Origin of the sequence: Paenibacillus planticolens, from assembly GCF_013141725.1 — a bacterium.
Taxonomy (GTDB): Bacteria; Bacillota; Bacilli; order Paenibacillales; family NBRC-103111; genus Paenibacillus_E; species Paenibacillus_E planticolens.
The window spans coordinates 173015-230685 of sequence record NZ_WHNZ01000086.1; the positions used below are offsets into that span (position 1 = coordinate 173015).

The following is a 57671-nucleotide window of genomic DNA, read 5'->3' on the forward strand; positions in this document are numbered from 1 at the left end:
AAACCCTCATTTTCTGTATAACACGCTTGGATCTATCAGCAATGTCATACGCCTGGGACAAATAGAGAAAGTAGATGTGGTGATCGGGTCTCTCATTTCCATATTGGAATACGGGATAGCCGACGCTTCGGAGAAGGTTTCACTACGTCAGGAGTTGCAAAATGTAGCGGACTATATCGCGATCCAGAACATCCGTTATAACAGGCACTTCCACTTGATTGAGAATATCGAAGAGGGATTAATGGATTTCCCCGTATTTCGAATGCTGCTGCAACCCATTGTGGAGAATAGTATCTTCCATGGCTATAACGGAGGGGGGATCGAAGGCCCAATTACGATTCATGCGTACAGGGAGGGCGGCATCGTTATGATAGAAGTAGTTGATCAAGGTGAGGGAATTCCAGCTGAGAAAACGAAGTATATTTTAATTTCAGAACCGAGCGATCTGGAAGTAAAAAGGAAAAGAATCGGGTTAAATAATATTCATGGACGAATAAGACTTCATTACGGGGAACAATTCGGGCTCCAAATCATAAGCATACCGAAGGAAATAACCCGTGTCCGCGCCGTATTCCCGGCAGGTTTGTTTAAAGGAGATGCATGATGGTGAGAGACTACACCTGCTTCATCGTTGACGATGAAGATCTAATCATCCAAAGATTGGAACTGTTTTTTAGCGAGCTTTCCCATAAGGAAAGACGGTTCCATTTGGTGGGCAAAGCGAATAATGGGCTGAAGGGGATAGAGGAGATCTTAAGGCTTAAACCGGATATCGTAATCTCCGATATCGTCATGCCGCGGATGGATGGAATTTCCATGATTGAGCAATTAAAGCCGGAGCTGCCCCATACCCAATATATTCTTTTGACTGCCTATTCGTCTTTTGAATACGCACAGAGAGCTATTCATGCCAACGTATTGGAGTACATCGTTAAGGTTCCTCTCAGGGAAGCTGATTTGGAACGAGCTTTGGATAAGGCAGCTGGAATTTGGGATGAGGTTAAGAAAAAAGAAGAGGAATTTCAATCTTTAAACGTATCCGTTCTTGAAAATAAATATAGAGTCCGCAAGCAATTTTTCAATGAGCTGATCAGAGGCGAAATCCCTTCCTATCGGGCATCGGATTTCGCTAATCGCATGCAGTTTCATTTCTTTCAAGCCAACTATTGCTGCTTTATTGTTGAAATGAATCTGTATGAAAGTTTCCGAAATGAATATTCAGCGGTTGACCAAAACATCTTAAAGTATGCGATTACGAATGTAATCGAAGAAACGGTGATGAATTGTGGCAGGGGTGTAGCTGCGGATCTATCCGATAATCGTTTTATCGGCTTTCTTTCTTGGGAAAATAATCGCAGTGATATGGATACGGAATACGCTTGCCAGACATTGGGGAGCCAGATCGTGTCCCATTTGCATCAATATTTGAATCAAAAGGTATCCGTAGCTTTTGGCGGTCCGCACCGAGGCTGGGAATCCATCAAACAAGCTTATACGGAAGCTCAAAATGTGAGTGAGGATTTCTATTATCATGCAGAGAAAATAGTCAAAACACCCGCGCATCGTTTCCAATACCGTAATGACAAAAAGGAGGACTTTCAGCAGAAGCTGGCTGATTTTCTTGCATGGCTGCAAAGAAAGGCTTCTAAGGAAGAGCTGGAGAAAGAATTTGCTGCTTTAAACCAATTTGTTACGGATCACAAAATCCATAAGTCCATCATGGCACCTATGCTTAGAGACTTTTACAGACACATTGCTGTGAAATTTAAATCGGGGAACACGTTAACCACAGACGTAGCAGAGTTTCCCATCGAATTCATGGCATTTCGGGAGCAGCTTGCGTATATTAGCGACTTCACATTTGAATATGTACACGCTGGCCAACTTTTATATCGTGCAGAAATCATGAGTGCCATGCGGTTTATAGAGAAAAACCTGAAACAGCGTCTAACGTTGGAGGCTATTGCCGAGGATGTGAATTTAGCTCCATCGTATTTTAGCAGTCTATTCAAAAAAACAATGAACGAAGGCGTTATTAGTTACATCAATCGCAAAAAAATTCAATTGGCTCTTGAGCTATTAAAAGTTCAGGATTATTCTTTACTGGAATTGTGCGAGGAAGTGGGGATTGCAAACGAAGGTTATTTCTGTAAATTATTTAAAGAATATACAGGTGACACACCCAAGCAATATCGGATAAAAATGACACGGTATGAATCCAAATAAGGTTGCAAAAAAATGTATGAATTTTTCTCGAAATCATGTAAAAAATCGGAGATCAAAAGGACTACCATGATAGATATATCTAATCATGGAGGTTATCGCAATGGAGCTTATTAAAGCGGATGTAACGGTCGTAGGCGGAGGTATTGCGGGGCTATGCGCCGCCATTTCTGCCGCACGTCAAGGGCTGCAAGTTTCACTTATTAATGATCGTCCGGTTCTTGGGGGGAATGCCAGCAGCGAGGTTAGGGTCCATATCAACGGCTCCGCATATCTAGGAAACAGTCCATCCTATTATGCGCGTGAGGGCGGGTTAGTGGAAGAACTTAAGATGAAGATTTTCCACTATAATCCGCTATATAACAAGAAGCTTATGCTTTCGCTTTCGGATACTGTTTTGTTGGATATGGTCTATGATGAGCCAAACATTTCTCTATTTCTGAATACATGCGTGCATGAAACGGGCATGGAGAATGGCAGAATCAAATGGGTGGAGGGCCTTCAATTGGCTTCCGAAAGAAAATTTCGTTTTGAAAGCCAAACCTACATCGATTGCTCCGGAGACGGGGTTGTCGGATATCAGGCAGGTGCTCTTTTCCGTTGGGGGAGAGAAGCGAAACATGAATACAAGGAAGATTTGGCTCCTGAAGTAGCGGACCATTACACCATGGGAGACACGATCCTGTTTCAAGCCCGTGCCGTGGAATACTCCGTTCCGTACAAGCGGCCTGGCTTTGCGTATGATATTACGAAGTTGGACTTTTTCGATAGTATCAGAAAAGGCTTGAACCATCGGGCTTTCCCTAGAAAAATCAACGGGCTTGGCGGATTGTGGTGGCTGGAATACGGTGGACATATGGATGTTATCGCAAACAATGAAGACATCGCATTGGAGCTGCGGAAATTGGTTTACGGGATTTGGGATTATATCAAAAATAGCGGTGAATTTGATGATGTGGACAATCTCATCTTGGATTATGTATGCCCGATTCCGGGAAAGCGGGAGTCGAGGCGGTTTATAGGGGATCACATGTTGTCTCAGAACGATCTTACAGCAAAGCCGCATTTCGAAGATGCTGTATCCGTCGGGGGATGGTATATGGATTTACATGCTGCTAAGGGCATCTACGATGAGGGGCCGGCTACAGCATGGAACTTCGTGCCCGGATTGTACAATATTCCGTTCCGCAGTTTATTTTCCCGCAATATTCCTAATCTCATGTTCGCTGGCCGCAATATAAGTGCTACCCATGTTGCTTTCGGTTCTACCAGAGTAATGGCTACCTGTGGTTGTATGGGGCAGGCGGTTGGAACGGCTGCTTCGTTATGCATGAAATATGAGGTAGACCCCGCAGCCATAGTCGAATCTCATATGGGGGAGCTGCAGGCGCTGCTGCTTCGAGACGGACAAACGATTGTAGGGCTTCAAGAGGAATTGGATCCTTACTTCGCTGACGGATTAAATATTCGTGCCTCGTCTCAGCGCAGCTACGCCAATCCTCATCCAACCGAAGCGATTCCCTTGGAGAAAGGGTTATGTTTGGTCTTGCCGATTCAGACATCCGTGGCGGAAAGCGTACAGATTAAAATTAAAAATATTTCCGAACATTCGGAAACGCTGCATGTGAAGCTGTTTGGCGGGGAACGGAAGGAAAACTACATTCCTGGCAGCGAGTTGAAAGACTACCGCTTGGCTATTGCAGCCGGTCATGACGACTGGATTACGCTGGACTTGGGCTGCGAGAAGCCGGAGGACGACAAAATTTACATCGTACTGGAGGGTACGGCGAGCCTTGCCGTTTACGGCAATGAAGAGAAAATGACAGGAGCGGTCAGCTTCCATTATAAGCCGGAAGTGCCGTCCAGGCTGAAGAAATTCAATAAAAGCATTTGCTTTAAGGACCTGCTTCCATCCCAGAATATGTATAATCCCGAGAATGTCGTCAACGGCTACTCCAGACCCTATGGTCTGCCGAACAGCTGGATTTCCGAACGTACGGAAGGAATGGAATGGTTGGAATTCTGTTTTGCAAGCCCTAAAAATCTGGATGAAATCCATCTTGTTTTCAACTCGCAGTTGGATTTGGAGCATTTCGACGATCCGATCGAGTCCCTTATCCAAGATTATGATGTGATCATGACCTTAGATGACGGAACGGAGAGGGAAATCGTTATCCGCGGCAATTATCTCACGTTGAATAAACATAAGGTAGATGCGGAAGGTGTAACTCAAATTCGGATTAATTTCTGCGCAACTTACGGTTCGCCTTATCATGAAGTGTTTGCTGTAAAATTGTTTGCTCCTAAAACGATAAGTGAGGCGGTGAAGTAGCGATGAAGGAATTATTCCCTCGAAGAGGGTTGCCTAATGTCATTCAGAAGTTGGAAAATGGGGAAACCGTGACAATCGTCTATTTTGGCGGCAGTAATACGCGTTCTGAAGGCTACAGGGTTATGACGGCGGATTGGCTTTGTGGGCAATATCCCAAGACGGATATCCGATGTGTGAATGCAGGCATTGACGGAACTGGATCGGATTTGGGCTGCGCCCGTTTGGAGAGGGATGTGCTGCGTCATCAACCTGATCTAGTGTTTGTCGAATTTGTCGGTAACGATGGCGGAGTGCCCGAGTCCAAGGCACGGATTGAAGGGATCGTCCGTCAAATACGCAAGCGGAGCCGGTTTACCGATATCCTGTTCGTTTACACGCTGAAGGAGCGGGATGTGGCCTTATTTCAGTCCGGGGAATACCAGAAAGGGGCTCTTATGCAAGAGGAAGTGGCCGATTATTACGGTATTCCTTCGATTCATCTCGGTGTAGCGGTCAGTCAATTGGTGTCGGAGGGAAAGCTCATTTTTACCTCAGGGGCAGACGAGTCCATTCCTGGAACCGTTGTTTTTACGCATGATTCGATCCATCCGACAATTCCCGAAGGACACCAGATTTACACGGATACGATCACTCGGTCGTTTGAGCGGATTCGTGAACTTCAGGTTAGTCCGGTAAGTGTTGAACATAGCATGCCTGAGGATCCTCTGGTCCCGGCCAACCCCTGGGAGTTCGCAGCAATGCTGCCGCTGGATGGCCATGCCCATTTATCGGCAGGATGGTCCTACGTGACTCCCGATGATTTTGCGCTGGCCCGCAAGTACGATTGGTTGTTCCCTGGCCTATGGCGAGCAGTCGATCCTGGAGAGGCTATCACGGTGCAGTTCGAAGGCACTCACATCGGGCTGTTCGATATCGGGGGGCCTGATTCCGGCAGCTTGAAGGTGACGGTGGATGGCGGGGACCCTTTCCTCATCGATCGATTCACGCCATATAACGATCATAATAGGAATCAATATGTTTTCTTGCCGGAGCTTCCGAATGGGAAGCATACGGTTCGCTTCGAAATCGATGCCGAGATGACCGATAAAGTGGCAGTGTTTGAGGCAAGTGGCAATGAACGAAGTTTGGAGCATGTGCGGCAGCATCCGGATTGGTACAATCAAACGGTGATCCAGCTTGGGAAGTTGTTGTTGGTGCAGCCGCCATTATCATAGTTAAAATCGGCTAAATTATTGTAAAATAACCCTAAGAGCTGAGTGGATGAGAACGATCCATTCGGCTCTTTTTATTTCTTGGAATTTGAAAATCGCCGCTCATATATACAGGCACCTTAGGTTTCTTCATTTAATTTGGTGATATAAACTATTATAAGGTCCGCATCGTCAAATTAATGACTTCCAAATGAACGGAGTGCTGCTGTTGTTGAACAAAAGAGATATGCTTATATTCATATCCTTTGCATTCATGCTTGTTTCCTGTCAAGGAAATCCGGGTCAAGGACCGGAGGGCGGCGATTCTCCTGTGTCTGCCGTTAAGCCGTTGAAGGTCGATCTGATACAACCAAATGGGACAAATGTGGCGGAACGCATTGCTGTGCCCAAAGGTTTTGAACGGATACCTGTTGAGACCGGATCATATGAAGAATATTTACGTCAGATTCCGCTTAAGCCTCATGGCTCCAAGGTTCATTTATTTAACGGTGAGTTAAAGGCGAAAGAGGTTTACGAAGCGGTATTGGATGTAGATGTGGGGGAACGGGATCTCCAGCAATGTGCCGATTCGGTGATGAGACTGCGGGCGGAATATTTATACGGTAAGGGATGGTATGACAAGATACATTTTAACTTTACCAATGGCTTCAAAGCTGATTATACTACGTGGACAAAAGGTAATCGGATTGAGGTTTCAGGGAATAAGGTTTCCTGGGTGAAACGAGGAGCGAGCTCCAATAGCTATGAGGGCTTCCGCAGTTATCTGAATATGGTGTTTGCGTATGCAGGGACTCTATCCTTGGCAAAGGAAATGGAGCATATAACTCTATCGGATATGCGACCCGGCGATGTTTTCCTTGAAGGCGGATCACCAGGACATGCGATTGTAGTCATGGATATGGCCCAAAATCCAAAAAACGGCGAGAAGCTCTTTCTTCTGGCTCAGGGATATACGCCTGCACAAGAGATCCACATTCTGGAGAACCCTGCTAATGGCAAGGGGAATCCCTGGTACAATATCTCCTTTGGAGATAAATTGCAAACACCGGAGTGGAAATTTACGAATGAGCAGCTGTTTCGATTCTATAATTGAGACCTAAAGGCAGAATGACATACATATTAAACGGAATAAGGGAGCATCTTGCAGTGAAGAGATAGACTGAAGAGACCATAGCTCGTTGCTATGGTCTCTTTCTTAGAAGCGGTCAGTAAAATTACTAACTATGAAATTCGCCTCACTCACTTCAACTGTCTGTCAAAGCCTACCGCTGAACCGTTTGATCGCTTCCTCGGTCACCGGCGTGAAGAGGTTAATCAGGTTGCCGTCGGGATCGCGAAACAGCACAGCACGGTTCCCCCACGGCATCGTGGTTGGTTCCTTTACCCACTCATCGATAAACGGCTTCAAGCGCTCGTATTCGGCATCGACATCGTGGACGTGGAACTCGAGGATGACAGTATGATTGTCGGCCGCCACTGCGGAACCAGCGCCGAACAGCTGCACCGTCTGGGAGTGGCCGATCGCCAGGGTGCAAGATGGCATAACGAGTTCGGCAAAGACGGGCGCGGGGCGTTCAGCCGAAACACCTAAGACTTTCTCATAGAACTCGACAAGACGATCTACGTCGTCGGTAATGATGCGTACAGAAGCAAAATTCACGAAATATCATCCTTCCTGTAATAAATGATACAATCTTACCTGTATCATACCCTTTATGGGATACTCCGATTATAAAAAAACGCTACTGACAACAGTATGTCAGTAGACATTTTTGGGGCTTCTAAGCAGGAAAGAAATGAAAAATGGAGGTACTATGAATAAACGAGAAAGAATTAAAACAATCATTTTATATGGTGTTTTCATTTGTTACCTAATTTTTTTAATTAAATTATTGTTCTTATCAAGAATTTCACTTTTGGAGATGTTTAATAGTCATAGGACATTAAATAGGTCAATCAATCTTATTCCTTTTCATAGTATAAAGGAATATATACTTGGCGATTCTGCGACTTTAAAAAGATTCGCTTTTAGTAATGTGGTTGGTAATATCGTTATTTTTATTCCTCTTGGTACTTATTTGACATTATTCAAAAAGGACAAAAGAGTAATCACCAATCTGCTGCTTATATTCTTTGTGAGTTTATTTGTTGAAATCACTCAGGGGCTTTTAGGCATCGGAACCTCAGACATTGATGACATAATTCTAAATTGTTTGGGTGGATGGATTGGTATTTTAGGGTATAAGTTTTTAACGTTAATATTACGAGATGAGAAAAAAGTATGTACCGTAATCACAATACTATCTGCTATCGGATTACCTGTTATATTATATTTATTATTCATGGTGAGGTTGAGACTCTGAATTGCACTTACGGTGATATGTAAGTTAACCAAATAAGATCTTTAACAAATAAGTTAGGGTTCGGAAGCCTTGCTGTTCAGCGAGCTTCCGAACCCGATTTATTTACAGATGAGATCCACCGCTTGCATCAATCATTTGGCCGGTTACCCAACGACTATCCGATGAGGCGAGAAAAGCGGCAATATCGGCCACATCTTCCGGCTCCCCCCACCTTTTGAAAGTTGAAAGACCCGCGGCAGACTTCTGTCCATTAGGATCTTGGAGTGTCCCCGCATTCATCTCTGTATTAATAATGCCAGGCTGGATGGCATTCACCGTAATATTCCGGCTCCCAAGTTGTTGAGCCAACATGTGCGTAAATGTGTCGATTGCTCCTTTCGACATGCTATAGGCAAAAACACTCGGGGAGGCCACTCTTGTAACAAACGATGAGATATTGATAATGCGTCCTCCATCTTTCAGACGCGGCAAAGCTTGTTGGGTAACAAAAAGCGGTGCTTTAACATTAATGCCCATGACCTCGTCAAAAGATTGTTCCGTCGTCTCTTCTATTGGAATAATTTGACCGATTCCTGCGTTATTCACAAGAATATCGAATCGATCGTTGCCTGTACGTTCCCGAAGGTTTTCATCCAATGCCGTATATAAATCATGTATACCGTTTAGAGTGCTTATGTCCGCACCAATTGCGAATGCGTCCCCGCCACGTTGTTGAATTGTATGAACCACTTCATCCGCTTCATTCCGTCTTTTTCCATAATGCACGGCGACACATGCGCCATCCTGTGCCAGACGCAACGCAATGCTCCGACCGATCCCCCGGCTTGCACCTGTTACTAGAGCGACTTTCCCTTTCAAACTACTCATTCTCTCATCTCCTTGTGTTGAATTCATATCTAGTTATATCACAAGGGGACTTTTGAAATGTTGCTTTCTAATTATGACTTAGAGAAAAAGAGAGATATATCGGCTTTGCGGCGCAGCAATTCATTCGCCTGCTAAAACAAACAATTGCCGATGGAGGTCTGAGTTCGAGCGACGGGGCTGAGGTCAATTGTATTCCATAACCCAATATTTTTCGTCCGGATTACCTTCTTCAACGACTTTCTTCCAGCCCTTACTCTCATAAAATCTCAACGCCGCATGGTTTTCTGATACACACTTCAATCTGATCGGTTTTTTCATTTTTTCTATAGAGGCATGGAGAAGCAGACCACCAACACCTTTACCGGAGAAGTCGGGGTGGACGAATAAATTATGGATAAAGTTATCCGGCAAATACAGAGAAGCAAATCCGAGGATTTGATTATTCTCCTCTACTAATAAGATATACTCTTCTTCTGTATGCTTATCAAAATCATCTAAAGTCATTGCTTCTATATCCGCCCAATGAAAACTTTTACGACGGGATTCCAAATATATGGTTCTTAAAGCTGGGTAGTCAGATTCATTTGCTACTCTAATATTCACATCTTCACTCTCGCTTCCTTTATGCTTGGGCCAACGAATGTTATTAGTATAGACAACAAAAGCTAATTTGTTCAACGGAGAATTTTATTTTAATCAAACGCGGCGGTATGTAAAAAGTAGTGTTTTTGCAAATAGTATGGTATAGTAAAATCATAACTGTAACAATATGAATGACAGTTTGAATGAAAAAGCTTAGTAAACCAGAATTTATTCATAATGGAGGTAATGCGAAAATGAATAATCATAATATCCAACCTGCCTCCAAGCTGGGACCTTTATTCGAGTCCTTCAAGCTTGGTACTTTGCAGCTAAAGAACCGGGTCGTCATGGCTCCAATGACGAGAGCCTTCTCTCCCGGAGGAGTGCCGGGTCCTGATGTGGCTGCGTATTACCGTCGCCGTGCCGAGAATGGTGTAGGGCTTATTATTACGGAGGGCACTCTGATCAACGATCCGGCGGCCACCAATAACCCGAATATTCCGAATTTCCATGGAGAGGAAGCATTGAAGGGCTGGGCTAACGTCGTCGCGGAAGTACATGAAGCCGGCGGGCTGATTATGCCGCAGTTGTGGCATATCGGTACGGACCGTAAGGTAGGAGCCGTTCCGAACCCGGAAGAGCTGCCGATCGGACCTTCAGGCTTGGATCTCGCGACTGGGGAAAAAGTCAATGAGCCGATGAGCCAGGAAAGGATCGATTCCGTTGTTGCTGCTTACGCACAAGCGGCGGCGGATGCCAAACGGATCGGTTTTGACGGGATTGAGCTTCATGGTGCTCACGGTTATTTGATCGATCAGTTTTTCTGGGAGAAAACGAACCAACGCACCGACAGCTATGGCGGAGACCTTGTGAAAAGAACCCGTTTTGCGGCTGAAATTATTGCGGCTTGCCGTCGCGCCGTAGGACCCGATTTCCCAATCCTACTGCGGATATCGCAATGGAAATCAAGTGATTACGAGGCGAAATTGGCAGCCAATCCGGATGAGCTGGCGAAATTCCTTGCGCCGCTTGTAGAAGCGGGCGTTGATGTATTTCACTGCTCGACCCGCCGCTTCTGGGAGCCGGAGTTCGCCGGTTCCGATCTGAATTTCGCAGGCTGGGTGAAAAAATTAACCGGCAAACCTGCAATCACTGTGGGCTCCGTAGGTCTGGATAATGAGTTTATATCTTCGTTTAGAGGGGAAAATGCAGGTACGGCGAACGTGGATACCTTGACCGACAAGCTTAACAATGGAGAGTTCGATCTGGTTGCGGTCGGCCGCGCGCTGCTGGTTGATCCGGCATGGGTGGCTAAGGTCCGCGATGGCCGGCTTGACGAGCTGAAGCCTTTTACCCCTGAAGCGCTGCGTTCGCTCGCTTGATTCTGCAGTAATTCTTTTGATTATTTGATCGGGCATTCCGGGTTAGTGGGAGTGCCCGTTTTTTTGTAATATCAGAATTTATAACTGTTACACATTTTATTGCCGCAATCAGCCTTAACACCTGACGCTACTAGCGTAGTTGCCGTAATTTTATAAAAGGCTATTTCCAAAATATGATAATATAATATCTGAATGCAATTTATTTATCATAGGGGGCTAAGATGTGTTGTATCGGGTATGTTTGATATTCGTGCTTTCTACGGCTATGCTGCTCAAGAGTTACACCCTAACGAGTTATGCCAATGATGGAAAAAGCCCGGTCGGAGTAAAGATCCAATTGACCTTAAACGATGTAGCGGCTACAGTAAATGGGCAGAAAATGACTCTTTCTACACCGCCTGTACTGTTAAATAATACGACCTTGGTTCCTCTACGTTTTATTGCTGATGCATTGAAGGCTGATTTGACATGGAATACGGAGGACCAATCTATCGCTCTTAAGTATGCAGATCATGTGATAAAACTGTCCATTGATAGCCGATTTGTCCGTATAGATAATCAAAGTATGACGTTAGAGCAGCCAGCAGTCATAATGAATAGTACTACCTTAGTGCCATTGAGATTTATTGCTGAAAGTTTGAATCAGACTGTTGCTTACAATAATGAAACGAAATCCATCATCATTACAACACCTCATCCGAGAAATGCAGAGATTCGTGTCGACAATTTAAATACTGCTTCGAATATGGGATTTACATACAATTTCTTTATTCAACAGCCAAATATGAATGTGATCAGCATGGCCTCCGATCATCACAATCAGATCTACATTTTAGAACAAGATGCAGCTTCGGAGATGAGTTTCGCCCTTCGTGTCTATAATGAAGCAACGGGTGAAACGAAAGTGGTGTAAAGCAGTTTCGATCAGAGCTTTAATTTTGACTATACGGATCCGAAGACTGGAAAGCAGCATTTTAACGCTAGTGCGCTTTCACCACGCAAACTTGTATATGATTCTAATTTGGATAAGCTTTATTTATTGGCTACCAATGGTTTTATATCTGATAACAGCGTGTCTACCGTAATTTATGAGCTTGCACCAACTGTTCGAATGATGACATATACGATCGGGCACATAACTTTTCATCCGGGCAACTTCATGGTGACTCCCGATGGCCAGCGGTTTTACTTCAGCGATATCTTCCATCATACGATATATACAGCCGAATCAGGTCAAGAAGCAAAAGTATTCACGCCTTTTACTCCGGATAAGGAAAATGTGAAACTGGCAGCTGTTGCGAATGATGGTAAAATGTTTGTTCTAGATGTTTCCAAGCAAGCGATTTTTGAGCTGCAGGAATCTGGAAATCTAAGGTACATAGCTCCAATAGATATTAAGGAAGAAATTCTGCGGGTATATGAGGATAACGGAACTTTCTATGTTGAAGGGAAGCAGCAGATTTGGGAAGTAAAGATAACTGGTGAAACCCATCCTTATGTTGGTTTGAAAGATGTTAGTGCCTATAACACCGGTCTATATCTTCCCAAAACCAATACGTACGACACATCTGCTTATGCTAATATGGGGGCTGCGTTTGGGTTGATGCTATCATTTAACGTTTTTGCAATCAATGAACACGGAAATGTGGTGATGTATGACGGGGCGTACCATCTGCTGAGAAGAATTAATCTTTATGCGCAATAGCAGAATGTAAAAGAAGGTACCGCAGCCGCCTCAGCATATTTTGCGGACTGCCAATAACTTCAATGTCAATCCGAGTTCAACAAGTAAGTTAGCGGAAAAATCCCTCTCTAAATGGCTCGAATGATGACCTCGCAGTGAATTTAGAGGGGAAATTTCCCATATAGGATTGGCAAAACGAAGTAAAACGTAACGATTTCACCCTGCACAGATAAGCCAAAGGAGGCTTTGTGCTGCTGTAGAATGGTTCGGGTAATGGATAAACCGAGTCCGGTGCCGCTGAATTTTTTGCTGCGGGAACTTTCCAGCACATAGAAAGGTTCCCATACACGCTCCCACTCGGCTTCGTTTGCAGTATTCGTAGGATTCGAGATTTGGAAGTGTAAAGCATTCTCTTTGGTTTCGACTTTTATGTTAACGTAGTCGCCGCTCGTATAGATCATCGCATTTGTCATCCAGTTGTTCAGCACCGATTCCAGCTTTCTCCGGTCGGCCTTGACCCAAATATCCTCGGTCAAATGCATGTCCAAGTGCAGTTTGATGTTTTGCTGACGAAAAGCGTTGTGATAGGCAGCCGTCGTTTCAGCAAGAAGGCTTTTGAAATCTACGGGTTCAAAGAGATAGGTTTCCTCTTGCAGCCTGGACAGCTCCAGCAGTCGGTCGATCAATCCTGCCATCTCTTCGCTCTGCTTCCGAATGACGGCTGAATATGTGCCATCGTCCAGGCCATCTTGAAGCCCAGAAGCGTAAGCGTGAATTAACGCTAACGGTGTCTTCAGCTCATGCGAAATATCCGAAATAAAATGCCGGAGATTGGCATTTTTCGCCTCCAAGGACTGATGAGCTTCTTTCAGGTTATCACTCATTTGGTTAATGCTTCGCGCCAGTGACTCAATCTCATCGCCGGTCCGAATATCTGTCTTACTGAAAGTTAAATTGGAAATCGCCTCCGCAGTCTTAACCAGTGCTGCAAGGGGCTTTACAATTCGTTTCGTATAAAGCACAGACAACAGGATAAGCAGCAAAAACATGCCTATCCATAGATACGCATTGAAGCGATTCACGATCTGTATTGTTTCCGCTGAGTGGGAAATCGACTCGCCTACAGCAAAAACGGTGTTCCCAATGGTCACAAAATTGACGAGAAAGCTGGATTTCAGTTTGGCTTGATCGAAGATTTTATTGACCCGTCCCCCCTCACGGAGGATGACAATGTTCTCCTCGGTCAACCAAAACTTGCTTAGGGTTATGCCTTTGCGGTTTAGCTGCAGCAACAAGCTGCTATTCAAGTCATCGACGGACTCCGATAATGAGCTGAAAACAATCGTAACTTGATTGTGGTCTTCAATAGCGTCAATATTTCCGGCCAATGTCTTGAAATCCATCTGCTTGAGCTCTGTGACCAGCTCGTCCAGCTTGTTTTTTTTCTCATACAAAAAGTATTTGGGTAGTAAATAAGTGTTAACGGCAAATGAAAGGGTAAACACAACGCACAACGTAAGGGTGATCTGTACAATTAGCTTCCGAGTCAGTCTACTCATGACGATCCTCCAGGCAATACCCCATCCCTCGATACGTTACGATTCGGTGCTCGCCAATTTTCTCTCTTAACCGGCGAATATGAGTGTCAACCGTCCGTTCCTCTCCGAAATAATCGAACCCCCATACTTGATCCAGCAGCATTTTGCGAGTTACGATGTGCCCTTTGTTGGCGATCAGATATTTCATCAATTCGAATTCCTTATTCGTTGCAAGGACGTCCTTCCCAGCGCGATAAATCTTTTGGGCTTCCATATCCACAGTCAAATCGCCAATTATGGTTTTAGAAGTAAGGTTAAGCAATTTTTTCGCCCTTAAAAGTAAAATTCGCGGATCAAACGGCTTGCGCAAATAATCGTCTGCCCCCGACTGCAACGCAAGAAACTCGTCGTCCGAACCTCCCTTGGCTGTCAGCAGAAGCACCTTGGTCCGGCTTGTTTTCTTCATTTCTTGACAGACCTCAATGCCGCTGCGGTTTGGCATCATCCAATCCAATATCGCCAAGTCCACTTTATGGTTATAGAAGAGGTCGATCGCTTCTTCGCCGTCTTGAGCGAGCAGCACGTTAAATCCTTCTTTTACGAAATAGGCTTTTAATATTTGAAGCATAAGCGTCTCATCGTCTGCAAGCAGCAAATTCATGCGATCTCTCCTTCCTACATGGCTGTAACGATACCATTCATTTGTTACACCAGTATGACAGAATCTTAATTTACTATTCAAGGTGGACTAGTTTGTTGAATTACATACTTCGTCACATTGCTGTAACGTTGCTCTTTTACAATGCACTCGAACGACGACCATTGCATTGGAGGATAAAACATGAAAAAACAATTTGCTACGCTTTGCGTTACAAGTATGCTAAGTCTCACCATGACGGGATGCTGGGGGGGCGAGGATGCGCAGCTTATACCAACAATTGACTTGCAGCCAACAGAAACGATGGCGGTGAAAGCCGCGGTGGAGCAGTTCGACTTTGAAGTGGATCCGGAAACATTTACGCTGGTTCTTATCAAAGACGGTGTGCGAATCCCGGCATCGGAACCTCTCCCCAAAGCTGAGGTGACGAATCTGGTTAAGTCCAAAGACTCGGTCAAATGGACCTATCCGAATAAAGTCAACGTTAGTATCGAAAAGAAAAGCGATTATCTTGACATCCGTCTCGTGTCTATCGGAGCTGAGCAGTTCCAGTGGCCTTCCATAAAATCGGATAGCTACATACTGCCCTTCGGAGAAGGCAAACGCATTCCTGCGAGCGACGCGAACTGGCGTGAATTTCTGAAAGATCAGACCCTCAGTTGGAGCGAGTCGTTCTCCATGGACTTTTTTGCTCTTAGCAAGAATCAGCTATCCCTTGTCTATGTGGTAACGAACAAGTTCAATAATGAAGTTCATTTCGATGCGTCACCGGATGTCGCCTTTCAATTCTCACATGAATTCCCTTCCATTAACACGGATAAAAGCTACGGATTCCGCATCTATGCAACGAAAAATGATCCGCAAAATGTCGTGCAGCCCTATATGAACTATGTGGCAGAGCAAGGCAAGATCGTCTCCCTGGAGGAGAAAGCCAAGCTCAATCCGAATATCAGGAAGCTGTATGGAGCGCCTCAAATTTACTTATGGAGCGAATCGATTCTTACGGATTCCGATGTCAGATGGCCTCAGCTGCGCACGCTGCTTCCTGTAGGCCTTGGACCATGGCTCATTAAGATTCTTGCGAGTACAACGGATGGAAGTAAAGAGCTCGAACAGGTGCTGAAGCAAATTTCCAAACAGGACTTTATGGACAACTATCAGAAGAAAGTCGTGTTGAGCGCGCTGAATCAGGCCTTGAAAATGCGTGAATTATACACCCCAGCTCTGTTCCCTAACCCTGGCGATGAAGCTCGCAAGCTCATTGAGGCGGGGATTGACAAGCTAAGCGAGGAAAAATTGTATGACTTGAACAAGCTGCTGCTTAAAAGCATTTTGAAGGATGCTGTTAAAGAAATATCCGATTGGGGGCAAACCGATTCGACGGAACTAATAAAGGAAATGCGAGAAGCCGGTATCGAAAATGCTTGGTTGGGCCTTTCTAGCTGGTCGAGCGGCTTGATGAATCCCCAGATGGTAAGTGAAGGAAGCAAGGACGGCTATCTCATTGCTCCTTATGACTCCTATCATTCCATCCATGAAAAAGTGGATCCTTCGTGGAATACAGCGTCCTTCCCGGATCCTGCTCTGTATGAGAATGCGACGGTAGCTCGGAAAGATGGGACGAAGATCGCTGGATTTCTACAGCGTGGTCGAAAGCTGAACCCGACGCTTGCTATGCCAAGTGTCAAACAGCGTGTGTCCGACATTCTGCAAGATGGAATCGGCTTTAACTCCTGGTTCGTGGACTGCGATGCCACGGGAGAAATCTATGACGATTTCTCACCCTCACATCCGACTACGCAGCAGCAGGATTTGAAAGCGCGCTTGGAACGGCTGGACTATTTCGCGAAAGAGAAAAAGATGGTTGTCGGCTCTGAGGGAGGCAACGACTTTGCCAGCAGCGTGATTGCGTTCGCGCAAGGGATTGAAAGTCCGGTTATTGCCTGGGGTGATCTTGATATGCGAGACAAGAAGGATAGCCCCTATTATGTAGGAGGCTACTACGCGGCGGACGGTATCCCCCAGCGCTATGGCAAGCCGGTGCCAGTCAAACCGTTGTACGAGAAAGTTTACACTGACCCGGTCTACTCGCTTCCTCTATATAAACTGATCTATAACGATACAATCATTACGACGAATCACTGGGAATGGGGCAGCTATAAGATTAAGGGCGAAGAGGCCGATCGGATGCTCTATGAGCTGCTGTATAATGTTCCACCGCTCTATCACTTGGACCGACAAACATGGGAGAAGGATAAAGCAAGCATGCTTGATTTTCTAAACGTATGGTCCCCTTTCCATCGGGAGGCTGTTAAACAAAAGATGAGCGGGTTCTCTATCCTTACGGAGGATCGCCTTGTTCAAAGCGCGCAATATGGAGACGACATGAAAGTCATCGTAAACTTCTCTGATAAACAGGTAACTGTGGCCGGTGAAGTCATCCCTTCCAAATCTGCTGTTCTATATGAAAGTAAGCAGCGTAAAGTTTTTGACGCGGCGGCAAATGCGAAGCTGTTGTGATTGCATAGCATAGATGTCGTTGGCCTGTACCTTGATGGTACGGGCTTTCGTCACTAACGGTCATACGCATCATCACGTCTCAGTTGGAAAAACGAGTGGGTCAGGGGCTTTTCCCTCAATAGACGCAAAAAGCAAAGGAGTTAAGCAGATACAAGCCGCTTAACTCCTTTGCTTTTTTTCTGAAAGACAGCCCGGTACTAAAAGTCACCCAAGGCTGCAGCTGTTTTTTTGCTACTTGGACTGCGGCCCATGACCTTGAAGTCTAGGATTGCACCATACTTCCTCCAGAACGCGCATCGTGTTGCCGCCGATGACTTTCGCGATGTCCTGATCAGAGTAGCCGTGTTTCACGAGCCAGCGCACGATATTTGGAAAGCAATCGCCCGGGTTTTCCAAGCCTTGCACATAGTCGACTTTTTCGTAAGGCATATTGCCTTTGGAAGCGGAAAGCGACAGCGCCTCGGACAGCGCTTTATGAATGCCGACATGGTCGCCGAACAGGGTATCCGGACCGAAGGTCACGTGATCGATCCCTACAAGATTAACGCAATATTCGAAATGCTCCATGAAGGATTCGATATTATGCCGTGGGTGGTTCTGGGTGATCGTTGTATGCGGCGCAGCTTCGATGGCGACGACGCCACCTTTGGCCGCACATGCTTTAATTACGTCGTCTGGCTTAAGACGGTTTGTGTTCCACAGTGCGCGGGCGCCGGCATGAGTGATAAAGATTGGCTTATCGCTCGCTTCAATCGTGTCCAGAGATGTCTGGTCGTTGGAGTGGGAGACGTCGATGGCGATGCCGAGCTTATTCATCCGTTGCACAGCCTGTTTGCCGAACGCGGTCAAGCCTCCGCTTGCTTCTTTCAGGCCCATGCCGAGTGAATTGCCTTCGCTGTAAGCAATCCCCATGCAGCGAACGCCGAATCCGTACAGGATATCCAAACGGTCCAACTCGTTTTCGATCATGCTAGCCCCTTCGATGGAAGCGACGAACGCGATTTGGCCGTTTTGTTTGGCACGGCGGATATCATCCGTCGTCAAGCCCATAATGACCATATCTTGATGGGCAATATCGCTCAGTCTCATGCCAAGGTCATAAATGATATCGTCCCACTTCCATCCTCCGCGGGATGTAATCATGGCGGTGCCGTTCATTAAATTGTCGAACACGCAATCCAGCCCGGAGCGGGACAAGCCCTCATAACCGGTGAAATCGCGGCCCCAGCGGCGGAATTCCAGGAATTCATTCAAATTAGCCGGCGCTTTGAACGTATGCTCGTGCAAGGAAATGACGATGTTTTCTTCTAATAAACGCTTCACGCGCGCTTCTTCATCGGTCGTAACGGGAACGATATATTCCGGGAAGAGCGTCGTTTCTTTGACGAGCTCGAAGCTTTTGAAGTCAACGCCTGGTTCAAGATATTGATAGGATTGGTAACCGCGATAATTTTTCTTATTCATGATGAGAACACGCCCTTCGGTTAAGTTTAAGTTTATTGTTTATTGGTATGTAGGGACAACTTCGCGCAAAAACTTGCGGACTTCGGACTGGAATTTCTCGCGCTCTTCGTTTTGTGGAGAATGGCCGCTATGATCAAAGACGACTAACCGGCTGTTCGGGATTTCACGGGCAATCTCCTCGGAAGCTTCGAGTGGCGTGATCCAATCATGACGTCCGCACAACACAAGCGTCGGCGCCTGAATCGTTTTCAAGCGATCAACGATATTGAAATGGGGCTGATTCCGGGAGAACGCCCAGTTGTGAGTTTCGTAACGGAAAATGATCGAATTCAGATGGTTGTCCAAATCGGTTTGCGTGAATTTCACCCAATATAGCGGCAAGATGGCCGAATACATCGCCCGAAAATCATCATTGTCTTTCGCTTGCCCATTAAACAACCGGTCCAGCATCTCCTGCGTAATGCCGGGAAGTCCGCTCTTCATCGCGCGTTCATGCGCCGTATAGCGGTAAGCGTTGGACGCCGCTGTGTCGCGAAGAATGATGCCTGCCACATTTTGCGGATATTTGAGCGCATATTCAAGAGCTAAATAGCCTCCGTAAGAACCTCCGGCAATCACGATTTTGCCAAGTCCCAATTCGCTGCGCAGCGCTTCGGTATCGGCATTGAACTGCTCGTGACTATAGGGTTCTGCGCCTTCCGATTCGCCATTCCCCCGTTGGTCATAGGAAATTACCCGATAACCGTCAGCGGTGAAGGCGCCGAAAACGGCGGCATCGCCTCGTCTTGAGCCTAAACCTGGCCCTCCATGCAGCGTGACGATTGCGGGGCCTTCGCCCTGATCTTCGATATGAAGGGTAACGCCGTTGATCTTCATCGTTTTGTGCATGCTTCTGACATCCTCTCTGTTGCCATTTTTGGTTTGACTGAATAAAACATGTTTTATTAATATTTATAAAATAACAAACATTGGCACGAATAACCACATAATTTTTTTCGTGCAGATCGTTTTTTTTGAAAATCAAACAAATTTTCTGAATAATTATAAAAACCGTTTGACTAAATCAAATATTAACATATACAATCAAATACATATTCGCTTTACCGCATGAATGCACTACTTTAGAGAGAAATTCAGATTTTGAGGAGGGCTTGCAGTTGAAGGAAGTTGTACCTGCTGATAATGAGCGTAAAGGAGTGAATGAATCCCGGTACGCGATCGAATCTGTCATGAAAACATTGCAGGTATTGTTCTCGTTTTGTAAACCGCCTTACCGTTTTGCAATTGGGGATTTGGAAGGTTTAACAGGTTTATCGAAAAATCAGATTTTTCGCAGTTTGAAATCACTTGAGGAGTTTGGCCTGCTGCGCATGGAACCCGGCGGACAATATGTGGTAACCGCGATGGCCTACAACCTGGCACTGGCTGCTGAATCGGATATTCCATTGGAAGAGTTGGCGCAGCCGATTATGGAGCAGCTTCAGCAGGTGACAGGCGAGACCGTCAATCTCTGCTGTTTGTCCGAAGGACAGTCGATCATCATCGCCCGTCGACACAGCAAGCAGGGGGTGCGGTTGATCTCCCGCCTTGGCCAGCGCACACCGCTTCATGCCGGGGCTTGTCCGAAGGCTATGTTGGCTTTCCTATCTCTTGAAGAGCAGCAGAAGGTGCTTGACATGCTGCCTCATTATCAGAAGATGGCGGAAAACACGGTGACCGATCCCGATCAGCTGCGTATCGAACTGGATCAAATCCGAAAAAGAGGTTACAGCATCAGCTATGAAGATTATGAAGAGGGAGCAAACGGGGTAGGCGCTCCGATATTCGGCAAAAATGGCAAGGTCATTGGCGCCATTAGCGCTGGAGGACCGTCACATCGGGTAGGTGTTGAGCTGATTCATCAGTTTGGCGATCTAACGGTCGAAGCGGCTGAAAAGATTTCTCGGTCTCTCGGTTATTTCCGTGAACAGAGTAATCATCTTTGATTTCATTCTATTTAGGGGGTCTGTACAGATGCAAAAACGTAAAATGTGGTTAACAACTTGCGCCTGTTTGATGGCAACAGTGGTGGCGCTTTCCGGCTGCAGCATTAAGCCGAATGTGGATTCAGGTTCGGCCAGTTCGGCACCTGCAGCGAGCAATCAGCCGGCGCAGGCGGACGTAGTTTCGAACGTTACGCTTAACATGGCAACGAATGCGGAACCGAATTTTAATCCATGGTTCCCGACCGGCTTTGCCGAGTCCCAGCCTATTACGGAAATTTTGTATGATGGCTTAACCAAATGGGGGACAGACTATCAACCGGCGCCTGCGTTAGCAACGGACTGGAAGCCGGCCGATGATGGAATGAGCTGGACGTTCAATCTTCGCAAAGATGTCAAGTGGAGCGACGGTCAGCCGTTTTCGGCCGATGACGTGGCGTACACGTTTAACGAGATTGTTTTGAAGAAAGAGCTGGGAGCCAGCAACTCCTCCAACTTCGTTGACGTGGACAAGGTGGTTGTCGTTAATCCGAATCAGGTGCAAATCATGCTGAAGAAGCCGTGGTCGTCTTTGCCTAACTACTTGGCGTGGTATGCAAAAATATTGCCGAAGCATATTTTCGAAGGACAAGATCCATGGAAATTAACTTCTTTTAATAAAGAGAAACCAGTCGGCACAGGGCCATTCAAGTTTGTGAAATATTCGGCGGGACAATTCGTGGAATTGGAACGAAATCCGGATTACTTTGGCGGCGGAGCTAAATTCACCAAAATCATCTTCAATATTATTCCAGACAGCAATACGCAAATCGCTCAGCTTCTTTCCGGCACGTTATCGATGATCAATGTCACCGATCCGAACCTGATGGAGAAATTGAAGTCGAATTCGAATTTGAACGTCAATGAACTGATCGATAACAACTACTACTGGGTCGCGCTGGATCAGTCGCAAGAGCGGTTCCGCGATGTGAAAGTTCGCCAAGCGCTGCTCTACGCGATCGACCGGGAGTCGATTATCAAAGGCGTGCTGAAAGGTTACGGAAGCGTAGCTACCGGTCCGATTGCTCCGATTCAGGAGAAATATTACAACAAAAATGTGAAAACATACGGATTTGATCCGGAGAAAGCGAAAGCGCTGCTGAAAGAAGCAGGCTACGCGCCAAATGCCGAAGGTTTCATGCAAAAAGATGGCAAGGTGCTCGAAATCGATATGCCGGCAGGCCAATACGGGGTACTCGTACAAGCTTCTCAGCTGGTACAGCAATACTGGCAAAAGATCGGCGTGAAGGTTAATCTTCAAGTCATCGACTGGAATACATATGTGCAGAAAGTGGTTAGCAACCGCCAATACGACGCAACGGTTTGCTGGTGGCGCGCTCCGGTTGACCCGGATGTGTTGGCTTACTATCACAGCAATTCAGCCGGTAAAGGCAATAACATTCCGGGCTACAAAAACCCCGCGCTTGATCAATTACTCGAAGCTGGCCGCAAAGCGAAAACGACTGAGGAGCGCGTGAAAATTTATAATGACGTGCAGGCATTGACGGCGGAGGAGCTGCCTTACCTTTATCTGTGGTATCCGACGCTGGCTGTAGCGACACAGAAAAACCTGACCGTGCCGAAAACGACGTTTATCGTCGCGGAAGATCACATTAGCGAATGGACCATTAAGTAATCATTATTTCTCACGTGGGGCGGAGCGCGATCTCCGCCTACGGGGATATAAGGAAGGAGTTATCTGATGTCCCGATTTATCGTATTACGGATCTGTCAAGGATTTCTCACGCTATTTCTCGTGTCGGTCCTGACCTTCTTCCTGATCAATCTGGCTCCCGGAGGACCGTCGGCCATTATGAATTTCGAATCGACCGAGCAGCAGCGGGAAGCTTTAACCAAGCAGCTCGGACTGGATAAGCCGGTCGTTATGAGGTATGCAGAGTGGCTCGGAGGCGTCGTCCAGGGCGATCTCGGTAGATCGCTTGATTCCCAGCAGCCGGTATCGAAGCTGTTGTCGGAACGGTTTCCGAACACGGTGCTGTTGTCCGCTGCAACTTTAATTTTCACTTTGATTATCGGGATTCCTTTGGGCGTCCTTGCCGCTGTCAAAAGGGGAAGTTGGCTGGATCGAGCGATTACGTTCATGTCCACTGTCGGCATGGCCATTCCTGAATTTTGGCTGGGTATCCTTCTCATCATTATATTTGCGGTTGCTTATCATATCCTTCCGCCGTCGGGAATGGTTACAGCCGGCAACGTGTTCGCCTGGGGCGACTTATTTAAGCATATGATTATGCCGATGTTGACGCTATCCATCCTCATGCTGCCTAATATTGTCCGTTTCACCCGATCGGCGATGGTCGATGTCATCGATCTGGACTTTATCCGGACGGCAAGAGCGAAGGGATTGAAGAGTTTTCGCGTATTCTTCAAGCATGCTCTGCGCAACGCGCTCATTCCGATTGTGGCAATCATTGGTCTTATTATTCCGATCCTGCTCGGAGGGTCTGTGGTCGTGGAAAATGTGTTTGGCTGGCCCGGCATGGGACGTTTGGCCGTACAGGCAGCAACCAATCGCGATTACACCGTGGTGATGGGGGTCACCATGATGGTAGGAACGATCGTCATTATAACCAATATTGTGACGGATCTTCTTTATTCCGTTCTCGACCCGAGAATCCGCTATGAATAAACCTGCCCTTATGCAAGATCAGCAATGGATTGGTGCCTCCGCATCCTCCCCCGGAATCGCGAAGAGCATATGGAAGACGGTCGCCCGTTTATCGCCTGTCGGGAAATTGGCACTGTTCTATTTGATCATTATTCATCTGTTTATTGTGGTTGCCCCATGGTTTTTGGGTCATTCTCCGACGGACACCGATCCGCTTCAAGTCACGCAGCCAGCCAGCGCTCAGCATTGGCTGGGAACAGACGAACTTGGCCGGGATGAGCTGGCGAGAGTTGTTTCCGGCGGCCAAATCACGCTGCTGGTCGGTCTTTCCGCTATGGCGCTCGCGGTGGTGCTCGGCGGCTTGTTAGGCTCGATTGCCGGATTTTTCGGCGGGACGGCGGAATACATCATTATGCGCATTGTAGACATGATGCTATCCATCCCGTCGTTCTTTCTTATTTTAATTGAAATTACTTCGTTCGGAAATAAACCACCGGTCGTCATTCTCGCAGTCGGCCTGACCTATTGGCCGCAAATGGCGCGGATTGTGCATGCCGAAGTGCTGAAATGGCGAAACAGCTCCTTAGTCGAAGCCGAAACGACGCTAGGCGCAGGGCCGTGGCGCATTTTGTTCAGGCACGTTATTCCCCAAACGTTCTCATCCATCATCGTGCTGGCTACTCTTGGCATCGGCTGGGCGATTTTGGCCGAATCCGGGCTGTCATACCTGGGGCTGGGCATTCAGCCGCCACTGGCTTCATGGGGGAATATGCTGCAGCATTCGCAGAACTACATCTGGACCGCGCCGGAATTGGCTATTTATCCGGGGGTTCTCATCTTGGTCACCGTGCTGGCTTACAGCTTGTTGGGTGAATCGCTGAGGGACATTCTGGATCCCAAACTAAAGCGTTAACTCCGGAAAGGGAGCTACTCATGGCGAAGAATTTATTAGAAATCCGCAATCTGAAAACATATTTTCACACCAAAAATGCGATCATCCGCGCTGTGGACGGCGTCGATATTGATGTGGGCGAGGGGCAGATTGTCTGCATCGTCGGCGAATCCGGCAGCGGAAAGAGCATCACTTCTTTATCCATCATGCAGCTGCTCTCGAAGCCGGTGGGACGCATCGTTCAGGGAGAGATCCGGTTTGAGGGCCAAGATTTAACGAAGCTGTCGGAAAAGGAAATGACGAATATTCGCGGAGATCGGATTTCGATGATCTTTCAAGAACCGATGACATCGCTCAATCCGGTCATGAAAGTAGGCGAACAAATCTCCGAGGTGCTGCTGCGCCACCGATCCGTCTCCAAGGCCGCAGCGAGAGAGAAGGCGGTGGAGATGCTGCGGTTTGTCGGCGTTCCGCGGGCCGAGCAGATCGTGAAGGAATATCCGCACCAGCTATCGGGCGGCATGCGCCAACGGGTCATGATCGCGATGGCGATGATTTGCGAGCCGAAGCTGCTGATCGCGGACGAGCCAACGACGGCTCTGGATGTCACCATTCAAATACAGGTACTCGAACTGATGAGACAAATGCGCGACGAACTGAATACGTCCATCATTTTGATTACGCATGATTTGGGCGTGGTTGCTGAAATGGCCGACGATGTGGTCGTCATGTATGCCGGTCAAGTGGTGGAAAGCGCTTCTGCAGACGCTATCTTCGATGCGCCGACGCACCCCTATACCCAGGCGTTGCTTGCCTCCATACCATCATTGGAGGATGAGCGGGAAACGCTGTACTCGATTCCCGGGACGGTGCCCAGCGCCGGCGCATTCCCTCCAGGCTGCCGTTTCGCAGATCGGTGTTCCCAGGCGCAGCCATCCTGTAAACAAGCAATGCCCGAACTGCGAGAGATAACACCAGGACACTTCGTGCGCTGCGATCTTATTCGGAACGGAGGCAAGCCATGAGCGAGCATCTGCTGGAAGTCAAGGATTTGAAGAAATATTTCCCGATCAAAAGGGGCTTTTTTCGTCACACGGTAGGTCATGTTAAAGCAGTGGACGGCGTCTCGTTTACCGTCAATACCGGCGAAACGCTCGGCATTGTCGGCGAATCGGGCTGCGGCAAATCCACGATGGGCCGCATGGTCATGCGGGTACTGGAGCCTACAGACGGCAGCATCGTATTCAACGGTCAAAATATCACAGATATGAGCCCAAGCAGCTTGAGGAAGCTGCGCAAAGACTTTCAAATGATTTTTCAGGACCCCTACTCTTCGTTGAACCAGAAAATGACGATTCGTGATCTCATCGCAGAACCGTTTCATATTCATGGGGTTCAGTTGTCCAAGTCCGAGGTCGACAACGAAGTTGTCAAGCTGCTTGAAACCGTGGGATTGCGTGCAATGGACCGGTTCCGGCATCCCCATGAATTCTCGGGAGGGCAGCGGCAGCGGATCGGGATCGCCCGTGCATTGGCGCTGAACCCCCGGCTTATCGTGGCGGACGAAGCGGTATCCGCGCTGGATGTTTCCATCCAATCGCAGATATTGAATCTGATGACCGACTTAAGGCGTCAGTACAATTTATCGTACATTTTTATTTCGCACAATCTTGCGGTGGTGAAGCATATTAGCGACCGGGTGGGCGTTATGTACCTGGGGAATCTGGTGGAAATCGCCACCAAGCAGAGTCTGTTTCAGAAGCCCTTGCATCCTTATACGGAGGCGCTGCTGTCTGCAGCTCCGCAGCCCAAGCGCAACGTTTCGCGCGATCGGATCGTGCTTCAGGGGGATGTGCCGAGTCCGGCCAACCCGCCGCAGGGCTGTCCGTTTCATACCCGCTGTCCCAAAGCTTTTGATCGCTGCAGGCAAGAGCGGCCGGTGCTGAAGGAAGTTACTGCGGGGCATCAGGTAGCTTGCTTTTTATATGAGTAAAATATGATTTTTCACTATGCAGCTGCCGAGGAGCGATCCCGGCAGCTTCTTTAATTTACCTGACAGTTATAAATCTTATCACTTGAATAAACCGTTTTTTTAATTTAAGGTGTTTTAGATTCTTTAGGAGGAATTATCTCGGCATCTTCGGGTTTTGCTAATACTATATACCATTTATATCCAGTTAATCTTGTGGAAAAAGGTACATTTTCGTATATACTTCCATTCTGAGTATAATTAACGAAAAACTTATAATTTGCATCATCAATTTTTTGGGATTTTGTTATACTAAAATCGGATATTTTTACTGAATTAATGCTATTAGAAAAATTTTCTTTATTGGGTAAATTTGTTGCATCGAGCATTTGATATGCTTCATCTATCTTTTTTTCTGATACTGCAGTTAAGTAATTATTAACTAAATTTTCAGCTTGAACTTTTTGAGTGGTAGTCTGGTTAGTGTGTTGATCTTCACTTCTTTTAATAGACTCGCTACAACCAGTTATGCACAATACGATAAAAATTAATAAGAACATATCTCCAGTTCTAAATCTTTTCATGGTTACCTCCTTTTTTTACCAAATTATTAATTTTTAGATTATACATGTATTTGTCATTGCATACAATAGATAGAAAAATTATAAAATTTCGGTCATGATCCGATGGGCGTATTCAAGATAGTGGAGGAGCTTGCCGCGATGCAGCTTCTTTTTTGCATTGACGTCAAGGGCAGATTTCCTGAACAAGCAGCTCCTGCCCGACCTAAGTCTAGTAAAGGTAGCGACGATAGTCGGAAGTGGAAAGACACGACTTCGAGTAATCTTGAAAATGTCGGTGCTAAATTTGCATAATCATATTGAAAAGGAGATATTGATAGTGAATGAGTTACAAAATGCGCTAGCTGAGTTTATTGAATCAGGCTCACAAGCTAATCCTGCCTTGCGTACAGTCATCCATGATTATGCTAAGTATCATGCTGTACTCGTTATTATGGGTGGGCTCTTGGTGATCATTTTTGCATGGTTAAGCATCAGATTCTGGGCAAAATCCAAAAGAGTGCCTAAGGTAAGCGGGACTAAATGGAATTTTGAAAAAAAGGTATACTTTTCTTTTGGAATTATGAGTTGTTTTGTTACTTTATTGATGACTTTGATTGTAGTGGCAAACGCTACGAATACATTTAATCCGTTGCATGGATTTTCTTTGTTTGTTGATTCGTTTGTCATATCAGATGGAGTAACATACAAAGATGAATTACGCTATGCTTTTAATGAATGGATAAAGTCAGGCCATGCAAACATCCCTACAATTATTCAGCAGAAGATTCATGAACGTATTGAGTTTCATACTACAAAAGCAATGGTTTGCGGGGTTTTGTTGATCATATTCGTGGCACTTGGTATATCTCTTTGGAACGCTTTAATAAAAAGGACTACGGAAATGGATTCAAAATGGAGATATACAGAAAAGGCATACTTTGTGTTTGGAACTGCCACGGTTGGCCTTTCTCTATTATTGATGGTGATGGTTGTAGCGAATATTCAAGGGGCATTTACACCGTTGACCGCGTTTTTAGTAGGTTTGTTCGGATAGTTATTTGATAAAAAATCACATTATGATACATTAGAATAACATAGTGTCATTATGGAGGAATAACAATGTCTGAAAAAGAAGCCTTAACTCGGTTTGGTGTGTCCATGCCTAAATATTTAGTAGAGCAGCTAGATGGAATGATTTCCAAACAAGGCTATGAAAACCGTTCAGAAGCATTACGGGATCTAGTTAGAAAGGCGCTGCTCGAACCGGATCTTTTAGTGAAATCTCAAAGCGTTGCAGGAACGATTGTCATGGTATACGATCATCATGCAACGGATTTGCCTGCCATATTGACGGAAATTCAACATGATTACCACCATGAGATCATTTCAACCATGCACATCCATTTAAATCACAATCAATGCCTGGAAATCATCGTTGTGCGCGGATTGTTAGATAAAATACAGCAGCTTCATCAAACCATTCAAGTGCAAAAAGGGGTAGTATATGCTCAACTATCTGTTACGCACATTGATCAAGATGAGGATGCGAACCATCATAATCACCATCACCATGATTATCATCATGGGCATGAATAATCAATAGTGATATGGATATTTCAGAAGCGGTATCTTTTGGTTTAGTAACTTTACAGGAATTAATAAGTAAAAGCGCAAAATGCCAGGAATCATGGGCATTTTGCGCTCTATGCGTGCCACGTTTTACATAATTCATGCTACTAACTATTAAAATAAAGAAAAGTGGGGTCGTAACAAAGATGAAAAATCAATTCACTCGGTTTGCTATTATTCTTGTACTTGTATTAAGCGTGGCTTTGACGGGCTGTTCCTCTGCGACGAAGCAGGCTGCTCAAGCGCAAAAAGATGAACTTGTTTTATCCGTCGGTTCTGAACCCGATGCTGGCTTTGATCCAACAACAGGTTGGGGGCGTTACGGGTCTCCCATGTTTCAAAGCACGCTGCTTAAGCGGGACAGCCAAATGAAAATTGTCAATGACTTAGCTACGGGCTACGATGTGAATGCGGATGGAACGGTTTGGACCATAAAACTTCGCCAAAACGCCAAATTTTCGGACGGAAAGCCGGTAACTGCGGCAGATGTACAGTTTACTTTTGAGACCGCAGCGAAGAACGCATCGGTTATCGACCTGACGAATATGAAAAGCGTAGAAGCTGCGGATGATTATACCGTAAAATTCACGCTGAAAGAAGCACAGTCCACTTTCATTACCATTTTGGTTACTACAGGCATTATTCCAAAACACGCTTATGGAAAAGATTATGCACAAAAACCGATCGGATCAGGGCCGTACAAGATGGTTCAATGGGATAAGGGACAACAGCTTATCGTTGAGGCTAATCCGGAATATTACGGCACCAAACCTTATTTTAAAAAGCTGACTTTCCTGTTCTTGAAAGAAGATGCTTCATTCGCTGCCGCTAAAGCCGGTACTGTTGATATTGCCTACATACCATCCACTTTCAGTAAACAACCGATTAACGGTATGCGGCTTGAAGCTGTCAAAACGGTAGATAACCGCGGAATCATGTTTCCCTATGTTAAATCCGGAGAAAAAACGAAAGACGGCAATCCCATCGGAAACGATGTGACTGCAGATATCGCAATTCGTAAAGCAATCAATGTGGCGATTGACCGCAAAACACTTGTGAAAGGTGTGTTGGAAGACTACGGCTCCCCCGCTTATACGATCAATGACGGTCTTCCATGGTGGAATCCGAATACGGTATTTACGGATGCTGATGCCAATCAAGCCAAGAAAATACTTGCGGATGCAGGTTGGAAAGATGCAGAAGGCAGTGGCGTTTTGAAAAAGGATGCTTTAAAAGCCGAATTTACGTTAATTTATCCTTCTGGCGATGTTACACGACAATCGCTAGCGATTGCCGTAGCCGACATGGTGAAGCCGATTGGAATTAAAATCAATGTCAAGGGTAAAAGCTGGGACGATATTAAAAAGTCGATGTATAGCAATGCCGTTGTTTTGGGTTGGGGCAGTAACGATCCTTTAGAAATGTACAACGTGTACAGCAGTAAATATCGCGGCGTCGATTATTATAATTCTGGTTTCTATAGCAACCCTGCAGTTGATGAGTGGATGAACAAAGCTTTACAAGCGACTAATCATAAAACAGCAATGGAATATTGGAAAAAGGCTCAATGGGACGGTAAAAATGGTTTGAGCACTCAAGGTGATGCACCATGGGCATGGCTAGTAAACATCGATCATTTGTATCTTGTTAAGGACAAACTCGATATCGGCAAACAGCGAATTCATCCCCACGGCCACGGCTGGCCAGTAACGGATAATATCGAAGAGTGGGGCTGGAAGCAATAAGCGAGAAGGGGTACATGAGATGATTCGCAGTTTGGTTGCGTTTATAGGATTAAAGGTAGTCCGGCTGGCCTCTTTACTTTTTGCCATCAGCTTAATCTCATTTATACTTGTCAGCTTCTCACCTATTGACCCGGTTCAAGCTTATATAGGTGCAGACATGATGAGGGTAAGTCCGGAGCAGCGGATTCTGATCACACAGCATTGGGGATTGGATAAATCGCCCATCGAACAATTTGTTCGATGGGGGACTACTCTTCTTCATGGTGATTTAGGCACATCCATGATCTTCCGTCGGCCAGTAGCAGAGGTGATCTGTGAAAGGTTTCTAAACTCAATCTCTATGATGAGCACCGCCTGGCTACTATCAGGAATCATTGGTTTTATTGCTGGCGTCATTGCCGCTATGAAGAAGGATACTTGGATCGACAGGCTGATCAAGTGGTATTGCTACACATTGGCTTCTACACCAACTTTCTGGATGGGGCTGCTGCTCCTCATATTATTTGCAGTATGGCTTGGCTGGTTTCCAATTGCCTTAGGAGTGCCTGCTGGAGTGCTCTCCGAGCAGGTGACGTGGATGGATCGTATCCAGCATATGATCCTGCCTGCGATGACGTTAAGCATTGTAGGCATTTCCAGCATCGCTTTGCATACAAGGCAAAAGCTGCTGGATGTGCTTTCAAGCGACTACATATTATTCGCGAGAGCGAGAGGAGAACGGGGCTTCCGACTGTTTTGGAGGCACGGGCTGCGAAATGTTGCCTTACCGGCCGTGTCCCTGCAATTTACAGCATTTAGTGAGCTGTTCGGAGGCGCTGTTCTGGCGGAACAAGTCTTTTCGTATCCTGGTTTAGGGCAAGTAACCGTGGAGGCAGGGACGCGAGGAGATGTTCCGCTGCTGCTGGGAGTCGTTCTGTTCAGCGCGCTCTTTGTTTTCTCCGGCAACTTATTTGCGGATCTTATTTATCGGTTAGTAGATCCGAGGCTCAGGGAGAGGCGGATATTATGAGCATCCAGACAGTAGAACGAATCAAAGCTTCAAAAACAGGAATCCGCTTTAATCGCAGACAGCGCACGCTGATGATTACCATACTTGCAACCTTATTAGTCACGGGTACTTGGTTGTGCGGATTTATCCTCAGCTCCGAGAACCTTGACTCTCACTTGGAATTGCGCAACTTAGCGCCATCCTGGGAGCATCCTTTCGGCACGGATTGGCTTGGTCGGGATATGTTTACCCGTACCATCAAAGGGCTTTCCTTAAGTATTCGAGTAGGAATGACAGCAGCAGCCTCCAGTGTGCTGATTGCAGCCGCACTTGGATTAGCAGCTGCTACGATGGGGAAAACGGCAGATCGTATCATTGCGTGGCTTATCGATCTGTTTCTAGGCGTACCCCATTTGGTCACATTAATTCTGATTGCTTTTGTTTTGGGAGGCGGAATGAAAGGGGTTATTATTGGCGTAGCTCTAACGCATTGGCCAAGTCTCGCACGTGTCATACGTGCCGAAGTGATGCAGCTCAGGTCGGCGGAATACGTGCTGATTTCCCTTCGGTTGGGCAAATCCCGTTGGTGGGTAGCAACCAGACATATGCTGCCGCATTTGATTCCGCAGTTGTTAGTAGGTTTGCTGCTCCTTTTCCCTCATGCCATTTTGCATGAAGCATCTATTACATTTATCGGAATGGGATTATCTCCGCATCAACCCGCAATCGGGATTATCCTATCCGAATCCATGCGATATTTATCGGCAGGTATGTGGTGGCTGGCCATTTTCCCAGGACTTTGTTTGTTAATCGTCGTGCGGGCATTCGATATCATGGGCGAAAACTTGCGTATGCTTGTGGATCCTCATCGTTCACACGAGTAATACATAGATCCTGATTAAAGAAGGAGGCTATCCATATGCAAATACTTGAAGTGAATGATCTGTCCGTATCTTTCACCCAATACACCAGTGGATTGCGTCAGAGAACGATCAAAGTTATTCATGGTCTTCATCTTTCCATACAGGCAGGGGAAGTTCTGGCGGTGGTAGGTTCCAGCGGTTCAGGCAAAAGCGTACTGGCTCATGCCATCATGGGTATTCTCCCACGTAATGCGAACATCAACGGTACGATCCTGTATAAAGGGGAAGCCATCGATCCAGCTAGACAAGCCGCAATAAGAGGGAAGGAAATTGCCTTCATCCCCCAATCCGTTAATTATTTGGATCCTCTCATGCAAGTGGGAGCGCAAGTGCGGTTCTCTGTACAAAAGGGGGATCCTGCTATTGAACAAAAAAAAGCTTTTGAGAGGTATCAGTTGTCACCAAGCGTGGATAAGCTTTATCCATTCCAGCTGTCTGGGGGGATGGCCAGAAGGGTGCTTGTCTCTACGGCAACGGTTAGCGGAGCGCGGCTTGTGATTGCCGACGAGCCAACACCCGGACTGCACCCTGCGGTCGTGCAGGAAACGTTAAAACAATTCAGGGAACTTGCGGATCAGGGATGTGCGGTGTTGTTTATTACTCACGACATTGAGTCCGCGCTTCCCATTGCGGATAAAGTTGCCGTGTTCTATGCAGGGACAACCGTGGAGATTGCCTCGGCAAGTGATTTTTCCGGAGAAGGCCATTTGCTTCGACACCCTTACAGCAAAGCATTATGGAGAGCGCTGCCTCAAAATGAATTCCTTCCCATACCAGGCTTTCAGCCGCACCCTGATGCTTTGCCTGAGGGATGTTTGTTTGCGCCGCGTTGTGGGATGGCTACCTCAGAATGCTCCCGTGTAAGACCGGAAATGCGGGAACTGCGTGGCGGAATAGCGAGGTGTACACATGCTTCTTGAAGGTAAAAATCTTGGTTTTCGTTATGGTCGGGATGCATGGATATTTAGGGGAATGGACATTGCCTTGAAGCAAGGGGAAGTGGTAGGGCTTGTTGGACCGAGTGGATGTGGGAAAACCACCTTGGGCCGCCTTATCGCCGGCTATGAGTTACCGCATGAGGGCAGTGTTCAATTAAATGGCAGTCCTCCAGCCAAAAAGGGGTTTCATCCTGTTCAGCTTGTATTTCAACATCCGGAAAAAGCAGTCAACCCCCGTTGGCCCATGCATCGTATGCTTAACGAAGGCTGGCAACCTGACGCGGATTTGCTGCGGTCGCTAGGCATTGAGAAGGAATGGCTGCAGCGATGGCCTAATGAGCTGTCCGGCGGAGAACTTCAACGATTTTGCATCGCAAGGGCACTTGGGCCTGAAACTCGTTTTCTGATTGCTGATGAAATGACTACGATGCTGGACGCAATTACGCAAGCGCAGATATGGCATGCGGTGCTGGATATCGCTAAGGAGCGAAATTTGGGTGTGCTCGTCATAAGTCATGAGAGGAAGTTGATCCAAAGGCTTTGCAGCAGGGTTATCGAGTGGAACGGAGAAACGGAACGTTCCACTGGATGACCACGGCAGCAGGGATGGGCGGCCTCATCCGTGCCGGGGAGAGGCCGCGCTCCAACGTTCAAGTTTAGACAAAGACCTAGCCGTCAGGCTAGGCTTTTTTTGTTCAAATATTAGTTGCAACTATAGCTCTTTTGAGTCATTTCAAATGATCACCTTCCAAGTATACTTTAGTCAGTTCATTCGACTTGTGTAGAAAAGGGAGCGTAGTTAAAGTATGAATCTTGGAGTTGAAATGGCTAATGGGGGGCCACAACAGACAAAAGCCAAACATGTGTATGCGGCTATCTGGAGGTGGCATTTTTACGCTGGAATGATATTTGCACCGTTCTTGGTTATTTTGGCGGTAACTGGAGGCATCTATTTATTTAAACCGCAAATTGAGTCCAAAATGTACAAAGATTATTATTACGTGCAACAAGGGCAGCAGCAATTAACGGTACAGGAACAAATACAGAAAATGAACCAAGTTTATCCGGAGGCAAAGCTAAAGAAAATAAAGCCATCGTACGCACCTGATCGGTCTACCGAATTCGAAGTGAGCAATAGAGGGCAATCGATGCTTATCTATGTCAATCCCTATGACGGGAAAGTGCTAGGTGACATTAACCCTAATACGAAGCTTATGCAATTGATCCGAGATTTTCACGGAAAACTGATGATGGGTACAACAGGGGATCGGATTATTGAATTATCGGCTTGTTGGGCCATGATTTTATTGATCACGGGGATCTATCTATGGTGGCCTAGAGGTAAGAAATCCATATACGGTATCATACTTCCACGCATGCATAATGGGAAACGAGTGTTCTGGCGTGATATGCACGCTGTGACGGCATTCTGGTTATCACTCTTTATTGCGGCATTAATTCTAACGGGGTTGCCTTGGTCTGGAATTATGGGTACTTATATCAATAAAACAGCTACATACCCTCAGGGATTTTTCTCCTTTGATCCGCAAAAGCCACAGTCGACGATACCGACTAAGGATGTGGTCAGCGGCGTTCCATGGGCGGCAGAACAGCTTCCGATGCCGAATTCCACTCCAGGCATGAGTGGTGTCATTTCTATTGAGCAAGTGATGAATATTGGTAAAAGCAACGAACTGGCCCCTGGTTATCAAATTGCTCTTCCTGCAGATGAAAAAGGGGTATACACGATTTATTCAACCACTGCAGATCCGAAGAAACAAACGACCCTTCATATTGATCAATATAGCGGGAAAGTGTTGGCAGATCAGCGATTTAAGGATTTTAGTTTCATGGCTAAAGCTGTAACGATTGGTATCGCTTTGCACCAAGGTGAGTATTTTGGTGTGATTAATCAAATTATATGTTTGCTTGTTTGTCTCGGTATTATTTTAGTTGCAGTCAGCGGAGTTGTCATGTGGTGGATGCGAAAACCCGAGGGAAGAGTAGGAGCGCCAGCATTGCCAAAAGATTTCAAAATGGTCAAGTGGGTGGCGTTGATTACCCTTGTACTAGGTATTGTATTTCCTTTGGTTGGTATCTCTTTATTAATCGTACTATTGTTGGATGCATTGATTATTCGTAGAATACCAGCTCTGAAACAGCTTCTAGGATAATGAAGTGTGTCAGGTTAAGCGTCATGCATAATATACCATCACCATAGACTAGAAAGTGGGCTTATTGAAATTTCACGAAGAGGTGAGGGTCTTTGATGGAATTGAGTAAAAAGGTTTTTTTGAAAATATGTGGTTTATGCATGATATTGATCGTAATCTCCCCGGGATTACCCGTTGCAGCGCATGAACATGGGGGAGACTCAGCCACAGAGATCCAAATGGGACCGTCTCAATTAACGATAAACACAAGTATTGCATCTTTGATTTTCGTTCTGTTGATTGTCCTTGTTCTTATTTTCCATCTACGTTCAAAGAGCGCGCTTTTATCTAAAATGACGGGTATGATGGCCGCGATGACAATTGCTATGGTATCAAGTCTGATTGTCGGTACAATAGCAGGAATTGTATTGGAAAGCTTATTTTTTTCAACCGTTATCGGTGTCACTTTTGGGATGATTGTAGGTTATCTATCCGGCAGATCCTTACATCTTCTTGCGTCCCTGGATGGCATGTTAGCTGGATTGATGGGAGGTATGATGGGAGCGATGTTGGGGGTGATGGTGATCTCAGACTATCCTACACTTTCCATTATTTTTATGGATATTGTCTTGGCAATTTCCATGTTAGTTCTATATAAGCTGTTGGATGACGAGGAACTTCATCATACTGCATGACTCGAAAGAGCTATTTTCAAGGAATCTAGCATGTTCCTGGACTACACCCCATATAGTTGCAAGTAAGTGCGGAGATTGTATGGGAGGTGGAGAAGTTGAACGAACATTCAGGGTTTCAAAAAATAAGCTTAAAAATAGAGGGAATGACTTGTGCGGCATGCTCTGCGCGTATTGAGAAAGTCGTTGGTAAAATGGCTGGCGTTCATGAAATCGTCGTCAATTTACCGTTGGGACGTGCCGCGTTAGTGTTGGACTCCGATTCTGAACTTAGAGGGCGGGTTGTTGAGCGTATCGAGAAATTGGGATACTCCGCAGGAAAGTTTGAAGAAGCGAGCGAGTCTCAGAAAACGGTGCTTGGTCTAGGTGCAAAACTGCTTATCTCCGCGCTATTGACGCTGCCTCTTTTGTGGGCAATGGTTCGTCATTATACGTTGACATCCGGAATTTGGATTCCTGAGCTATTTCTTCAGCCGTGGTTTCAATGGATACTTGCTACGCCGGTTCAATTTGTTATAGGTGCTCCATTTTACTTTAATGCTTGGAAGGCTGTAAAAAGCAAAAGTGCCAATATGGATGTACTTATCGTTCTTAGTACGACTAGCGCATATTTATACAGTCATTACATGACGATGCACATGCTGCATTCGGGTGGAGCTGACCCGCACTCGGTGTATTTTGAGACAAGCGCCATGATTATTACCGTTGTGCTGCTTGGTAAATGGTTGGAATCTTCCGCCAAAAAGAGAAGTATGAAGACGATTCATCAACTACGCCGACTAAGTCCGCAAACAGTAACAATCCTCAGAAGTGAGAACCACCCAGAGACAATAGGGTTAAATAGCGTCAAGATTGGGGATACGCTCCTGATCCTTCCCGGCGAAATCGTTCCTGCGGATGGACGAGTTATGAGTGGCAGGTCTGCGGTTGATGAGTCTTTCATTACTGGAGAATCTGTACCTGTGGAGAAACGCCAATATGACCGCCTGATTGGCGGATCAGTAAATAGGGACGAAGTCATGACTATGCAAGTGACGGCTCTTGGACCTCAAACTGCGCTCGGCAAGATGATCCATTTAATGGAGGAAGCACAGGCCTCGAAGGCCGAGATCGGGCGATATGTAGATCGCATCGCTGCTGTGTTCGTTCCTGCTGTTTTGGTGCTTGCATTGCTGACATTGTGTATGTGGTCCTTATGGCTTACTCCGGGGGATTTCAAAGGGGCACTATTCAAAGCAATAGCCGTACTTGTTATCGCTTGCCCTTGCGCTTTAGGGTTGGCGACGCCAACTTCGATCCTGGTCGGTACGAGCCGTGCTTTGGAGTCGGGGATTCTATTCAAAGAAGGCAAGTATGTGGAACAGCTGCAGCAGATCGATATCATTTTACTGGATAAAACAGGGACACTTACTTATGGAACACCCCGAGTGACAGACATCGTCACGGATTCGGGCCAGGAACATCGCCTTCTTCGCTTACTTGCTGCTGCTGAGAATGGAATAGAACATCCCTATGCGAAAGCGATTGTGAAAGAAGCCGCTCGGCGCGGACTCCAGATGAAAGAAACGTCTTCCTCTCAAGCACTAACAGGTTTGGGTGTGACGGCGCGAGTAGATAAACATGAAATTCTTATCGGATCTAGAGCTTTTATGAGTCAGGCTGAAATTTCCATGCAGAAGTTTGCACCAATAACAGAACAGTTAGAGAGGGAAGGAAAGACGATACTATTTGCAGCGGTGAACGGTGTGCCTGCAGGGTTAATCGCGCTCATGGACACATTAAAGTCATCTACGCCTCAAGCTATACGACGGTTGAAAAAGATGGGCATCGTCGTCGCCATGGTAACCGGCGATCACCGTAAAACAGCCAATGCGATAGGGGATAGAGCTGGAATAACAGCCATTTATGCGGAAATGCTGCCGCAGGATAAAGTTCATTTGGTAAGAACACTGCAGTCAAAAGGGAAACGTGTTGCAATGGTCGGCGATGGCGTGAATGATGCGCCTGCGTTGGCAGCGGCAGATATTGGCATTGCTGTGGGGACAGGTTCAGAAATCGCCAAGGACGCAGCAGATATCAATTTGCTTCATAGCGACTTGGGGGGAGTTGCGGATGCCATCGTGATGAGCCGGAAGACGATGCGCAATATTCGCCAAAATTTAATTTTCGCACTCATGTATAATGTCTTGGCTATACCTCTTGCGTTCATGGGTTTAATGACACCGTGGATCGCTGGAACCGCTATGGCGCTAAGTTCTGTATCCGTCGTAGCGAATGCTAGCAGACTGCAAAGAGCATCTTGGCGAAATTAATTTGCGTCTAAATAAAAGAAAGGAAGGAGGAATCATAATGTCTCAGCCCTTTCGGGTTATCATAGTAGACGATCATCCTCATGCCAGGGAAGGGATCCAAAGTATTATAAGAATGGATCCTTCTTTTGAAATTGTTGCTGAGGGAAGAAATGGTGCAGAGGCGATCAGGCTTACAGAACAATGGATGCCCGATATCATTTTGATGGATATTAATATGCCGCAAATGGATGGTCTAGAGGCTACAAAGCAAATTAAAGAAAAATTCCCCTATGTGAAAATCGTAATGGTCACTGTATCCGATGATATCACCCATTTGTTTGAAGCGCTGAAGAAAGGGGCACAGGGTTATCTGCTCAAAAATTTGAGCCCGAACTCCTGGCATGAATATTTAAAAGCCATTGCAGTTGACGAAGCTCCTATGTCCAGAGAGCTCGCTTTACGATTATTGCAAGAATTCACACCTAAGGAAAAGCAGGAGGCACCTAACGCATTTATTACCGGACGTGAACGAGAAATACTGGAATGGGTCGCAAGCGGAAAATCCAACCGATTAATTTCAGAAGGATTGTGTATCTCTGAATATACAGTGAAAAATCATTTGAAGAACATTATGCAGAAATTGCAAATGGACAACCGGGTACAGCTTACCAGATATGTATTTGAGCAGGGATGGCTGAGAAGGAAGATAGATAAATAGATTCAAAAGAGGGTTCTGCAAGGATTACGCACTTGCAGGACTCTTTTTTTCGAACACTCAACGAATAAATAATTCCTATAGATGCTATAGGAAAATCTCCCGCTAAATTACTCGAATGATGGCCTTACAGGGAATTTAGAAGGAAAACCTCCCGTTAATTTGACCGGATCTAGTAGATTCTCATGAAATCAGTGCAGATAGAGGGAGTTTTTCCAGCTAAATGGATCTAATAAGCATCTTCAGTCCTTTTAGAGGGAAATTATCCCTTATTTTTACCACGGATACATTACTGGCTGTCCCACATGTCATAGAAATGACTAGGGATCACTTATGGGTCAGCCTAGTTATTATCAGACGATTAAATTCACTACTTCCATCCGATATCCGAAGCCCCATATGGTTCGAATCATTGAGGCTGCGGCTGGTGAATAGATATACATTTTTTCGCGAAATCGTTTGATATGGGTATCCACTGTTCGATGATCGCGGCTATCTTCGTAATTCCATATCTCTTTTATAAGCATCTCACGCGTACAGATCTTTCCACACCTGCTTCAAAGCCGAGAATACGGTCTGACTCATCGCTTTTTGCCGTAATCTAATGCGTTCATCAGCATCTGCAATTAATATTTTGTAAGTCAATTGAGTCATAATTCTCACCTCTCATTGTTTTCCATTGTATCGCTAAGAACATCTGATGGCATGACTCAATGGGGTTATTTAACAGACAAGTCATTGAACATTTAGCAACAATTCTTCACATAATTCCCGGTTAAATAGCACTTTGGAGTCATCTCATACCCTAAATATTGCTATATGATCAATGGCATATGAAACTTAAAGGAGTGTATGTTATTGAAGCGTTTAGGGTTAATTATTGCAAGTATATTCGTGTTATCAACAATAGTTATGGGGTGTTCCGCGTCGAAGCCTACGGAAATTTCTTCTCCGAAACCTGCTGTCACTGAACAGACAACGTCAACTAAGCCTACTCCTAGTACTGCTCCGCTGAATGGAGATTTTATAACTTTCAAAGACAGTACGAAGCAAGAAATAACGTTAAAGGACAAACCGCAGCGCGTTATATTGTTAAATACAGAAGTTCAGGAGTTGTTCTACCAGGCGGGGGGCAAAGCTGTTGGATTGGCGACTGCTCCGGGCATTCCTGTTCCAGAGATGGCCAAGGATGCCGCACGGGTCGGTACAATTAACCAAGTTAGCTTGGAAAAATTGATGAGCTTGAAACCTGATCTGGTTATAGGGCAATCTATGTTCCATGCTTCCTTGAAAGATTCATTAGCATCTTCTAAAGTGCCCCTGGCCTTAATGGATATCAAGAGCTATGAGGATATAAAAGCTGCTGCGGAGCTATTTGGGAAAATAGCGGGGAAAGAAGCAGAGACTATGGCTGCGCTTGATCAAACGGAGCAAAATATGCAAACGGTATTAAGCAAGCTCCCACAACAAAGTCCCAAGTTTGCGATGATCACCATCATGCCAACGGGGATTAGTGTACAGAAGAATTCGACGATTTCATTGGACGTCGCCAGTCGCTTGAAGCTAAAAAATGTCGCTGAATCCCTCCCATCGGGTAGGATGCCAAGTTCTGCACCTTACAGTTTGGAAAAGCTTGTTGAATTAGATCCGGACTTTGTATTCTTCCTCGTGCACGGCACAGAAGACTATGGTAAAGAGAAACTCAAATCTGACATAGAGAGTAATCCTGCCTGGAAGACTTTAAGAGCGGTTAAAGAAAATAAAATCTATTTCCTTCCGTCATCGCTATTTGTGACTAATCCTGGATTTCACTTCGATCAATCTTTATCCTATCTAGCTAGACTAGTTTATCCGGATATTTATGGTAGTGTAGCAAAATGATCATTTATCAAAAAAATGTCATATGGCGCTCGGGTATGCTTGTTGTACTTGCATTATTCGCTTTGTTAGGTTTAGTTTTGAGTCTTATATGTGGGGCGGTAAATATTACGATACCGGATGTATTACGTTCGTTATTCGGTGGACAGAGCACTTATCACGATATTATTTGGAATATCAGACTGCCAAGAACAATCGTTGCTGCGTTAGTAGGTATCAGTCTTTCGTTATCAGGAGCACTGCTGCAAGGCGTCATGCGTAATTCTATGGCTGATCCACATATCATTGGTGTTTCCTCAGGTGCGGGTCTATTTGGAATTGGTATTCTTATCTTATTTCCCGCTTATGCGTATCTACTTACACCCGTTGCATTCGTTGGTGCTATTGGGGCTGCTTTACTGATTTATCTTATGGCTTGGCGTGGCGGAGTAAGTCCGCTCAGGGTCATTCTTGCAGGTGTAGCTGTGTCTGCTCTGCTGAATTCCGGCATTTCGGCTTTACTCACTTTTTACAGTGATCGAGTAGGGGGAGCCCTGATGTTCATGACTGGAGGGCTTTCAGCACGAAGCTGGCCGCATGTTTATATCCTTCTTCCATATACGTTAGTAGGAACCATACTTGCTTTGATGGGGAGCCAACGACTAAACATTATGGCGCTTGGGGATGCACAGGCGAAGGGATTAGGTCTGCGTGTGGAATTACACAGGGTATACTTTACAGCAATCGCTACATTGCTTGCAGCCAGCACTGTCAGCGTAGTAGGACTGCTTGGTTTTGTAGGAATGATTGTGCCTCATTCTGCTCGTTTGCTCATTGGCAGCGATTATCGCTGGCTGCTTCCGGCATGTGTATTACTAAGCGTAGGTGTACTTACTATTTCTGACACTATAGCTCGAATTTTATTTGCACCTGTTGAACTGCCGGTAGGCATTGTAATGGGTGTGCTTGGAGCGCCATTTTTTTTGTATTTAGTGCGCAGAAGGGTATTGTAGCGACACATATACTGTACCAAAAGAATAGAGCCAGCTTGTCTAAATCAGACGTAATTTATTCACGCATCCCCCCCGAATGGGGGATTTTTTTGTCGAAAAATAAGGGATATAGTTGTGAAGATGCAAATTTGAGGCGGCACATTCGCAGCTCTTCAGAGTCTGTATTTAGTATAAGCGTAGGGGGAAATGGGATGAGGAATACTTTAGTCAAAAAGCTGCTATCCTTAATTGTCATAGCATGCCTATTATTTTCGTCGTTTGGTGTCGCATTTGGTGCGACTGCAGCCGGGACATCGGATCTTCAAGGGCATTGGGCGGCTAGCAAAATTTCTGCATGGATCGATAAAGGATTCATTAAAGGATATGACGACGGCAGTTTTAAGCCGGATAACCAAATTACAAGAGCGGAATTCATTGCTTTGATCAATCGCTCGTTTGGATTTACCGAAACGTCAGATATCGCATTCCGCGATGTGGCGTCCGATAATTGGGCGCATGCCGAAGTAGCCAAAGCTGTTAAAGCCGGCTATATCAGTGGCTATGCAGACGGGACGATTGGCATCAATAAGCCGATTAGTCGTCAAGAGGCAGCGGTAATCGTAAGCCGGTTATTGACATTAAATACGGCAACTGACGCTGCGAATGCAGCTTTCATAGATGCTAGCCAAATGGCAGCTTGGAGCAAGGACGCCATCGGTGAAGTGGTGGCTGCGCAAATTATGAATGGTTATGATGCCGATCATAGCTTTAAACCATTGGCACCTATTACACGTGCGGAAGCGGTTGTTACCTTAGATCGCGCTCAAGCCGCACAAACCACCGTGGTTTATCAAGCAGCAGGTACATACGGTCCGGAAACTGGCGTTGAGACAATTAAAAAGAATGTAACGGTAAATGCAGCAGGTGTCACGCTTCGGAATATGGTCATTAACGGTGATCTCTTGTTGGCTGAAGGCATCGGCAATGGCGATGCGTTCTTAGAGAATGTTAAAGTCACTGGTAAAGTTACCGTACAAGGCGGTGGCGAGAATAGTATTCATTTTAATAACTCCGTACTGGTTGACATTATTATTGACAAGAAATCTGGGACCGGTACAGTTCGTATCGTTTCTGAAGGGACTACGACGGTTGCTTTAGTAACTGTAAAATCCCCGGCTATTCTGAAAGAAACCAATTTAACAGGGAATGGTTTTGGCAATGTCAATATGAGTTCGCTTCCGGCTGGTTCAAAAGTTACGTTGGCCGGCTCCTTCAATACGGTAAATGTGAGCTCACAGCAATTACAAATTGACATGCCCGAAGGTTCGATTCAGAAAATGAATGTCACATCGACATCAACAGGAATGGTACTTAACCTTAGCGATGGAGCGAAAATTAATGATCTCGTCCTAGATGCTATCATAAAAATGCTAGGTAAAGGTACGATTGTTTTGGCAACTATGAATGTAGGCGGTTCTACATTTGAGACACCTCCGACTAAGACAACTACCACAACTACACCTACACCGGCGCCGACGTCAGCACCATCGTCCTCATCCTCGTCACCGTCAACACCGGAACCAGAACCAACGCAAACACCAGAACCAACATCAACACCGGCACCAACGTCAACGCCAGAACCAACTTCAACACCAGCACCATCGCAAACACCAGCACCAACGCCAACGCCATCTAGCCCGCCAGTAGACACCGCTAATGAAGATATAACAGCGGCGAAGGCGCTTCTTACAGCAGATACAATCCGCAATACCAACACAGCATTGACTGCAGTAATAGCAGACTTAACCTTGAGTACAGCGGGATCAAATGGTACTACCATTGCCTGGCGTTCAGAAGACACGGCAATCGATACGAATTCAGGTGCTGTTACTCGCCCTGCTTACACGGAAGGTAATCGCGTCGTGCATTTGACGGCAACGATTACGAAAGACGCAGGAACACCCCAAACGAAAGAGTTTGAGGTAACGGTATTAAAGGATACGTCGGATACGGACGGTCGATTACTCGCCTTACATCTAAATAATGTTACATTGAGTCCGGCATTTTCTCCGGATATTCAGCATTATGAAGCAACCGTACCGTTTATTGTCACAAACACAAAAATAACAGCGATACCAATGAATCCTAATGCAGATATACGTTTAAACTATGAAGATGATACTAAGCTGTTGCTAGTAGGATCTAATGAGGTACAAATTTACGTCAACCATGCAGATGAAGATGGATATGACATTTACACCGTTCAAATCCATAGGCTGGCAATCGACGTAGTGGCCCAAGCAGCGGCCATTGCAACGATCAAAGCCTACCATGGGGAAGATATCGACTTGATTCACGTTCTAAATACAGCAACTGGAAGGAATACAGCTATTCCCGTTAATGTAAACTTCTATAGAGATGCTATTCTTGCTGCAGAGCCAGGTGACCTGGATACGGCAGAAGATATATTATGGATGATCGACGATGTCAACGAAGCGAATGAAGTGCCTCCTGCTAACAAAACAAATTTAATCTCAGCCATCTCTCAGGCAGCTGCGTTGCTTAGCAATCACTCAGTTGGGCTAGAGACAGGGAATGTTTCGCAAGAAGTTCATAACGCCTACGAAGCTGCAATCGCAGCAGCATCTGCTGTACAGGCATCTGCAATCGCAACTCAGAATGATGTGGATGCGGCCGTTATGGCACTATCTTCAGCTACTGCTGCCTTCCGTGCAGCCATTCTTGTTCCCATTCCTACATTTACTGTGGATGGCAGCCTCTCTAATCACATGCCGATGATCACGGTCGCTAATGTAGCAGCTGGCGATCAAATCACTGTCTACGATACGGATGGCACGTCTGTGATCGGATCCGGTAAGGCTGCAGGAACGTCAATCACCATGGCAATTGATCCGTTAACGGTAGGTACGCACACTCTGAAAGTAAAGTCCGTAGATTCATCGGGTCAGTCCAGTGTCTACTCGGCAGGAGTGAGTTATGTCGTCCAAGCCATTTCCATTTTGCCGGCAAATCGAATTTCTGAAAGCCAAGCCCATATCGCCACGCTGGCTGCAAATGGCCAAGTCTATACGTGGGGTTATAACTATGGCGGGCAAATTGGAGACGGTACGCAAACGCCTCGTACCCAAAAATTCGCAGTTCCAAACTTGCCTTTAAACATCATCGCCGTACAAGCAGGTGAAGGATACACAGCTGTACTAACAGCCGACGGACATATTTGGAAATGGGGCTACTATGATTTAACCGGTCCTAAAAAAATAGCTGGCATCGATCATGTCGTTTCAATTTCTGCAGAGGGAACGAATGTCTTTGCTTTAAAAAGTGACGGTACCGTATGGAAATTTGCAATTTATGCAACTCCGACGCAAGTTCAGGGATTAGATCATGTCATAGCCGTTCGAGGTGAATGGTCCGATGTAGGAATTGCCTTAAAGGCTGACGGCACAGTCTGGGCTTGGGGAGCTAACGATAATGGGCAGCTTGGCGATGGAACGGGTGTAAATAAACCGGCACCGGTCAAAATCGAGGGCCTGCCTTTCATCGTTGATATCAGAAATGGGGATCAACATTCCTTAGCTTTAAGCGTAACTGGTGCTGTCTATGCTTGGGGTTTCAATGCTATGGGTCAAATTGGAAATGGGACAACAAATAATCAATTAGCGCCTTATGAAGTCGAGGGTTTATCTAACATAACTCAAATTGGGGCTGGGAATTATTATTCTTTCGCCATTGATAATCAAGGCAAGATGTTTTCATGGGGCGCCAATTGGAATGGAAGTCTAGGCATAGGGTCGTTTGATAACCGGAATACGCCTACCCTCATTGCAACGAACTTAACCAATGTTCTGGCAATAACAGGTGGAGAAGGAAGTACGAGCATTGCATTGCAGTCCAATGGTGATATTTGGACGTGGGGCAACGCTTCCGATGGCCTTCTCGGAAGCGGTGAAACCTCTAACCGGCCTACACCTGGTAAAGTGGCTAACTTTAACCTGTTTAATGACCCGGCAACCTTGAATCCAGATTAACACTAGCTTTTATGAAAAAAGATAATGAAAATAGGGGTTGCCTTCCCAGTAGGATGTTCTACAGGGAGGGCGGCCTCTTGCCTATAAAGCCATAGCAAATATTTTCATGTTTATAAGAAAAGGCATTTTAAATAAAATGTCGAATTAAATACAAAAAAGTCGAAATGGTATTCCGTAAAGTCAGAAGGTGATTCAAGGCGTATGAATATAGTCAAAGACTTTCTGCTTCAACTAGCACTTGTTGCAACGTTAATCTTCACGTTCCAGACATTCTTTGCAGAAAAGCTTGAGAAGGAAAGGGAAAACCGCAATTTCATCCATGCGCTACTATTGGCGCTAGCGATCGTTCTATGCATGTCTTTTCCTGCGAGCGTTACCTCCGGAATTCGGTTGGATATTAGAATTGTCCCGTTATTATTAGGAACCCTGTACGGCGGTTGGAGAACGGGACTATTCCTAACAGCGACGATTATCCTATATCGCCTATATCTTGGTGTGGATCTGGGCTTCTATACAACGGTCATAACCCTTATCGTCAGTATGCCAGCTATTCTTATGTGCCAGAAGTCTTTCCTGCATGCATCCAAAAGGAGAAGAATAAACCTTGCACTGCTTCTATCCATCTTTTATTGTTTTGTAGGCGCAGCGTCGGGGTCTTTCATTAGGGGGATCTCCACCAAATTTCTCCTGTTTAATGTTATTTATATGGTAATTACGGTAGCGGCCGTCTGGTCATTCATTTCATTAAACGAGACCATCAAAGAGATACTTTTGAAGAATCAACGGCTGCAAACAGCCGCTAAGGATGCGGAAATCTCCTTTTTACGTTCCCAAATTAAACCTCACTTCTTATATAACTCCCTGAATTCAATAGCTTCATTGTGCATCGATGACCCCAAAAAGGCCGAAGCATTAATACTGGATTTATCGCAATATATGAAAAGCAGCTTTAATTTCAAACAAATGGATACCCTGACAACCATTGAAAATGAGCTGAAGTTGGTCAAAGCTTATGTGAATATTGAGAAGGCGCGTTTCGGCGCCAGATTAGAAGTGGCCTATGATGTGGATCTCCATCTGGATATGTGGATTCCCCCATTGGTTCTGCAACCGTTGGTAGAAAATGCAATTAAGCATGGTTTGATGACCACCCTACGAGGGGGGACAGTGAGCATATCCGTCAAAAATGAAACGGGCAGTGTCGTTCGTTTTGCCGTAGAGGACAATGGGAGCGGCATGTCCGCAACCACCTTGGGGGAAATATGGCATGCTGATGGGAAGAAACAGGGTACAGGAATTGGATTATGGAACATAAATCAGCGGATCAAGCTGCTTTACGGGCAGGGCATTTGCATTGAAAGCATAGAAGGCAGCGGTACCAAGGTATTCTTCGACATTCCTGTAAGACCTTTAGTGCCAATAGGAGGTTAAAATATGCTGCACGCCATTATCGTGGATGATGAAGAGTTGTCTGTGAATCGTATGAAGAGGCTGCTTGTGGAAAGTGGCGAAGTTGACGATTGCCATACGTTTATGAACCCATTGGAAGCCTATGAATTCGTCAAAGCGAATCCGGTTGATATCGCATTTCTTGATATTTATATGCCGGAAATCAATGGGATGCGGTTTGCAAACTTATTATCTGATCTCAATAGATCTATCGATGTGGTCTTCGTAACGGGGTATGATCATTATGCCGTTCAAGCTTTTGAAGCGCATGCGCTCGACTATCTGATGAAGCCCGTAACCGAGGAACGGTTATCGAAAACATGGGATAAAATAAGAAAGAACCAGAGAAATGCGATACTTGCATCCGCTACGCCGCCAATGGAGAGTCTCACTGCAGCGCAGAAGGTGAAGGGGTCACCACACGTTATTCTGACAGAGAGGGAGACGAGAATTCTTCGCTTAGTGACCGATGGACTGACAAATAAGGAAATCGGTGCACAGATGAACATCGCAGCTGAAACGGTTAAATCGCATATTAAGAATTTGTATAGAAAGCTGGCTGTCAATAATCGGATACAAGCGATACAGCGTGCCAAAGAGTTAAAGATATTAGTCTGATGGGGATCTTATATATGAGATTTCCCGATTTAGTCGTTTGCATAAAACCAGCAAACCCTTGAGTTTGCTGGTTTTTTGCACTTCAGCCAAACGATTATTTTTTTCGATACCACGGAAGTCTGGATAAAGGTGCTTGGACCCCTTCCACGGCCGGTCCTTGAACGATAGAGGCATCATCGCCAATCCAGGTACCGGCTGGAAATTGAATTTTGCGAGAGGTTTGCCCTTTGATAAGCACAGGCGCAACGAGAATTTGATCGCCCAGCATAAATTGATCATTGATGAGTGCATATCCCTCATTAGGGAATACGTAATCCAAGTGTCGCATAATTGGAGCTCCGGTCGCTGCGGATTGCTGGGCGAGCTCCAGAATCTCTGGCCCCAATTGTTCCCTTAACTTAACGATGTCAGAGCAATAATTCAGGTGGTCACCATGAAGTACCCGCCAAGGAGCTAACGAAAATTGCATGATGGGGAATAGAGCGGAGCATTGCGCATACCTGACGAATAATTCGCTGTCAAATGTGAAGTCGGATGAATTAAAGTCTCCGTCTAATCCGCCCCCGATCATATCTGGACAATTGTAGGAATAACCCATCAGTCCTTGCACGATGCCATTAGGTATAAGGTCAGCCAATCCACCGCGTCCCCACTTATGAGCTTTATCCCGCTGGCGTTGAATGAGTGATTGTCCTCCGTTCTTCCAAGACATCCGGTATTCGCTGAGCGGATACTTAGTTCCTATCTTTGCGAATGCATGGCAATCATCGTTGAGCGGCAGCGTGTTAGCCCATATAACGGAATTGCTAAAATCATCGGCATCCGGAATGATGGGCTCTCCGGCGTCAAATTTAAAACCGTCGATCCCATAACTCGTAACGAGATCATCCAGTTGTTCATGGAACCATGCCACAGCCTCTTTCATGGAATAATCAATCATAGCACTGTAGCCATTCCACCATTGCCGTAAGGCAGGTGTATGATCTTTTGATTTAAGCAAATAGCCTTTGTTCTGAAGCATTCGAAAAACAGCGCTATCCGGACTGACATAAGGACAAACCCAGAGCATGACTTTAAATCCTAGTTGATGCAATTCGCGAACCATTTCCTTAGGATCGGGAAATCGTTCCTTATTGAATTTCCAGTTGCCATAGTCCATCATCCAATTGTCGTCAATGATTAATATCCCTGGAGGAAATCCGTGATTTAAAATGGATTTCGCATATTGAATGGTTTTATCTTGTGTCGGTTCGTAAAACATTTCAACCCATGTATTATATTGCGGTGATAAAAATACCAAGGGATCAGGAAACTTTCCCGATGATGGAAAATAAGTGCGTGATACATGAGTAAAAGCTGCAGCTAGATTGTGATCGTTTTGCCCGATAATAACGGGGCTATTGGCATGATGAATCGTTAGTTCATCTTCATGAAAAGAGAAAGCGAAAGGCTGATCACTCCAAACATATCGCCCTTTGTTCGATAACAGCAAGGGAGAGGCTTGATTATCGTCTATAGTGCGCAAATTACGCGAATAGTCGGCATTGCCGAAGGGCATGAGAGCGCCATCGTTAATAACCCCGCCCCACCAATATTCGCCATGTATGAGTTGTATCGATTGACAGGTATCCTCCATGTGAATAATCTCCTTGTAGTAAAATTTTTGCGCAAATAATTTATACCTTGATTTTATTCCTAATTTTTCTGACTGTCAATACGAGTTGCGTATTCTACGATATGAAGGGCTATCAAGTGAAAAGTGATTGACGGCATCTAAGATAGAGGGTACACTAACCTTGTTAAAACTTGCGCAAATTTTTAACGTTGCTTTTTCTTGGCTATGTATCTATTTCTTGATTTGAGTTGTAAGCGCAACCAAAAATAGGAGGTAAATGACATGAAAAAGATCAACTTATTTGCCGTTTTTTTGATTTTTACAATTTTGTGTATCCAACTGAGTAAGGCTGATTTGCAAAACAAGGCAGTCGCCGCAACGGGGAACATTACCGTTAATCTTTCCGAATCAACCGAAGCTTTCAAAAACCCAATTATCGGGTTTAGACCTTCAAGATATATCAATGACTCCTCGTTTCCAGACAGGGAGTATTCTGATATTTACAAACACTATATTAAATATACGGATCTGGAGAATTATGCAACGGATTCTGTTCAGAAGATCAAAGACTGGAGCAATGCTTCTTGGGCAGGGATCGAAAATAAAAATATGAAAGTTGTTCCGCGTGTTGTCATTGTCTATCCGGGTACGGGGGAATTCTGGCCAGATGGAGTGCCGCATAGCGATCCGGTGAACGAATGGCTTTCTGATACACTGAAATCTCGACTAGTTGCTTTTATCGGCAAGCTGGGAGAAGCATGGGACAACGATCCCCGTGTAGCAGCCATTGAACTTGGGTTGTATGGAAACTGGGGAGAAAATCATATCTACCCGCTTAAATTTGCAGACGGTACGGATCGTATTCCATTAAGTTTCCAAACTGCATTAGGTGATGCTTATAAGGCCGCTTTTCATAACAAAAAGGTGATGATTCGCTATCCCGAAACGTTTACCAATTATAACTTTGGCATTCAGTGGGACTCCTTTGCTCTGCCGGATGACGCGGCTGGCGGCAACGGTGAGATTGCCAGAGATACGTGGAGAACGCAAATAAACAGCGGAGAAGTCGCTTATGATTGGGGAGATCAATCTCATCTTGGCGGCAGTCCGGATGGGACATTAGGCAGTACTTCCAATACCAACTATGTGATTGACTGGATTATGAACACACATACGTCTAGCTTAGGTTGGATCTCAGACTATAACGCGGGCAACAGTTCCGTTGAAGCTGGAGCTACAGCTATGCAGAGAGTGCTTGGATATCGCTTTTTAATCAATCAAGCTACGTTCTCGGGTAACGTATCACCTGGCGGGGCAATGACTGTTTCGCTTAATGTTGTAAACAAAGGTTCATCTCCTATGTATTACAAATGGCCGGTTGAAGCGAGTCTTCTAAGAGCAGATCGTTCCGTTGCATGGACAGGGACTTTCAATACAGATATAACATCGTGGCTGCCGGGTACGAATTGGAACGCTTCCTCCAGGGCATATGCAAATGCCCCTGCCGTAAATACAGTTGCCGGTACGTTCACGATTCCGTCTAATCTTCCGGTCGGAACTTATACGTTGGCGGTATCCGTTCTTGATCCTGCTGGGAACAAACCGAGTTTAAGGTTTGCGAATACGAATTATTACACAGGCGGAAGGACGCCGCTCGGCAAAGTAGGAATCGGGCAAGATCCTAGCGATCAAAATCTGGGCACCTTCAATAGCTTGAAAAGTGATAGCACGTTATCTTACAGCCTTTCAGGCGGTTCAACGCCAACGCCAACGCCAACCGCAACACCAACATCAACCCCGACTCCCACACCAACACCAACGCCGATATCTCAATCCTATGAGGCAGAAGCTAGCGCAAACACATTGGCGGGATCGGCTGCTGTGAGTTCTTGCCCCACCTGCTCAGGAGGGAATAAAGTAGGATACGTAGGAAACAACAACGGTACTTTGCAATTCAATAACGTCAATGTGACAAGTGCTGGGACCTATACGCTTAAAATAGATTATTTGAACGGGGATTCCAGCAGGTCAGCAAGTATGAGCGTTAATGGAGGAACAGCCGTATCGTTAAATTTCCCAAGCAGTGGCGGATGGACAACGGTGGGGACGTTACAAACCACAGTAAGCTTGCAAGCTGGCAATAATACGATCAAGTTTTCCAATGCGACGGCGTATGCGCCAGACTTCGACCGAATTACGATTGTTGGAGGAGGAACATCAACTCCGACGCCAACTCCAACATCGACACCAACACCAACGCCAACGCCAACGCCGACTGGAAGTTTGCTCTTAGATAATTTTGACAATACGCCAACCTGGCCGAGCAATAACGATCTGGGCAAATGGACGGGAGCAAATGGTTTTACTAACGGCACGGGAGGTTCCGGTGTCATCAATAGCAAAGGTCTCACTTTGCAATATAATAACAACGGATGGTTTGGCAGCGATGTACTGCAGGATATTTCAGCCTACAACACAATGATTATCCGTGTAAAAGGGAGTGCCGGCGGCGAACAAAACCAATTCCATCTTGCGCTTGGGGGAGTTGAGAAAACGCTGGGAGCGTTTAGTGGCGATACCATTACAACATCTTATAAAGATATCGCTATAAATTTAGTAAGCAATGGCGTTAATCGTACAGCCCCGGGACAGTTAACAATGTCATTCTGGTGGGGCAGCAGCGGAACCATTACAATCGATGAAATCAGATTTCAATAAGTATAATTGATGCGTGATTGGCCCATACTGTCGACCATGTCGCGGAATGGGCCATTTCTTTTCAGTTTGTAACATGAGATATTGACATAAAGGAATAAACGGGCATACAATTAATTAACATTGCAAGAAATTGCGCATTTTTTTTCAAATAAACCATCTTTTCCTTCGGGAAGGAAAAAGGAAGATCGTCATGCTGAAATTAAAAGATATCGCCGAAATTGCTAATGTTTCCGTAACTACCGTTTCCAGGGTGTTGAACAATAAAGGAAATTTCAGCGAGGAAACCAAACAAAGAGTATTGGATGTTGTGAAAGAATACTTATACACGCCAGGTACCACGCTGCAAAAGCTAAGTAATATCTCTTATACGATCGGCGTCTTTATTCCAAATCAAAACGATTTTATCGATGATGATCCTTCGTCTTCTGTCGATTTGAACAATCTGAAAGAAGAGTTGGAGAGTTTAGGGCATAAGCTTGTATTGACAACAAATACAGGTAAAATCGACCGATCTTCCATGTCCAATAAAATGATTCAGGAAAAATTGATCGATGCCGCCATTATTTTTGCGCCTTTTACGAATGATGAGCTTGTGGATGAATTAATCAATAACAACATTCCTTACTTCGTTACGAATGGGCGGAACATGGAGAAGGACTGGAATTACATTGATTACAATAACTACAATGGGGCTAATAACGCCATTCAATATTTATATAATCTGGGACATCGTAACATTGGCATTATTGCCGGTCCTGTTGATCATTTGGTAAATATGAATCGGATGCAAGGCTGCATGGATGCATTTAAAAGTCTGAATTTACAGGTTGTAGACGAACAGATCAGTTATGGTTCTTTTAGTCTAACGCACGGTTACGAAGCAGCGAAAGCGATATTGCAGGGGAATTCTAACATAACTGCGTTTTTCTGTTTTGACGATATCATTGCTTTTGGAGCCATGAAGGCCATCTTCGAGCTTAATTTGAAAATACCCGATCATATCTCCATTGTTGGCTTCGACGATCTTAAATTATCGGAGTTCATGATTCCGCCGCTAACAACGGTAAGACGGTTTAAATATGATATTAACCAGCTCATTGTCAAATTGCTTATTGATTTGATCAGCAACAAATATATTGAAAATATTCATATCAGCTTAAAGACGGAATTGATCGAAAGAAGCTCTTGCAAGGAGATTACGCCGTAGTTTGTACCTTGTTCACGTTCAAAAGTCCACAGTCAGGGGAGGGATTCCTCGCAGACTGTGGCTTTTTTGTTGTGTGCCGACTATTTTAAACCGGTGAATGCAACACCTTCAATAAAGCGTTTTTGGAAAATGATAAATACAATGAGCATAGGTATGATCGCCATAATCGCACCTGCCATTAAAGTAGGATAATCCGTTTGATACTGTCCCACGAGATTTCGCAAACCAGTAGCTAAAGTCAATTTATCAGGACTGCTGTTCACGATAAAAGGCCATGTAAATTCGTTCCATGTCCATAGCGTATGGATGATGGCAACGGCTGCCAAAGCTGGCGTGACCAAAGGGAGCAATACCAAACGAAGCGTCTGATAATGGTTGCACCCATCGAGTATGGCCGCTTCTTCGAGTTCTTTCGGCAACCCTAGAAAAAACTGCCGCAGCAAAAATGTGGCGAAAGGGCTGACCAAGCCTGTAATAAATAAGGCCGGAACCGTATTGATCAGATGCAGTTTGTTGAGGATGAAATATTGAGGCGTATAGAATACGGGATTTGGTACGAGCATGACCGATAGAACCAGAAAAAAAAGAAAGTTTTTAGCCGGGAATACAATTTTGGCAAAGGCATAAGCAGCCATTGAACTGAAGATCAGCGGTCCGACCGTTCTGAAAAAAGCCGCAATAATCGTGTTGAGATACAGGTGAGTAAAGGGAAGTGCCTTCCAAGCGTTGGGAAAGCTCTTAGCATTGATGTGGGACGGGAAATATTTAAAAGGAATTTGCGTCGTCTCGGTTACGGTTTTAAAAGAAGTCAGAACCATCCAGATGAATGGAACCAACATGGCGATGGCTCCAATAATTAAGACAGTTTGGGCAAAGTAATTGGTTTTGTTATACGATTTAATATGAGAACTCATTTGAGGGCCTCCTATTCGTAAAATACCCACTTTTTCGACAAACGAAATTGTATGGCTGTCAAAATGAGGTTGATGAATAATAAAATATCGATGATCGTTGAACCGTAGTTGGGATCGTCCATCGTATATGTATTAATATAATAAGAGAAAACAAGAGAGCGAACATCGTCTAGCACGATGCTGTTTTTGCCGACTAAAAATAAAATGCCGTCAAAAACTTGCGTTCCTTCAATGACGGAAATGATGGCTACGAAAAATAAGGTAGGCGTAAGCAAAGGGAGTGTAATATGCCAAAATCTCCTCAAAGCGTTGGCGCCTTCAAGAGCAGCGGCTTCGTATAAAGAAGCTGGGATTGATTGTAAGCCGGCAAGGATGATGATCATCTTCAATCCGACGCTTCCCCAGACCGAGGTCGTCACAAGTGCCAGCATGACCGTTCTTGAATCGGACAACCACCCGATATCTGTTCCGAGTACATGATTGATAAGCCCGTAATCTTTGTTAAACAAAACGACCCATACCAAGGCTGTTGCGGCGGGAAGTGTAATTTGCGGCAGAAAATAAATCGTTCGGAATAGGGATATCCCTTTAATTTTTTGGTTTAACAATAAGGCGAGAATCGTCGATGCCACTAATACCAGCGGAACAAATAAAATGACATAATGGAACGTGTTCCATAAATCGCCCCAAAATTGCTTGTCTTCCACCAACCTTCTGTAATTGTCCAAACCAACCCATTTGTTGCTTAATCCGAAATTTTCGGATTTCACAAAGCTTAGCAGCACGGATATGATAACAGGAATCACATAAAAAAAACTGACTAAAAGTACGGTAGGAGCAACCAACAGATAAGCGGGTAAGTATTGGTTTCGGAATTTTGACATTTTCTTTTTTCAACACTCCTTGCCATAGTTTAAAAAGTAATTGGCTCTGTAAACCTTCAGAGCCAATTACTTTTAGGTCTGATCTAAACGTATGAAGCCATTATTTTTCTGCGGCGATCGCGTCGTTCATTGCTTTCGCAACCGCTTTTGCAGCGTCTTCGATGCTTTGTTTTCCGCCGAACGCGGGAGCCATGATTTGGGATTCTTTTTCAAACCAAACCGGATAAGACTTCGAGCCCGCCGGATATGGGGTAGCTTCTTTGGCTTGCTCTGGGAAAACCTTTAAATTCAAATCCGGTTTCGATTTCAGCCATGCATCTTGGGTATCTTTAAATGCCGGAATCGCAGCGCCTTTATCAGCAAATATTTGCGCAGCTTGCTTGGAGCCCAGGAACTTCGTTAGCAACCAAGCTTCATCTTGATGCTTGCCTGCAGCTGACATGGAATAACCTAAACCGTTAATGATATTACCGCGGGTTTTCGGTCCTTTTGGAAGCTTAGCCCAATCCCATTTGCCTTTCATAATATCACTGGAATAAATATCGTTGATTTGCCACGATCCTTCGAACATCATCGCCAGTTTTCCGGATTTAAACATTTCGCGAGGGTCTGTATCCGTCATTTGTTGCTGTGTCGGTGAGGATTTGTCCAGGATCATTTGATATCTTTGTTTTAGTGCGGCAATCGATTCAGGAGAATCGTAACCGGATTTTTTCATGTCTGGAGAAAGGATGGAACCGCCAAAGGCTAACATATCATTCCAATATCCAATTTGAGTGTCAGCTTTTGCGGCAAATCCATAAATATTTTTGCTTGGATCTGTAAGTTTTTTGGCCACTTCAGCTAATTTCGCATAATCCCATGTGTCATCAGGAAATGGAATATTCGCTTTTTGGAATAGATCTTTGTTATAGGCTAAGCCGATCGTGTCGAAATCTTTAGGCACTGCATAAGGGACGCCATCTAAGGTGTAGACGTTTCCTAAGTTTGCCACGTAGTTGTTTAGATCGATTTCCCCGGCTTTTACTTTGTCTGTGAGTGGTTTAATGAATTTTCCTGTTGCATATTTCAAGAATTGACCACTGTGCATCCAGAAAACATCGGGCAATGTACCTGAGGTGGCTTCCGCCGATCTTTTGACCCAGTAGTCATTCCAAGGAGTAACTTCCACTTTTACTGTAATATTGGGGTTTGCTTTCATGAATTCCGCTGTTATGGCTTCTGTTGCATCCTGTTGACCTTTATCCCAAATCGCTAAAGTCAACGATACAGCATCTTTCTTTGCCTTCGGTGCTTCCGTTGCAGTTTCTGTTTTTGGTTTTTCTGCTGGTGCGGAGGTTGCAGTGCTTGTTGTACTGGTGCTGCAGCCTGATAAAACAACGGAAGAAACAAAGAAAGCGCTTAACAAAGTGGCAACAATTTTCTTATTACTCATACTTTTCCCCCTTGAGCATTGATATTTGACTACAGAATGTATGGTTTAAGCTAGGATAAATATTTGCGCAAAATATTTTCCTGTATTCACATTGTAATTTAGGCACTGATCTTGTGTCAATAGATTTCACTCCTTTTTTAAGTTGTAACGACTGTTTTTATACTCTATTAGTATGATTTGAATTAGAGTTCAAGTTCATTAACATGTGGAAATAGAAAACTTGAAAAAGGGTTTAAATATTTGCGCAAAAACTAATCTTCGCAATGAACAGCACGGAACCGCGTTGGTGCTATATGCGGGGCTACTGGCGGCAGCATTAAGAAATTGATTGGGGTGGATAAAGAAGGGATTCTTGTTGGTGAGGCATCTTCGAATGATAGCGATCTCGTCCGCCTCCAAGGTAAGTCGCGTCAAAGAGGCTACCCCCAGTCATTTCTTGACTTGTGGGATAGCCTTCCCAGTAGTTATGCTTCTGTGGTCAAAATAAAGGAAAAAGTTCCCTATAAATGGACTGCAGATGCTTGTCAGATCCATTTAGCTGGAAAACTCCCTCTATTTGCACCGATTTCGTCAAGATCTACGAAATCCGGTCAAATTAACGGGAGGTTTGCCTTCTAAATTCCCTGCAAGGTCATCAGTCGAGCCATTTAGAGGGAGGGAGATTTTCCAGTTAACTTACCTCACCTTCTTCGTAAAGTAAGGATCTGGAACCCAAAAGAATCTATTTATGGGATAGCCGCTTCTCTATGCTTCATAGCGTTTTCGTTGGGCAGTCGATAGAATGTTCATTTGCTCTCTATATTTTGTTATCGTACGGCGAGAAATTATTATGCCTTCTTGCTGCAGGATCTCTGATATTTTAAGATCGGAGATCGGAGCGCGCTTATCATCTGAGCAAATGATTTCTTTAATTCGTTCCTTGGCGGTTAAGGCCGAAACGGATTCCCCGTCGGTTTGCTTA

48 protein-coding genes and 1 pseudogene (2 of these 49 running past the window's edge) are annotated in these 57671 nt (G+C 45.3%); 34 read left to right on the forward strand and 15 right to left on the reverse strand.

What is annotated here, in order from left to right:
* The 5 genes from GC097_RS33370 to GC097_RS33390 all read left to right on the forward strand — a co-directional run.
* Window positions 1–604 carry the 3' portion of a sensor histidine kinase gene (locus GC097_RS33370; RefSeq protein ID WP_171687568.1) on the forward strand. Its footprint begins 1136 nt before the window's first position, so only the last 604 of its 1740 coding nucleotides appear in the window; the start codon falls outside the window, past its left edge; its stop codon occupies window positions 602–604.
* Complete coding sequence (locus tag GC097_RS33375; protein WP_171687569.1) at window positions 604–2226, forward strand: response regulator; 1623 nt, start codon at window positions 604–606, stop codon at window positions 2224–2226. The genes GC097_RS33370 and GC097_RS33375 overlap by 1 nt, the downstream gene beginning before the upstream one ends.
* A gap of 100 nt (window positions 2227–2326) precedes the next feature.
* Window positions 2327–4555: an FAD-dependent oxidoreductase gene (locus GC097_RS33380; protein ID WP_246294601.1), complete on the forward strand. Its 2229-nt coding sequence runs from the start codon at window positions 2327–2329 to the stop codon at window positions 4553–4555.
* 2 nt (window positions 4556–4557) lie between these two features.
* A complete protein-coding gene (locus GC097_RS33385; protein ID WP_171687571.1) occupies window positions 4558–5769 on the forward strand; it encodes an SGNH/GDSL hydrolase family protein in 1212 nt (403 codons plus the stop codon).
* 187 nt (window positions 5770–5956) lie between these two features.
* The gene (locus GC097_RS33390; protein ID WP_171687572.1) at window positions 5957–6859 is read left to right on the forward strand and encodes a DUF4846 domain-containing protein; all 903 of its coding nucleotides are present in this window, start codon (window positions 5957–5959) and stop codon (window positions 6857–6859) included.
* A 162-nt stretch (window positions 6860–7021) separates the two neighbouring features.
* Here GC097_RS33390 and GC097_RS33395 read toward each other — a convergent pair whose 3' ends face one another.
* Complete coding sequence (locus GC097_RS33395) at window positions 7022–7426, reverse strand: VOC family protein (protein WP_171687573.1); 405 nt, start codon at window positions 7424–7426, stop codon at window positions 7022–7024.
* A 154-nt stretch (window positions 7427–7580) separates the two neighbouring features.
* On the opposite strand from GC097_RS33395, the gene GC097_RS33400 reads away from it, so the two are divergent.
* On the forward strand, window positions 7581–8129 hold the full coding sequence (locus tag GC097_RS33400) for a VanZ family protein (protein WP_171687574.1): 549 nt from the start codon (window positions 7581–7583) through the stop codon (window positions 8127–8129).
* Between the two features lie 102 nt (window positions 8130–8231).
* Here GC097_RS33400 and GC097_RS33405 read toward each other — a convergent pair whose 3' ends face one another.
* Window positions 8232–8996: an SDR family oxidoreductase gene (locus GC097_RS33405; RefSeq protein ID WP_171687575.1), complete on the reverse strand. Its 765-nt coding sequence runs from the start codon at window positions 8994–8996 to the stop codon at window positions 8232–8234.
* 183 nt (window positions 8997–9179) lie between these two features.
* Entirely contained in the window at window positions 9180–9599 is a 420-nt protein-coding gene (locus GC097_RS33410; protein ID WP_171687654.1) for a GNAT family N-acetyltransferase, read from the reverse strand.
* A 233-nt stretch (window positions 9600–9832) separates the two neighbouring features.
* On the opposite strand from GC097_RS33410, the gene GC097_RS33415 reads away from it, so the two are divergent.
* From GC097_RS33415 to GC097_RS33425, 3 genes are all read left to right on the forward strand, one after another.
* Window positions 9833–10960 (forward strand): NADH:flavin oxidoreductase, encoded by a 1128-nt coding sequence (locus GC097_RS33415; RefSeq protein WP_171687576.1) that lies wholly within the window; start codon window positions 9833–9835, stop codon window positions 10958–10960.
* Window positions 10961–11183: 223 nt separating this feature from the next.
* Entirely contained in the window at window positions 11184–11873 is a 690-nt protein-coding gene (locus GC097_RS33420) for a copper amine oxidase N-terminal domain-containing protein (protein ID WP_171687577.1), read from the forward strand.
* Between the two features lie 108 nt (window positions 11874–11981).
* Window positions 11982–12665 carry a hypothetical protein gene (locus tag GC097_RS33425; protein WP_171687578.1) on the forward strand — a complete coding sequence of 228 codons (684 nt, stop codon included), beginning with the start codon at window positions 11982–11984 and terminating at the stop codon, window positions 12663–12665.
* A gap of 140 nt (window positions 12666–12805) precedes the next feature.
* On the opposite strand, the gene GC097_RS33430 is transcribed toward GC097_RS33425, so the two are convergent.
* On the reverse strand, window positions 12806–14203 hold the full coding sequence (locus GC097_RS33430) for a sensor histidine kinase (RefSeq protein WP_171687579.1): 1398 nt from the start codon (window positions 14201–14203) through the stop codon (window positions 12806–12808).
* Complete coding sequence (locus GC097_RS33435) at window positions 14196–14843, reverse strand: response regulator transcription factor (RefSeq protein WP_171687580.1); 648 nt, start codon at window positions 14841–14843, stop codon at window positions 14196–14198. The genes GC097_RS33430 and GC097_RS33435 overlap by 8 nt, the downstream gene beginning before the upstream one ends.
* Before the next feature lie 180 nt (window positions 14844–15023).
* On the opposite strand from GC097_RS33435, the gene GC097_RS33440 reads away from it, so the two are divergent.
* The gene (locus tag GC097_RS33440) at window positions 15024–17360 is read left to right on the forward strand and encodes a glycoside hydrolase (protein ID WP_171687581.1); all 2337 of its coding nucleotides are present in this window, start codon (window positions 15024–15026) and stop codon (window positions 17358–17360) included.
* Between the two features lie 231 nt (window positions 17361–17591).
* On the opposite strand, the gene GC097_RS33445 is transcribed toward GC097_RS33440, so the two are convergent.
* Together GC097_RS33445 and GC097_RS33450 are read right to left on the reverse strand one after the other, a co-directional pair.
* On the reverse strand, window positions 17592–18824 hold the full coding sequence (locus GC097_RS33445) for a dipeptidase (protein WP_171687582.1): 1233 nt from the start codon (window positions 18822–18824) through the stop codon (window positions 17592–17594).
* A gap of 39 nt (window positions 18825–18863) precedes the next feature.
* Window positions 18864–19775: an alpha/beta fold hydrolase gene (locus GC097_RS33450; protein WP_312875761.1), complete on the reverse strand. Its 912-nt coding sequence runs from the start codon at window positions 19773–19775 to the stop codon at window positions 18864–18866.
* Window positions 19776–19981: 206 nt separating this feature from the next.
* On the opposite strand from GC097_RS33450, the gene GC097_RS33455 reads away from it, so the two are divergent.
* The 6 genes from GC097_RS33455 (at window position 19982) to GC097_RS33480 (ending at window position 26359) form a co-directional block, all read left to right on the forward strand.
* A complete protein-coding gene (locus tag GC097_RS33455) occupies window positions 19982–20809 on the forward strand; it encodes an IclR family transcriptional regulator (protein ID WP_216625976.1) in 828 nt (275 codons plus the stop codon).
* A gap of 28 nt (window positions 20810–20837) precedes the next feature.
* Entirely contained in the window at window positions 20838–22481 is a 1644-nt protein-coding gene (locus GC097_RS33460; RefSeq protein WP_171687584.1) for an ABC transporter substrate-binding protein, read from the forward strand.
* A gap of 66 nt (window positions 22482–22547) precedes the next feature.
* A complete protein-coding gene (locus GC097_RS33465) occupies window positions 22548–23495 on the forward strand; it encodes an ABC transporter permease (RefSeq protein ID WP_171687585.1) in 948 nt (315 codons plus the stop codon).
* The gene (locus tag GC097_RS33470) at window positions 23488–24387 is read left to right on the forward strand and encodes an ABC transporter permease (RefSeq protein WP_171687586.1); all 900 of its coding nucleotides are present in this window, start codon (window positions 23488–23490) and stop codon (window positions 24385–24387) included. The genes GC097_RS33465 and GC097_RS33470 overlap by 8 nt, the downstream gene beginning before the upstream one ends.
* 20 nt (window positions 24388–24407) lie before the next feature.
* Window positions 24408–25391, forward strand: coding sequence for an ABC transporter ATP-binding protein (locus GC097_RS33475; RefSeq protein WP_171687587.1), 984 nt, complete (start codon window positions 24408–24410; stop codon window positions 25389–25391).
* Window positions 25388–26359 carry an ABC transporter ATP-binding protein gene (locus GC097_RS33480; protein WP_171687588.1) on the forward strand — a complete coding sequence of 324 codons (972 nt, stop codon included), beginning with the start codon at window positions 25388–25390 and terminating at the stop codon, window positions 26357–26359. Before GC097_RS33475 ends, GC097_RS33480 begins: the two co-directional genes overlap by 4 nt.
* A gap of 104 nt (window positions 26360–26463) precedes the next feature.
* Here the strand turns inward: GC097_RS33480 and GC097_RS33485 are convergent, their stop codons facing one another.
* Window positions 26464–26919: a hypothetical protein gene (locus GC097_RS33485; RefSeq protein ID WP_171687589.1), complete on the reverse strand. Its 456-nt coding sequence runs from the start codon at window positions 26917–26919 to the stop codon at window positions 26464–26466.
* Between the two features lie 316 nt (window positions 26920–27235).
* On the opposite strand from GC097_RS33485, the gene GC097_RS33490 reads away from it, so the two are divergent.
* The 11 genes from GC097_RS33490 to GC097_RS33540 all read left to right on the forward strand — a co-directional run bounded on the left by GC097_RS33490 (window position 27236) and on the right by GC097_RS33540 (window position 38975).
* Window positions 27236–27952 (forward strand): hypothetical protein, encoded by a 717-nt coding sequence (locus GC097_RS33490; protein WP_171687590.1) that lies wholly within the window; start codon window positions 27236–27238, stop codon window positions 27950–27952.
* Between the two features lie 65 nt (window positions 27953–28017).
* Window positions 28018–28494, forward strand: coding sequence for a nickel-responsive transcriptional regulator NikR (gene nikR / locus GC097_RS33495; RefSeq protein ID WP_171687591.1), 477 nt, complete (start codon window positions 28018–28020; stop codon window positions 28492–28494).
* 179 nt (window positions 28495–28673) lie between these two features.
* Complete coding sequence (locus tag GC097_RS33500; RefSeq protein ID WP_171687592.1) at window positions 28674–30272, forward strand: ABC transporter substrate-binding protein; 1599 nt, start codon at window positions 28674–28676, stop codon at window positions 30270–30272.
* 19 nt (window positions 30273–30291) lie between these two features.
* A complete protein-coding gene (locus GC097_RS33505) occupies window positions 30292–31281 on the forward strand; it encodes an ABC transporter permease (RefSeq protein WP_171687593.1) in 990 nt (329 codons plus the stop codon).
* The gene (locus tag GC097_RS33510) at window positions 31278–32144 is read left to right on the forward strand and encodes an ABC transporter permease (RefSeq protein WP_171687594.1); all 867 of its coding nucleotides are present in this window, start codon (window positions 31278–31280) and stop codon (window positions 32142–32144) included. Before GC097_RS33505 ends, GC097_RS33510 begins: the two co-directional genes overlap by 4 nt.
* 35 nt (window positions 32145–32179) lie before the next feature.
* Complete coding sequence (locus GC097_RS33515) at window positions 32180–33103, forward strand: ABC transporter ATP-binding protein (protein ID WP_171687595.1); 924 nt, start codon at window positions 32180–32182, stop codon at window positions 33101–33103.
* On the forward strand, window positions 33093–33713 hold the full coding sequence (locus GC097_RS33520; protein WP_171687596.1) for an ABC transporter ATP-binding protein: 621 nt from the start codon (window positions 33093–33095) through the stop codon (window positions 33711–33713). The genes GC097_RS33515 and GC097_RS33520 overlap by 11 nt, the downstream gene beginning before the upstream one ends.
* A 214-nt stretch (window positions 33714–33927) precedes the next feature.
* Window positions 33928–35295, forward strand: coding sequence for a PepSY-associated TM helix domain-containing protein (locus GC097_RS33525; RefSeq protein WP_246294602.1), 1368 nt, complete (start codon window positions 33928–33930; stop codon window positions 35293–35295).
* A gap of 95 nt (window positions 35296–35390) precedes the next feature.
* The gene (locus GC097_RS33530) at window positions 35391–35969 is read left to right on the forward strand and encodes a hypothetical protein (protein WP_171687597.1); all 579 of its coding nucleotides are present in this window, start codon (window positions 35391–35393) and stop codon (window positions 35967–35969) included.
* Window positions 35970–36064: 95 nt separating this feature from the next.
* Window positions 36065–38278, forward strand: a complete 2214-nt coding sequence (locus GC097_RS33535) for a heavy metal translocating P-type ATPase (RefSeq protein WP_246294603.1) — start codon at window positions 36065–36067, stop codon at window positions 38276–38278.
* Between the two features lie 37 nt (window positions 38279–38315).
* The gene (locus GC097_RS33540) at window positions 38316–38975 is read left to right on the forward strand and encodes a response regulator (protein ID WP_171687658.1); all 660 of its coding nucleotides are present in this window, start codon (window positions 38316–38318) and stop codon (window positions 38973–38975) included.
* A 350-nt stretch (window positions 38976–39325) separates the two neighbouring features.
* On the opposite strand, the pseudogene GC097_RS33545 reads toward GC097_RS33540, so the two are convergent.
* A pseudogene (locus tag GC097_RS33545) lies at window positions 39326–39517 on the reverse strand (winged helix-turn-helix domain-containing protein); the annotation flags it as partial.
* On the reverse strand, window positions 39501–39635 hold the full coding sequence (locus tag GC097_RS34870) for a hypothetical protein (RefSeq protein WP_281364435.1): 135 nt from the start codon (window positions 39633–39635) through the stop codon (window positions 39501–39503). The gene GC097_RS34870 and the pseudogene GC097_RS33545, both read right to left, overlap by 17 nt.
* A 195-nt stretch (window positions 39636–39830) precedes the next feature.
* Between GC097_RS34870 and GC097_RS33550 the strand changes: the two genes are divergently transcribed.
* The 5 genes from GC097_RS33550 (at window position 39831) to GC097_RS33570 (ending at window position 47937) form a co-directional block, all read left to right on the forward strand.
* Window positions 39831–40853 (forward strand): ABC transporter substrate-binding protein, encoded by a 1023-nt coding sequence (locus tag GC097_RS33550; RefSeq protein ID WP_171687599.1) that lies wholly within the window; start codon window positions 39831–39833, stop codon window positions 40851–40853.
* Complete coding sequence (locus GC097_RS33555; protein ID WP_171687600.1) at window positions 40850–41842, forward strand: FecCD family ABC transporter permease; 993 nt, start codon at window positions 40850–40852, stop codon at window positions 41840–41842. Before GC097_RS33550 ends, GC097_RS33555 begins: the two co-directional genes overlap by 4 nt.
* A gap of 191 nt (window positions 41843–42033) precedes the next feature.
* A complete protein-coding gene (locus tag GC097_RS33560) occupies window positions 42034–45870 on the forward strand; it encodes an RCC1 domain-containing protein (protein ID WP_171687601.1) in 3837 nt (1278 codons plus the stop codon).
* A 201-nt stretch (window positions 45871–46071) separates the two neighbouring features.
* Window positions 46072–47301 carry a sensor histidine kinase gene (locus GC097_RS33565; protein ID WP_171687602.1) on the forward strand — a complete coding sequence of 410 codons (1230 nt, stop codon included), beginning with the start codon at window positions 46072–46074 and terminating at the stop codon, window positions 47299–47301.
* A gap of 3 nt (window positions 47302–47304) precedes the next feature.
* Complete coding sequence (locus GC097_RS33570) at window positions 47305–47937, forward strand: response regulator transcription factor (RefSeq protein WP_171687603.1); 633 nt, start codon at window positions 47305–47307, stop codon at window positions 47935–47937.
* 94 nt (window positions 47938–48031) lie between these two features.
* Here GC097_RS33570 and GC097_RS33575 read toward each other — a convergent pair whose 3' ends face one another.
* Window positions 48032–49573, reverse strand: coding sequence for a glycoside hydrolase family 31 protein (locus GC097_RS33575; protein WP_171687604.1), 1542 nt, complete (start codon window positions 49571–49573; stop codon window positions 48032–48034).
* 261 nt (window positions 49574–49834) lie between these two features.
* On the opposite strand from GC097_RS33575, the gene GC097_RS34875 reads away from it, so the two are divergent.
* Together GC097_RS34875 and GC097_RS33585 are read left to right on the forward strand one after the other, a co-directional pair.
* Window positions 49835–52270: a DUF4832 domain-containing protein gene (locus GC097_RS34875; protein WP_171687605.1), complete on the forward strand. Its 2436-nt coding sequence runs from the start codon at window positions 49835–49837 to the stop codon at window positions 52268–52270.
* 130 nt (window positions 52271–52400) lie between these two features.
* The gene (locus tag GC097_RS33585; RefSeq protein ID WP_171687606.1) at window positions 52401–53477 is read left to right on the forward strand and encodes a LacI family DNA-binding transcriptional regulator; all 1077 of its coding nucleotides are present in this window, start codon (window positions 52401–52403) and stop codon (window positions 53475–53477) included.
* Window positions 53478–53557: 80 nt separating this feature from the next.
* On the opposite strand, the gene GC097_RS33590 is transcribed toward GC097_RS33585, so the two are convergent.
* The 4 genes from GC097_RS33590 to rpoN all read right to left on the reverse strand — a co-directional run.
* Window positions 53558–54391 carry a carbohydrate ABC transporter permease gene (locus GC097_RS33590; protein WP_171687607.1) on the reverse strand — a complete coding sequence of 278 codons (834 nt, stop codon included), beginning with the start codon at window positions 54389–54391 and terminating at the stop codon, window positions 53558–53560.
* Window positions 54392–54402: 11 nt separating this feature from the next.
* Complete coding sequence (locus GC097_RS33595; RefSeq protein ID WP_171687608.1) at window positions 54403–55275, reverse strand: carbohydrate ABC transporter permease; 873 nt, start codon at window positions 55273–55275, stop codon at window positions 54403–54405.
* Window positions 55276–55375: 100 nt separating this feature from the next.
* Window positions 55376–56710 (reverse strand): ABC transporter substrate-binding protein, encoded by a 1335-nt coding sequence (locus tag GC097_RS33600; protein WP_171687609.1) that lies wholly within the window; start codon window positions 56708–56710, stop codon window positions 55376–55378.
* 744 nt (window positions 56711–57454) lie between these two features.
* Window positions 57455–57671, reverse strand: partial view of an RNA polymerase factor sigma-54 gene (gene rpoN, locus GC097_RS33605; RefSeq protein WP_171687610.1) — the end only. The gene runs 1097 nt beyond the window's last position; only the last 217 of its 1314 coding nucleotides appear in the window; the start codon falls outside the window, past its right edge — the gene reads right to left on this strand; the stop codon is at window positions 57455–57457.

What these genes read in the sequence shown, in the direction of transcription:
- GC097_RS33385 (WP_171687571.1), top strand. Translation starts at nt 4,558, where the DNA reads ATGAAGGAATTATTCCCTCGAAGAGGGTTGCCTAATGTCATTCAGAAG.
- nikR (WP_171687591.1), top strand. Translation starts at nt 28,018, where the DNA reads ATGTCTGAAAAAGAAGCCTTAACTCGGTTTGGTGTGTCCATGCCTAAA.
- GC097_RS33445 (WP_171687582.1), bottom strand. Translation starts at nt 18,824, where the DNA reads ATGAATAAGAAAAATTATCGCGGTTACCAATCCTATCAATATCTTGAA.
- GC097_RS33405 (WP_171687575.1), bottom strand. Translation starts at nt 8,996, where the DNA reads ATGAGTAGTTTGAAAGGGAAAGTCGCTCTAGTAACAGGTGCAAGCCGG.
- GC097_RS33540 (WP_171687658.1), top strand. Translation starts at nt 38,316, where the DNA reads ATGTCTCAGCCCTTTCGGGTTATCATAGTAGACGATCATCCTCATGCC.
- GC097_RS33510 (WP_171687594.1), top strand. Translation starts at nt 31,278, where the DNA reads ATGAGCATCCAGACAGTAGAACGAATCAAAGCTTCAAAAACAGGAATC.
- GC097_RS33500 (WP_171687592.1), top strand. Translation starts at nt 28,674, where the DNA reads ATGAAAAATCAATTCACTCGGTTTGCTATTATTCTTGTACTTGTATTA.
- GC097_RS34875 (WP_171687605.1), top strand. Translation starts at nt 49,835, where the DNA reads ATGAAAAAGATCAACTTATTTGCCGTTTTTTTGATTTTTACAATTTTG.
- GC097_RS33560 (WP_171687601.1), top strand. Translation starts at nt 42,034, where the DNA reads ATGAGGAATACTTTAGTCAAAAAGCTGCTATCCTTAATTGTCATAGCA.
- GC097_RS33435 (WP_171687580.1), bottom strand. Translation starts at nt 14,843, where the DNA reads ATGAATTTGCTGCTTGCAGACGATGAGACGCTTATGCTTCAAATATTA.
- GC097_RS33570 (WP_171687603.1), top strand. Translation starts at nt 47,305, where the DNA reads ATGCTGCACGCCATTATCGTGGATGATGAAGAGTTGTCTGTGAATCGT.
- GC097_RS33515 (WP_171687595.1), top strand. Translation starts at nt 32,180, where the DNA reads ATGCAAATACTTGAAGTGAATGATCTGTCCGTATCTTTCACCCAATAC.
- GC097_RS33465 (WP_171687585.1), top strand. Translation starts at nt 22,548, where the DNA reads ATGTCCCGATTTATCGTATTACGGATCTGTCAAGGATTTCTCACGCTA.
- GC097_RS33475 (WP_171687587.1), top strand. Translation starts at nt 24,408, where the DNA reads ATGGCGAAGAATTTATTAGAAATCCGCAATCTGAAAACATATTTTCAC.
- GC097_RS33400 (WP_171687574.1), top strand. Translation starts at nt 7,581, where the DNA reads ATGAATAAACGAGAAAGAATTAAAACAATCATTTTATATGGTGTTTTC.
- GC097_RS33430 (WP_171687579.1), bottom strand. Translation starts at nt 14,203, where the DNA reads ATGAGTAGACTGACTCGGAAGCTAATTGTACAGATCACCCTTACGTTG.
- GC097_RS33555 (WP_171687600.1), top strand. Translation starts at nt 40,850, where the DNA reads ATGATCATTTATCAAAAAAATGTCATATGGCGCTCGGGTATGCTTGTT.
- GC097_RS33595 (WP_171687608.1), bottom strand. Translation starts at nt 55,275, where the DNA reads ATGTCAAAATTCCGAAACCAATACTTACCCGCTTATCTGTTGGTTGCT.
- GC097_RS33505 (WP_171687593.1), top strand. Translation starts at nt 30,292, where the DNA reads ATGATTCGCAGTTTGGTTGCGTTTATAGGATTAAAGGTAGTCCGGCTG.
- GC097_RS33600 (WP_171687609.1), bottom strand. Translation starts at nt 56,710, where the DNA reads ATGAGTAATAAGAAAATTGTTGCCACTTTGTTAAGCGCTTTCTTTGTT.
- GC097_RS33375 (WP_171687569.1), top strand. Translation starts at nt 604, where the DNA reads ATGGTGAGAGACTACACCTGCTTCATCGTTGACGATGAAGATCTAATC.
- GC097_RS33440 (WP_171687581.1), top strand. Translation starts at nt 15,024, where the DNA reads ATGAAAAAACAATTTGCTACGCTTTGCGTTACAAGTATGCTAAGTCTC.
- GC097_RS33590 (WP_171687607.1), bottom strand. Translation starts at nt 54,391, where the DNA reads ATGAGTTCTCATATTAAATCGTATAACAAAACCAATTACTTTGCCCAA.
- GC097_RS33470 (WP_171687586.1), top strand. Translation starts at nt 23,488, where the DNA reads ATGAATAAACCTGCCCTTATGCAAGATCAGCAATGGATTGGTGCCTCC.
- GC097_RS33575 (WP_171687604.1), bottom strand. Translation starts at nt 49,573, where the DNA reads ATGGAGGATACCTGTCAATCGATACAACTCATACATGGCGAATATTGG.
- GC097_RS33485 (WP_171687589.1), bottom strand. Translation starts at nt 26,919, where the DNA reads ATGAAAAGATTTAGAACTGGAGATATGTTCTTATTAATTTTTATCGTA.
- GC097_RS33380 (WP_246294601.1), top strand. Translation starts at nt 2,327, where the DNA reads ATGGAGCTTATTAAAGCGGATGTAACGGTCGTAGGCGGAGGTATTGCG.
- GC097_RS33530 (WP_171687597.1), top strand. Translation starts at nt 35,391, where the DNA reads ATGGAATTGAGTAAAAAGGTTTTTTTGAAAATATGTGGTTTATGCATG.
- GC097_RS33390 (WP_171687572.1), top strand. Translation starts at nt 5,957, where the DNA reads ATGAACGGAGTGCTGCTGTTGTTGAACAAAAGAGATATGCTTATATTC.
- GC097_RS33525 (WP_246294602.1), top strand. Translation starts at nt 33,928, where the DNA reads ATGAATCTTGGAGTTGAAATGGCTAATGGGGGGCCACAACAGACAAAA.
- GC097_RS33480 (WP_171687588.1), top strand. Translation starts at nt 25,388, where the DNA reads ATGAGCGAGCATCTGCTGGAAGTCAAGGATTTGAAGAAATATTTCCCG.
- GC097_RS33415 (WP_171687576.1), top strand. Translation starts at nt 9,833, where the DNA reads ATGAATAATCATAATATCCAACCTGCCTCCAAGCTGGGACCTTTATTC.
- GC097_RS33460 (WP_171687584.1), top strand. Translation starts at nt 20,838, where the DNA reads ATGCAAAAACGTAAAATGTGGTTAACAACTTGCGCCTGTTTGATGGCA.
- GC097_RS33520 (WP_171687596.1), top strand. Translation starts at nt 33,093, where the DNA reads ATGCTTCTTGAAGGTAAAAATCTTGGTTTTCGTTATGGTCGGGATGCA.
- GC097_RS33565 (WP_171687602.1), top strand. Translation starts at nt 46,072, where the DNA reads ATGAATATAGTCAAAGACTTTCTGCTTCAACTAGCACTTGTTGCAACG.